General features: G+C 37.1%; 39 protein-coding genes. 20 read left to right on the plus strand and 19 right to left on the minus strand.

Features of this window, described 5'->3' with window-relative positions; translation table 11 throughout:
- Window positions 1–37 precede the first annotated feature (37 nt).
- On the minus strand, window positions 38–685 hold the full coding sequence (locus BCL90_RS24920; RefSeq protein ID WP_121288060.1) for a histidine kinase: 648 nt from the start codon (window positions 683–685) through the stop codon (window positions 38–40).
- A 297-nt stretch (window positions 686–982) separates the two neighbouring features.
- On the opposite strand from BCL90_RS24920, the gene BCL90_RS24925 reads away from it, so the two are divergent.
- The 6 genes from BCL90_RS24925 to BCL90_RS24950 all read left to right on the plus strand — a co-directional run bounded on the left by BCL90_RS24925 (window position 983) and on the right by BCL90_RS24950 (window position 7,871).
- Window positions 983–2,206: a serine hydrolase domain-containing protein gene (locus tag BCL90_RS24925; protein ID WP_121288061.1), complete on the plus strand. Its 1,224-nt coding sequence runs from the start codon at window positions 983–985 to the stop codon at window positions 2,204–2,206.
- A gap of 96 nt (window positions 2,207–2,302) precedes the next feature.
- Complete coding sequence (locus tag BCL90_RS24930; protein WP_166792234.1) at window positions 2,303–3,730, plus strand: serine hydrolase domain-containing protein; 1,428 nt, start codon at window positions 2,303–2,305, stop codon at window positions 3,728–3,730.
- Window positions 3,731–3,966: 236 nt separating this feature from the next.
- Window positions 3,967–4,506 (plus strand): histidine kinase dimerization/phospho-acceptor domain-containing protein, encoded by a 540-nt coding sequence (locus tag BCL90_RS25865; RefSeq protein ID WP_262707563.1) that lies wholly within the window; start codon window positions 3,967–3,969, stop codon window positions 4,504–4,506.
- A 651-nt stretch (window positions 4,507–5,157) separates the two neighbouring features.
- Window positions 5,158–6,006 carry an SDR family oxidoreductase gene (locus BCL90_RS24940; RefSeq protein WP_121288025.1) on the plus strand — a complete coding sequence of 283 codons (849 nt, stop codon included), beginning with the start codon at window positions 5,158–5,160 and terminating at the stop codon, window positions 6,004–6,006.
- A 27-nt stretch (window positions 6,007–6,033) separates the two neighbouring features.
- Window positions 6,034–6,855, plus strand: a complete 822-nt coding sequence (locus BCL90_RS24945; RefSeq protein WP_121288026.1) for a type 1 glutamine amidotransferase domain-containing protein — start codon at window positions 6,034–6,036, stop codon at window positions 6,853–6,855.
- Between the two features lie 95 nt (window positions 6,856–6,950).
- Window positions 6,951–7,871, plus strand: coding sequence for a helix-turn-helix domain-containing protein (locus BCL90_RS24950; protein ID WP_121288027.1), 921 nt, complete (start codon window positions 6,951–6,953; stop codon window positions 7,869–7,871).
- A gap of 1,307 nt (window positions 7,872–9,178) precedes the next feature.
- Here BCL90_RS24950 and BCL90_RS24955 read toward each other — a convergent pair.
- Window positions 9,179–9,628, minus strand: coding sequence for a hypothetical protein (locus BCL90_RS24955; RefSeq protein ID WP_147438327.1), 450 nt, complete (start codon window positions 9,626–9,628; stop codon window positions 9,179–9,181).
- Between the two features lie 332 nt (window positions 9,629–9,960).
- Between BCL90_RS24955 and BCL90_RS25870 the strand changes: the two genes are divergently transcribed.
- A complete protein-coding gene (locus tag BCL90_RS25870) occupies window positions 9,961–10,104 on the plus strand; it encodes a hypothetical protein (RefSeq protein WP_166792233.1) in 144 nt (47 codons plus the stop codon).
- 99 nt (window positions 10,105–10,203) lie between these two features.
- Here BCL90_RS25870 and BCL90_RS24960 read toward each other — a convergent pair whose 3' ends face one another.
- Window positions 10,204–12,195: a tetratricopeptide repeat-containing sensor histidine kinase gene (locus BCL90_RS24960; protein ID WP_121288029.1), complete on the minus strand. Its 1,992-nt coding sequence runs from the start codon at window positions 12,193–12,195 to the stop codon at window positions 10,204–10,206.
- Window positions 12,196–12,498: 303 nt separating this feature from the next.
- Here BCL90_RS24960 and BCL90_RS24965 point away from each other — a divergent pair, with 303 nt between their 5' ends.
- From BCL90_RS24965 to BCL90_RS24990, 5 genes are all read left to right on the plus strand, one after another.
- Window positions 12,499–13,440: a hypothetical protein gene (locus BCL90_RS24965; protein WP_121288030.1), complete on the plus strand. Its 942-nt coding sequence runs from the start codon at window positions 12,499–12,501 to the stop codon at window positions 13,438–13,440.
- A gap of 25 nt (window positions 13,441–13,465) precedes the next feature.
- On the plus strand, window positions 13,466–14,482 hold the full coding sequence (locus tag BCL90_RS24970; protein ID WP_121288031.1) for an OmpA family protein: 1,017 nt from the start codon (window positions 13,466–13,468) through the stop codon (window positions 14,480–14,482).
- Window positions 14,483–14,635: 153 nt separating this feature from the next.
- A complete protein-coding gene (locus BCL90_RS24975; protein ID WP_244214202.1) occupies window positions 14,636–15,127 on the plus strand; it encodes a hypothetical protein in 492 nt (163 codons plus the stop codon).
- Window positions 15,128–15,894: 767 nt separating this feature from the next.
- Window positions 15,895–16,365, plus strand: coding sequence for a hypothetical protein (locus BCL90_RS24985; RefSeq protein WP_121288034.1), 471 nt, complete (start codon window positions 15,895–15,897; stop codon window positions 16,363–16,365).
- Between the two features lie 4 nt (window positions 16,366–16,369).
- Window positions 16,370–16,927 (plus strand): hypothetical protein, encoded by a 558-nt coding sequence (locus BCL90_RS24990; RefSeq protein WP_121288035.1) that lies wholly within the window; start codon window positions 16,370–16,372, stop codon window positions 16,925–16,927.
- Between the two features lie 222 nt (window positions 16,928–17,149).
- Here the strand turns inward: BCL90_RS24990 and BCL90_RS25875 are convergent, their stop codons facing one another.
- Window positions 17,150–17,293 (minus strand): hypothetical protein, encoded by a 144-nt coding sequence (locus BCL90_RS25875; protein WP_166792232.1) that lies wholly within the window; start codon window positions 17,291–17,293, stop codon window positions 17,150–17,152.
- Window positions 17,290–18,258, minus strand: a complete 969-nt coding sequence (locus BCL90_RS24995) for an IS1595 family transposase (RefSeq protein WP_121288036.1) — start codon at window positions 18,256–18,258, stop codon at window positions 17,290–17,292. The genes BCL90_RS25875 and BCL90_RS24995 overlap by 4 nt, the downstream gene beginning before the upstream one ends.
- 456 nt (window positions 18,259–18,714) lie before the next feature.
- Here BCL90_RS24995 and BCL90_RS25000 point away from each other — a divergent pair, with 456 nt between their 5' ends.
- Window positions 18,715–19,977: a TPR end-of-group domain-containing protein gene (locus BCL90_RS25000; protein ID WP_121288037.1), complete on the plus strand. Its 1,263-nt coding sequence runs from the start codon at window positions 18,715–18,717 to the stop codon at window positions 19,975–19,977.
- Window positions 19,978–20,744: 767 nt separating this feature from the next.
- Here BCL90_RS25000 and BCL90_RS25005 read toward each other — a convergent pair.
- From BCL90_RS25005 to BCL90_RS25025, 3 genes are all read right to left on the minus strand, one after another.
- On the minus strand, window positions 20,745–21,752 hold the full coding sequence (locus BCL90_RS25005) for a trypsin-like peptidase domain-containing protein (protein WP_121288038.1): 1,008 nt from the start codon (window positions 21,750–21,752) through the stop codon (window positions 20,745–20,747).
- 1,035 nt (window positions 21,753–22,787) lie between these two features.
- Entirely contained in the window at window positions 22,788–23,366 is a 579-nt protein-coding gene (locus BCL90_RS25020) for a phage integrase SAM-like domain-containing protein (protein ID WP_121288040.1), read from the minus strand.
- Between the two features lie 6 nt (window positions 23,367–23,372).
- Complete coding sequence (locus BCL90_RS25025; RefSeq protein WP_121288041.1) at window positions 23,373–23,933, minus strand: helix-turn-helix domain-containing protein; 561 nt, start codon at window positions 23,931–23,933, stop codon at window positions 23,373–23,375.
- Between the two features lie 1,301 nt (window positions 23,934–25,234).
- Between BCL90_RS25025 and BCL90_RS25030 the strand changes: the two genes are divergently transcribed.
- From BCL90_RS25030 to BCL90_RS25055, 6 genes are all read left to right on the plus strand, one after another.
- Complete coding sequence (locus tag BCL90_RS25030) at window positions 25,235–26,512, plus strand: hypothetical protein (protein ID WP_121288042.1); 1,278 nt, start codon at window positions 25,235–25,237, stop codon at window positions 26,510–26,512.
- 50 nt (window positions 26,513–26,562) lie between these two features.
- A complete protein-coding gene (locus BCL90_RS25035) occupies window positions 26,563–31,695 on the plus strand; it encodes a DarT ssDNA thymidine ADP-ribosyltransferase family protein (protein WP_121288043.1) in 5,133 nt (1,710 codons plus the stop codon).
- A 2-nt stretch (window positions 31,696–31,697) separates the two neighbouring features.
- Window positions 31,698–32,165 (plus strand): macro domain-containing protein, encoded by a 468-nt coding sequence (locus BCL90_RS25040; protein WP_121288044.1) that lies wholly within the window; start codon window positions 31,698–31,700, stop codon window positions 32,163–32,165.
- Between the two features lie 295 nt (window positions 32,166–32,460).
- Complete coding sequence (locus tag BCL90_RS25045; RefSeq protein WP_121288045.1) at window positions 32,461–33,999, plus strand: pentapeptide repeat-containing protein; 1,539 nt, start codon at window positions 32,461–32,463, stop codon at window positions 33,997–33,999.
- Window positions 34,000–34,404: 405 nt separating this feature from the next.
- Window positions 34,405–35,187, plus strand: coding sequence for a hypothetical protein (locus BCL90_RS25050; protein WP_121288046.1), 783 nt, complete (start codon window positions 34,405–34,407; stop codon window positions 35,185–35,187).
- A 203-nt stretch (window positions 35,188–35,390) separates the two neighbouring features.
- Complete coding sequence (locus BCL90_RS25055) at window positions 35,391–38,165, plus strand: DUF4365 domain-containing protein (RefSeq protein WP_134380700.1); 2,775 nt, start codon at window positions 35,391–35,393, stop codon at window positions 38,163–38,165.
- 327 nt (window positions 38,166–38,492) lie between these two features.
- Here the strand turns inward: BCL90_RS25055 and BCL90_RS25060 are convergent, their stop codons facing one another.
- The 11 genes from BCL90_RS25060 to BCL90_RS25115 form a co-directional block, all read right to left on the minus strand.
- Window positions 38,493–39,326 (minus strand): hypothetical protein, encoded by an 834-nt coding sequence (locus tag BCL90_RS25060; RefSeq protein WP_121288048.1) that lies wholly within the window; start codon window positions 39,324–39,326, stop codon window positions 38,493–38,495.
- A gap of 618 nt (window positions 39,327–39,944) precedes the next feature.
- Complete coding sequence (locus tag BCL90_RS25065) at window positions 39,945–40,586, minus strand: HEAT repeat domain-containing protein (RefSeq protein WP_121288049.1); 642 nt, start codon at window positions 40,584–40,586, stop codon at window positions 39,945–39,947.
- Window positions 40,587–40,726: 140 nt separating this feature from the next.
- Window positions 40,727–41,281 carry an SMI1/KNR4 family protein gene (locus tag BCL90_RS25070; protein WP_121288050.1) on the minus strand — a complete coding sequence of 185 codons (555 nt, stop codon included), beginning with the start codon at window positions 41,279–41,281 and terminating at the stop codon, window positions 40,727–40,729.
- Between the two features lie 459 nt (window positions 41,282–41,740).
- A complete protein-coding gene (locus tag BCL90_RS25080) occupies window positions 41,741–42,298 on the minus strand; it encodes a hypothetical protein (RefSeq protein WP_121288051.1) in 558 nt (185 codons plus the stop codon).
- Window positions 42,299–42,306: 8 nt separating this feature from the next.
- Entirely contained in the window at window positions 42,307–43,743 is a 1,437-nt protein-coding gene (locus tag BCL90_RS25085; protein ID WP_121288052.1) for a polymorphic toxin-type HINT domain-containing protein, read from the minus strand.
- 5 nt (window positions 43,744–43,748) lie between these two features.
- Window positions 43,749–45,587, minus strand: coding sequence for a type VI secretion system Vgr family protein (locus tag BCL90_RS25090; protein ID WP_121288053.1), 1,839 nt, complete (start codon window positions 45,585–45,587; stop codon window positions 43,749–43,751).
- A 200-nt stretch (window positions 45,588–45,787) separates the two neighbouring features.
- A complete protein-coding gene (locus BCL90_RS25095; RefSeq protein ID WP_121288054.1) occupies window positions 45,788–46,240 on the minus strand; it encodes a hypothetical protein in 453 nt (150 codons plus the stop codon).
- 45 nt (window positions 46,241–46,285) lie between these two features.
- Window positions 46,286–47,146, minus strand: coding sequence for a hypothetical protein (locus tag BCL90_RS25100; protein WP_121288055.1), 861 nt, complete (start codon window positions 47,144–47,146; stop codon window positions 46,286–46,288).
- Between the two features lie 58 nt (window positions 47,147–47,204).
- Complete coding sequence (gene tssD / locus BCL90_RS25105) at window positions 47,205–47,600, minus strand: type VI secretion system tube protein TssD (protein ID WP_121288056.1); 396 nt, start codon at window positions 47,598–47,600, stop codon at window positions 47,205–47,207.
- Window positions 47,601–47,727: 127 nt separating this feature from the next.
- Window positions 47,728–48,123 carry a type VI secretion system tube protein TssD gene (tssD, locus tag BCL90_RS25110; RefSeq protein ID WP_121288057.1) on the minus strand — a complete coding sequence of 132 codons (396 nt, stop codon included), beginning with the start codon at window positions 48,121–48,123 and terminating at the stop codon, window positions 47,728–47,730.
- A 422-nt stretch (window positions 48,124–48,545) separates the two neighbouring features.
- The gene (locus BCL90_RS25115) at window positions 48,546–48,683 is read right to left on the minus strand and encodes an SMI1/KNR4 family protein (RefSeq protein ID WP_147438330.1); all 138 of its coding nucleotides are present in this window, start codon (window positions 48,681–48,683) and stop codon (window positions 48,546–48,548) included.
- A 700-nt stretch (window positions 48,684–49,383) separates the two neighbouring features.
- On the opposite strand from BCL90_RS25115, the gene BCL90_RS25125 reads away from it, so the two are divergent.
- Window positions 49,384–50,202 (plus strand): oxidoreductase, encoded by an 819-nt coding sequence (locus BCL90_RS25125; protein ID WP_121288059.1) that lies wholly within the window; start codon window positions 49,384–49,386, stop codon window positions 50,200–50,202.
- Window positions 50,203–50,246: the final 44 nt, after the last annotated feature.

The raw sequence follows: 50,246 nt of genomic DNA on the forward strand, positions 1-50,246 counted from the left end.
GAATCAAGGCAAGGAAAATGAGTATCAAAAAGTACATTTAGAACAACTCAGACTCTTTTAATACCTCGAGGCTTGCCTCGGGGTTATTTATTTCCGATGAAAGAGGAACATAAGCGGTGTTGCACCTATAAAGCACATGATCTAGTATCTCTGACAAACCAGCTATCGACTTTGAGGTAACCGGAGAGTTCATAAGCGACAGCGAATAAATGTTGTTCAATGTATTGAATAAGAAATGCGGGTTGAGCTGGCTTCGCAAAGCTTTGAGTTCCGTTTCTGCCTTTTCTTTCTCCAGCATTAGCGAACGCTGCTGGACCACGTACTGATCACGGATCAGTTTAACAAAAGCGAATACCCAGGCCGCAGAAAATGACAGGGCAAAATAATGTGTAACTAATTTTGGAAGATCAGATAGTATCTCCCATAGCGATTCCTGCGCAAAAGGAGGTGTTCTGATCAGCGGTTCCAAAAGGTATATAACAGCGATACGAGAGCAAGCAGAGATGAGGTAGGAACCTGCAATAAAATAGACAACTACCTCAAAATAGTTCTTCGACCCCATTAACTTAGGAATGATGAGGTAAGCTAGAAAATAGGAGGCCAGCATGGTTATTGAGATATAATAAATTTGGCGGTATATAATACTGTCTAGTTGTCGATATTCTTCAATATCGTACCGGTTCATGAAAAGCAATGCAACTATCAGCCAAAAGATGACGTGTGTTTGAAAACGGTGTGTCAGGCTGAACTTAACGATTCTATCGATTAATGGCATGCGCAAAGATAGCATACAGAGAGATTATCCTCATTAAAGACGACAGAATAGCGGAAAACCCTCCTGAAAAGGGCAGATTTAAAGACGAAATGTGATATGTGGTCGAATAGCAGTTTCTATACATCCTTTTGGCTTTTCTGGCAGAGCTGTGTTGCAGACAAATTATTTTATTCGATTTTCATCGAAGTTTTCAAAGAAATAATCAAGATGAGATCACAAATTAACATCATTACCTTGCTTCTATGCATTACGATAGGTGCAACGGCCTACGGGCAGCAGGTTGGACAATTACCCATAAAATCCACCAATGCAATTGATAGTGTTATCCTAAAAAAAATGAACGATGCCCATCTGGTAGGCCTTGGTGCAGCCATTATCGTCGACAAGAAATTGGTTTGGTCGAAAGGGTATGGTTACGCTGACAGGGAGAACAAAATGCGGTTCACCACATCTACAGTCATGAACATAGCATCTGTTTCCAAAACCATTACCGGGGCCTGCCTAATGAAAGCGGTGGAGCAGGGAAAACTTTCCCTTGATGAAGATATCAATAGCTATCTGCCCTTTAAGATTTATAACCCATTCTTTCCGAAAGAGAAAATCACCTTGCGTAACCTGGCAACACATACCTCCGGCCTGAATGACAGGTTCCCTTTTTACACCTCCGACAGTTTGTATATTAATGGAAAAGATTCACCAGAACCACTGGGCGATTTTTTGCAAAACTATTTTATACCTGGTGGCAAATATTATTCAAAAGAAAATTTTCTCGATCATAAACCGGGTGCGTTTCGTGAGTATTCAAATCTTGGTACCACACTGGCCGGCTACATCGTTGAAGTACGGACAGGTAAAAAGCTGAACGACTACAGCCGGGAATATCTATTCAAGCCATTGAAAATGGATGATACAGGCTGGTTCCTGTCTGAGATCAATCTGAAAAAGCACGCCGGGCTTTACCAGAAACAGGCGGATAGCAGTATTAAACGGATACCGCTTTACGGACTGACCACTTATCCCGCTGGTGGCGTACGTACGTCGGTCAATGACCTGTCCCACTTCTTTATATGTTTGTTAAATGATGGTAAATTTCAAAACAGAACGGTTCTCAGGGAGAAAACGGTGCAGGAGATGCTCCGGTTTCAGTTCGATAGTTTGCACAAGCCTGAAAATATAGAACCAGCCAAACTAAATTCAGGTATTTTCTGGTCTACCAAGATGGGTGGAAAAAGGATCGGGCACAACGGCTCCGACTTTGGTGTAAGGACGTTCATGCTTTCTGATCTTAAAAAGGAAGTAGCGGTGATCATGTTCATCAATACCTCACTGCTGGAAACTGAGGAGGCCAAATTCTTTGGTATTTATAATGAGCTTTATCAATATGGTGTCCAGATGAGGAATAGTGGCCATATAAGAAGCAATAGAAATTAGGTTCATTTCCAAAAAGTAGAACTTAGATAATTAACAGCAATCTAATATAAGATGAACCTTAAACTTAGTAAAGCATTCTTTTTACTGACTCTCTTTATGTTTTCATGTGTTGTGCTTAAATCGCAGACAAAGAAAAAGTATTCAAAAGAAGTTGAGAATAAAATAACTCAGGTTGAAAATCATTTGGCCAGTTGGGTAGAAATAGAAAATACGCCTAAATGGAATTTGAATGAGCGAATGATTTTTTACAAAATAGAGGGTTTGAGTATTGCTGTTATAAAAGATTATAAACTTGAATGGGCAAAAGGGTATGGCTGGGCTGATTCAGCAGAAAGCAGGCATGTTACACCTGCAACTCTTTTTCAAGCGGCTTCAATAAGTAAATCTCTGAATGGAATAGGTATGTTAAAGTTAGCACAAGACAAGAACATCGATGTAAATAGAGATATAAATTCCTATTTACATTCATGGAAATTCCCTTATGATTCCATATCGAAAGGCAAGAAGATTACCACTTTGAACTTATTAAGCCATACGGGGGGCATAAATGTTAGTGGGTTTGATGGTTATCAGAAAATTGATTCCATACCCAATATTATCCAGATTTTGAACGGAATTAAACCAGCAAACAGCGATGCTGTAAAGTCTGTTTTTGAACCTGATTTAAAATACAAGTACTCGGGAGGAGGAACAGTGATCTCACAATTAATTATTGAGGATGTATTGGGCAAAAAATATGCTGATTACATGGAAAGTAACATTTTAAGACCTATTGGAATGCAAAATAGCTTTTACACGAATACAACATTAAAAAGCAAGTTTAAACTGTTAGCCACAGGTTACAATGGAAACAAGGAAGTGATGATGAAATATCATATTTATCCGGAACAGGCAGCTGCAGGATTATGGACAAGTCCAACAGAATTATCAAAATATGTGATTGAAATTCAAAAATCCTTGTTGGGCAAATCAAACAAATTACTTAGCCCGGAAATGACAAAACTCATGCTTACGCCTTATCTTGATAATTCTGCTGCCTTGGGTGTTTTTATTGAAGATAAAGAAGGAACAAAATATTTCAGACATGGTGGCGTAAATGAAGGCTTTACCAGTTTGTATTATGGTAGCTTAGAAGATGGAAATGGTGCAGTGGCAATGTGCAATTCTACCGATAAAACCATACTCTATGAAATCATCAACAGTATAGCAACTGTTTATAAATGGAAAAACTTCTACAAGCCAGAATTGAAAAAAGTTGTAAAAATTAACAGCAGTGAATTAAAGAAATATACTGGCAAATATACCTCCAATGATCGGGAGTACATCATTTCACAAGTAAATGGGGATCTATTTCTAGAGCTATCGGGGCAAAGGTGGCAGCTTTATTTCACTTCTAAAACTGACTTTTTTGTGTACCAGGCTCCGGAAATCATCAATCAATTTGTTTTTAGCAATGATAAAATCCAGGGATTTCGAATTAAACTCAACGGAGACAAAAATATAGTTTTAAAAAAAACAGAATAAAACTTTCGGGATGGTATTTCCAGTATACTGACTGGGGCGTGAGAGGAAGCTTAAAGATTGTTGTTAAACATATTTGGCCTTAAAGTGTTATCACTTTATCAGCTGAAAATTGTTATGCAGGAAAATAAAGATCGAAATAATTTTGAGAAGAGGTTCAAAGAATGTGATGAAAAGTTCAACACTATATACTCTATAACGACCAGGGAGAAACTTTCGGCTTTACGGTTCTGGACGATATTTCCAGTTTCAAACGACTTGAAGAGAGCCAGAAACGTTTAAACCTCGCCCTCAAGTATACCAGCACAGCTATCTGGGAACTTGATCTGGACACACACGAAGTTTTCCGTTCCCGCGACCATGATGAGATTTTTGGATATCCGCAGAGGCAGGAGCACTGGAGTCTGGAAAGCTACTACGAGCATATATCAGCAAGTGATCTTCCGGCTTTCAAGGAGGCACTATCGAATATTGAAGCAGAAGGCGGCCTGGACGTGCAGGTTAGGTTGAACAGGTCAGATGGCATCCTTCAATGGCTGAATATAAAAGGTAAAACTGAGACTGGCAAAGATGGGAAGGCTGTGAAACTGATCGGTGTCATTAACGACATTACCAACGACAAAATCATTGAAAGGCACAAAGATGATTTCATCAGTATTGCCAGCCATGAGCTGAAGACCCCGGTGACCAGCTTAAAAGGATCAGTGCAAATGTTGCAGCGGGATGCGAATAGGCAATCTGAGCGTACTAGAAGGATATTGATAGGATTTACAGGTTAATCAGTAAGCTGTTAAGTTTATGGGCGTATATTTTTTCAGGGAAGCTGGCGTTCAATAATTCTTGTAATCGTAATTCTTAAATCTGATAGGGCTTTTTGTCGTGCATTCATAACATATTTTTTTTTAGAATTTTCTTAAACTGTAAAATTATAGTAGTAGATGAGCGTATTTGAAAATGTGGCTAGGTTATGCTTTTATAGGTGGGAGTTCCCGTAATAAGTGATGAAAACCCTCTGAATTATCAATAGGATTTGTTTGTTGGTTGTTTAAGATATGGAACATTCTGCCCAATTCAATATTGATTCGTGAAAGGCTAACCAATTTTTGCCCAGATCCTTTATGGATTCTCCAATATGGTAAAGTTTCGTACCGTCAATAATCAAAAAGTGGTCAAGAGCATCAGCAAAACTCACAATCTCAATGGGACTATATTACGTTTGTGGCGACTTTACCCATGAAAGTGTGCAGGCATCCACAGACAGACAATAACCAACTGACCAAAGCCTACCTCCATCCAAATTTTCCAAAAAGCAAATTAAAATCCCCCTGCAGTTGATTTCGGCACAACGATCATTAATACGGCTACATCCATCTTTTTTTATCACCGCATCTTTGCAGTGTAATTATTCAATAACAATAAAAGATAAAAAAATGGACAATTTAAAACAAGTATGGTTTGTAACTGGAGCCTCAAAGGGTTTAGGATTAACTCTTGTAAAAAAGTTACTTTCTGAAGGCTACAGCGTAGCAGCTACATCAAGAAGTGTTGAATCCTTAACCAAAGCCGTTGGTATTGATTCTTCAAATTTCTTACCCCTACAAGTAGAGTTATTAAATGAAGGCAGCGTATCACATGCCATCGAAACTACAATCAAAACCTTTGGTGGTATTGATGTACTGGTAAACAATGCTGGTTATGGTCAATTAGGGACATTGGAAGAAATGACCGATGCCGAAGCCAGAGAAAATTTCGACATCAATGTATTTGGCGTATTAAATGTAACCAGAAACATTATGCCACACTTCAGGGCTAAAAAGGCAGGACATGTCATCAACATTTCTTCAATTGCTGGTTTTTTGGGTGCATTCCCAGGCTGGGGTGTTTACTCTGCCACCAAATTTGCAGTGGTTGGTTTAACCGAAGCACTTTCCGTAGAAGCTAAAGAATTTAATGTAAAAGCCACGATTGTTTATCCTGGCTATTTTAACACCAATTTCCTTAAAGAAGGCTCCATGAAATTAGCTGCCAATCCTATTGCAGATTACACAGCAGCCCGTAACACTGAAGTATGGCATGAAACCCAAATGGTAGGCAATCAGCCTGGCGACCCAAACAAAGCAGCCGAAGTGTTTATAGAATTGGCAGAAATGGAAAATGCACCACTGCACTTCTTTATGGGGTCAGACTCATTCGGTATTGCAAATAGCAAAATTGAAATCTTACAAAATGCACTTGTTTCCAATGAAACTTTGAGCAAATCAACAGATTACGCAAAATAATTTTATAACAATTTAAATATTGAAAAAATGACAACAAAAATTTTAAAATCACTTTCAGCACTTTTAGTACTATTGTTTGCCTTCACTGCAAACACCTATTCTCAGTCATTAAATACAAAAATAAACAGGGCTAAGCTCACAAAGAAAGTATTAATTGTTCTTTCAGCTGCCGACACATGGACACGGGAAAATGGAGAAAAATATCCGACAGGCTACTGGGCAGAAGAATTTGTAGATGTGCATAAAGAATTTGTAGATGCTGGCTACACAGTCGATATTGCCTCACCAAGAGCGGTAAAGCCTACAGCCGACCCTAAAAGTCTCGAAGTAGATGTAGTTGGTGCAGAAAAAGCACATGCATTCTCTTACTATATAACTGCACTTTCTAAAGAACTTAACCATCCATTGGAGTTATCAAAAATAAACATGGCGGATTATGATGCAGTGGTAATTCCTGGTGGTCATGGCCCTGTTGAAGATTTGTATAAAGATAAAGACATGGGCAAGGTGCTTTTTGCAGCAGATAAATCCAAAAAAATTATCGGAGCCGTTTGTCATGGTCAGGGTGCTTTTTTAAGTGCTGTTGATAGCAAAGGCAACTGGTTGTTCAAAAGTAGAAATATGACATCTTTCAGCGATGCCGAAGAAATTGAATTTGGTACTGCCGATAATGCTCCTTGGCTATTGGCTTCCACATTGAGAAAATATGGTGCAAACTACACTTGTGGTAAAAACTGGGCTAATTACATCATAGTAGATGATAACTTGGTAACTGGCCAAAACCCAGCTTCAAGTATTCCAATGGCAAAAGCCATCATTGAATTATTAAGTAAAAAGCAATCGCTATAATTTTTTCAGGCCAATTCATTAAGTATAAAATCAAATAAATTTTAATTTTGATAGGGCTTTTGGTAAACATTGGCCCTGTCATTAATTTTGAAAGTATGAGCAACAAACACATTTATCGTTTCAATTCTATAGCCGAATTTCATAAAATGAGTGGTTTGCCAAAGCCTGAGCATCCCTTAGTTAGTTTGGTAGATTACGGCATGGTAGCTTATCAAACCAATGAAACAGAAATAAGTTGGATGCAAAATTTCTATTCCATAGGTTTAAAAAGAAATATAGAGGGCAAGTTTAAATATGGTCAGCAGCAATACGACTTTGATGAAGGTCTTATGACATTTGTAGCCCCCAAACAAGTTGTTAGCATTACGCTTGACAAAACCAAAACTACAAAACCTTCAGGTTTTTTATTGTTTATCCATCCCGATTTTCTCTGGAATACTAATTTGGTAAAGACAATAAGCAAATATGAGTTTTTTGGTTACAAGGTAAACGAAGCTTTGTTTATGTCTGAAAAAGAAGAAGCAGTAATTATCGATATTTTAAAAAACATACAACGAGAGTACCACTCTGCCATTGATAAGTTTACACAAAATATCATCATTGCCCAAGTAGAACAATTGTTGGGTTACTGCGAAAGATTTTATCAAAGGCAGTTCATCACCAGAGCCAAAACCAATCACCAGATACTTGCCAAGGTAGAATCCATTTTAGAAAATTATTTCAACGATGACAATCTAATTAATAAAGGCACGCCTACAGCCCAATATTTAGCTGAGCAATTGCATCTTTCACCCAATTATTTAGGCAGTCTTTTAAAAGCACTTACAGGCAATTCAACCCAAACCCATATTCATGAAAAACTGATAGAAAAAGCCAAAGAAAAACTTTCTACCACCAATCTTTCTGTAAGTGAAATAGCTTACGAATTAGGCTTTGAGCACAGCCAAAGTTTTAGTAAGTTGTTTAAAAGTAAGACCAAAATATCACCTTTGGAGTTTAGGGCAAGTTTCAACTAATCCGCATTTCTCAACCAACATTCTGCCTTTTGGCTATAAGTAGCTCATTTTTCATTATAACCTTTGCATCACAATTATAAAAAGGATACACATTAATAACAGGGGCAAGTGGCGGTATAGGCGAAGCAACAGCCAGAGAATTTGCTAATCGTAATAGCAAATTTTCTTTCAGGTGTGATATTTTTATTATATCAGCAACGTTTCGGGGCTTTGCATTTGGTCGGAAAATTATGGTGCGAAATTTAAAAATACTGTGGAATTTAGCACTCTAGCCCACAATACCAAATTCCGTTTTTGCAGCCTTCTTTGTTATCTATTTAGTTTATCAGTTGGATTGGCAAAAAACGTTGCCCTTTGTTGGATAACCTCAATTGCTAAAATATAGTTTATTATTTCTGCTTATTCTTTAGATAGGCTTCGAGAACCTTGCGGTCATTGAATCTTGTAGCTCTTATTGCTCCGGTAACAGCTTGTGAGCTTACCCCGGGCTTGTTTTTAAAAATATATTTCATAATTTTCAGAACCGCTTACCTAGTCGCGGTCCTGTTTTCCTTTTTTTCTTATCATCAGCCATAACTAGATCTTCTATTTCTCTACAAAATAAATGCCACCTAAGTACGACGTATTATCCAGGTTTTTAGGTTCTAACAAAAGGCTTAGATAAACGATATCGATCTATTAGGTCAGCCAAAAGAGATCTTTGGCAGGTCGACCGTTTAATTTTAGATCACGTAAGACTTTTTGCCTGATTTTTTTACAGAATAAACTGCGGCCGACGATCCGTTAGTTGAGATTAAAATATAAATTCAAGGATTTCTTACAACAGGTTTGCTTATTACGGGCATCCCATAACGGTCGGGCTTTCCGCTATATCTCCTTCAAGGAGGATGCCGCTGCAATCCCTGATGCATATAGCGCACTGTACAAAGTATATTTAATCTATTAAAAGTCTTTCGGTCATCCAGATAGTAAATATGAGTCCCTTCTGGTCCCGCAACTACATTTGGTTTCCCCGTTGAAATAGCCTGTTTTGAGCCAAACTCTTGGCAATCAGAACAAACTTCTCTTGAAGATCCAATATTTTGACATTGATCCTTATTTTTCTAAAAAAGCGTTATAGCGTATATTTTAAAACAGAAAAGGCGCAATTTCTTGCGCCTTTCGTGATCCCTCTGCGATTGCACTTAGTGTGAAAACCAGCGTTTAGCAATATTTTAGAGCGGTTTTGAAATTCGATTCCCCGAATAAAGGTAATGAAACTAACCAGTTAAATGATTAAAATTGATTTTAGAAAGGGGTAAAAATCACTATTTAAGCTTTACAGAGATCTCACCGTCATCCATGCCATCAATATTCTTTTCTGCAAATATTACAGGTGAAGCTTTTTGCAAGGCCTTCAGGATATCCGAGGTTGTGCCTGCATGCTGAAGTGTAATCGAAGATCCTGAAGTACTGTATTTCATTTTCGTACTTTCAATACCTTTTACCCCCTGGAGTTTATCATTGAGATTTTTCAGTGCTGCAAAATCAACCCCACTGAGTTTTACAGTAGTCCTCGTTCCGGAAGATGTACCATCTTTCTTTTTTCCAAACAAACCCATTATTTTGTCACCAGTAGTTTTTGTCCGGTCGGCAGTACGGCCGGCACGGTCTGCTCTGTCAGACGCTCTGTCAATTTTGTCAAGAATGGCCTGAGCTTTTGTTAATGTTGAACTGAATAACATTAGGACAGTGCAAATGATCATGATTTTTTTCATAGTATATTTAATTAATAAGGTACATAGCAAAACTACAGCATACATTAGGCAAATGAAATACGCTAATTCGGGTATTTTTTTCTACTGATTTTTGGGGATTTTATTCCTTAAAGAACATAGTGCGCTTTTGCGCAGGTACAAATCAAGGTATAAATCGGTAAGCTTTTTCGTTGAAATTTGTGACTGGTATTTAGTGATAGATAAAGTTCATGCTTGCCGTTAGTAGGTGCTTTTAAACAAGTATATATTGTTTAAATTATTTTCCTATATCTTGATCGAAGTCAAGACTTTTTTAGAAGTGAAAATGTTTCGGCACTCATCCTTAAATAATTATGAGAATCCATCCTCCTTTATCACCAACATTAGTGGGGGTAAAGGCAATCAATAATTATGAAACCTTACTTTCCAGATTTACCATTCCAATTGACGGAAGCTATAAAAAGGAATTTGATGAATTCCTGAAGATATTCTATTGAAAACGATTTTTTTAACACTGCTTTTTTTTAAGAAGTACTGAATAGATTTGAAATTGATCAGAAGATAATTACGTTTTTTCTTACTGCTCTGACAAACAATTAAATGGAAACTTTTAATTCTATGTTAACATTGGTTCCCTGTCCATTATTACCTGAAACGATATCAAATTTTCCATCCAAATAGGCTACCCGTGTCTTGATATTACTGATCCCCATTCCTTTCTTTTCTTTCAAGCTTTCCATATCAAAGCCTACACCATCATCCTCAATAGTAATCATAAAATTATTCAGGGACAGGCTACATTGCAACAACACATTTTTTGCTTTTGAATGCTTTGCAACATTATTTAATAGCTCCTGTACGATACGATAGATGGTCATCTGCTGATCAACAGGCAAACCATCAATTACGTCAAGGCATTGAAAATCAATAACTAAGCTATCTGACATAAATGACTCAGATAAATCTCTTAAAGAAACTTCAAGGCCAAATTTGAGTAAGGAAACTGGCATCAGATTACCTGCAATTGATCTCAATTCAGTGATTGAATTATCCAGGCGATTCACAATTGATCCCAATTCCTGATCATCGGTCATACTTGACTTCGCAGACCATCCCGAGAGGTTTATTTTAACAGCCGCAAGCATCCCGCCAAGTCCGTCGTGCAAATCGCGGCCTAACCTGTTCCGCTCTTCATCCTGCCCATTAATCATCGCACGCGTTAGTTTAACCTGATATTGCTGATCAAGGTATTTTAGTTCCTGCTGATAATTCAACTCTTTTAATTTTTTTCTATCCTGAAAAAACAAAAAAACACCAACTAACATCAATGCAAGAAACAAACTTACAGACCCTAATAACCAATTCATTAAAAGATTGGTATTTGCTTTATATTTAGCCTTCTCATTGGCAGCAGTTAGCTCGGATATTCGTTTTTTGTTCTCTACACTTCTAAACTTGGCCTCAAGTGTATTGATGTCTGTATTGATCTTACTGTTATAGATGCTATCACTTAATTGTCCATGTCGTTCTAACCACCAATAAGCAGTTTTAATATTCCCCAGGCGGAAATTGTTTTTTGCTTGATATTTAAAAATTGACTTTCGGTTATTGGCTGCAGTCATGAAATCATTGTCTTTAGCCACACTATCAAGTATAGGTTGAGCCGCTTTATAATCTTTAAGATTAGCTAACGCACTAAATTTTTGAATCCGGAGACCCTGAAGCAAATAGCCTAGTTTTAGTTCTTTTGCAACTGCAATGCCTTTGTCATAACTTTTCAATGCTGATTTGTATTGCTTCACGCCTTCAAAGTAATTTCCTTCCGAGAAATAGTAATTGGGCTGTATTTCAGATTTTGGATGGTTAGCCAGAATAGCCTTTGCCTTATCCAGCATGGATTTCGATTGGGGAAACTTAAACGAATAATTATAATTGATAGAAGCAAGAATATAGGCTTTTGCTAATACGGGTGAATTATGAGAAAGATTTTTTGACATCTCAATCGCCAGATTGTAATAGGTTTCGGCTTTAGAACGTTCACTGCTATTCGTAAAAATCATGGCCACATTGGTATAGTAAGCTGCAAGTTTTAAGGAATCACCACTTTTCTTTGCCAACGGGATGATCTGGTTGAGCAACATATCCAAAGCTATTTTAACATGATCATGGTTCTGCTGGATTGCAGCAATATTATTTAATGCCTGCGCCCTGAAAAGGTAAGCTTCCTTATTGGAATATCGCAAGAGTAGTTGGTTGCCTTTAAGTGCTGCTTTTTTGCTTTTTAAAGTATCATTTTGTAAAAATACTACAGATTCGTAAAAATAGGAGATGGCCTGCAAATAGGGATATTTTTTAACCAATTCCTTACCTTTTTCTAAATACGATTTTGATTTCTGATCCTCATGTTTATTGTGGTAATAATAGGATAAGAGAAAAAATGTTCTGGCCTTTGTGCTGTCAGATACATTCAGCTTTAAGCTCTTATTCAGGCTGTCCGCATATGATTCCTGATTTAACGGTAATTGTGCTTTACCCCATGATATGCTCAACTGTAATATTAAAAGAAGAAGTATATATTTTTTTACCATTTATGTCAGGTTATGTAAATAGATCTGCTGAAAATGTTGCTGCGATTATAAATCTCAAATAAAGAAAAGACTACACCGCAATTATAGCGATTAGTGTGGCTTAAAAACGTTCAACAAGAATAAATACCTAAAAACCAGTAGAAAAAAATTCCATGTAAACAGGTATTGTATGAACCGTGCTACCGAAATAATTTTGTGCACATACTACTGAAAGTGACAGTCAGGATCAGAATACAATTTAAATTTATATAGAATATCTTTTAAATAGAGCGCTATCTCACTATTAGTCATGAACCAAACGTTATGAAAAAACTATTTGTGTTGATATTTTATTTGTTGGTCATAAGTTCCTGCACAGCTCCTGGTGCTGATAAAAAAACAGTATTAGAGAAAAATGAAGATCAGGATACTGTAAAGGATATTCGGCAAAAGTTTACAGAAGGTAAAATCGAAATTGAAATTACTACCCCTGGAACATCACTGGGGAAAATTTTCCGAAGTGTATATCCTAAAAAAGGAAATGTCCGTAAACAGCTCGAAAACGCTATCAAATTATCCAGCCCTAAAACAAAGCTGGAATTTGAGGCCATCAGTAATAAAAATCCTATGATATTACTCAACTTTATGCTGTTACCCTGGAAATCTTCCATTTTACTAAAGCCAGATAAAGCAACAGTGAAATTTGATGCCTTAACCTATCATGGCGAAAATACGGTGGACTATAAGTCTGCTCACGGCATCTTTTTTATCAGATCGCAGGATAAGAAGAACCAGAAAATCACCTTCACTTATCATAAAAATGAACTCGGTAAAGCGGGTATTCAATCTACGATACACAGTGAAGACTATACAATACAAAAAACACCTATTATTGAGAACATCGCAGGTTTCAACTGCAAAAAAAGCATTTATACCTTGAAGAATCCAGGTAATGCAATCAACCATCGATTGGTATCCAATTCCCTTACAGTAGCTAAGATAGAGGTTTGGTCTTCAGATCAAATGCCATCAACAGTTAACTTCTTAAACCCCTTATATATCAACGAAAAAAACGGGATATTAAAACTGAAAGTTTTTTATAATACAGACGAGCATATGGCTATCTTATACAGCTTTAAAAAGGTTGTAGCCACAAAAATAAGTCCTGAAGAAATGAAAATTCAGCAATCCTCGCCTGTATATAGTTATTCGAAAGACGCAGTACATATTGCCAGTCAAGTGATGGGTATCCTGTTTAAAATCTAATACGTTGAATTTACAATACATCCTTATGAAAAAATTAATTTATTTCCTTTCATTTGCATTACTGGTGGTTTCCTGTTCAAATCCAGGCAGCAAACAAAATAAAGTAGCTGATACAGTTCAAAACACAGCTGCAGATTCAAGCAAAGCACAACCTGTCGAAAAGCGAGGGTTTGATATTCGCAACATTCCTATCTCTAAAAAAGACCTTGGGGTATTCCCTTATTTTTCAGCACCTAAAAAAACTGTTTACATTAATGGCGGAGGAAAGAAAAAAGACTTTGATCAAACGTATGTCCCAATCAATGGCATATTAACTCCTGTAGAGGGGCCTTCTTTCAGCGCATATATACAAGCTGCCGATGGCGAAGAGTGGCAACAATTCTATGTCGATAAAAGCTATGAAGATATGATCGTAAATTTAGGAGGGGTAAAAATTGCTGAGGAAGTAGTAGCTAAAAAGGAAGTTGACCGTGTAGGAGATGATAAACTGAAAAGCGGTGATGAAGGCTCTTTTGACTATTGGAGTAATATCCCTATTAAAACTTATTTAATCAAACGTTCAGATAGTGATATAGTTTATATACAGCTGCAAACCACCAGCACGAGTGGCGCAATACAAATTGCGGAGAAAGGAAGTTTTCATCAGACGATCTCGCTAATCAAAGCTGATGAAATTAAACAACAATTAGATCTTCAGGGGAAAGCCGTTCTATATATCAACTTTGACACCGACAAATCGTCTATAAAGCCCGAAGGAGAAGCCGCAGTGGAAGAAATCAATAAAGTGCTCAGTGCCGATATGAGCTTGAAAATTGCTATCAATGGGCATACTGACAATACGGGGAATGAAGAAAGAAATCTAATCCTTTCAAAAGAAAGAGCTGCTGCAGTTCGTTCTGCATTAATTAAAAAAGGAATTGCTGCTGAACGGCTCATATCAAATGGCTATGGCTCCAAAAAACCATTGGTCGCCAACACAACAGAAGAAAATAAAGCTAAAAACCGGAGAGTGGAATTAATAAAAATAAAAGATATGGCTTAATTTCAGTCTCCTGTTAAAACACAATAAATTTTATAAGGTAATTAACTTGTTTTGCCAAGGCAATCAAATTTAAGTGAACATTTAAACATTAAAATACATCCTATGAGAAAGCTAACATCACGAGCACGTTTTTTTTGCCATACAATATTTGTCTTGGCAATAACCGTATTATCTGCCTGCAGTAAAAATGGAGGAGAGGACAGCATTGATAGCGAGAAATTTCTGACATGCAAGATCAATGGGCAGTATTATGAATTCAATTACATGGTGAATGCCAATGATAAGCCCTCTTCCGATGTCGTACATTTTGTAGTGATCGGCGGATATGAAAAGCAGGATATGATTAAAGGTTTTGGCATCGATCTTCAACTAGCTGATGGAGCAAAAGAAACCACCTATACTGCTACCGGAAATACGGCCCTAGCGCTTCATGGAAAATACTATATTCAGAATATGAAAGACGGAAAAATTGTAGGTACTACCGGCTATAACGGAGGAACAAGTGAAGGCACATTTTTTACATTAACTATTACCAGTTTAACTAAATGGGGTGTAAAGGGGACTTTTTCTGGTAAGCTTAAACTGGTTGGTGGTGACGGTTATGCGGATGTTACTGAAGGAAAGTTTTCTGCACCATATAATTAAAGCTAAAACCGATGTAAGAAGTTTAGGCTAGCAATTATTTCTACTGCTTATTAAGCAACTTAAAAATAAATTTGGTATATATAGACAAACGTAACCCAGCGAGTCAGACCACAATTCAGCCTTTTGTGATTTTTTCTTATTTTTATGAAAGATAAGTTTTACCAAACCAAAAATCATGAAAAAATTTGTTACCATTCCCATCAAGGGAGAGAAAAGCCCGATAACTATTTTTATTGGAGCTATGGATTATTTAGAAGAAACAGAACATAATACGTGTATAATACACTTAAGCTCTGGTAAGTCTTTTGAATACATAAAGACTATAGATGATCTTCGAAATATAATTTCCAATCTTGGGAAGCATTGATCATGGATTTGTCCGGAATAATGTCTTTACAAGAATTCAAGACTTTAATAGCCGAACATACGGGTAGTCCGTCTAATAGTTCAAGTATCTGCTGTGATAACTTAACCAAGTCATCAGAGCTTTTTAGTTTTCTAATTTCCATATTTATTGATTTTTAGTGTATATCTCGTATATATAATTTACTATATTCGCATTTAAGTTTTACTAAAGGATTACCAGAATAATAATACTGTACTTAAAATTTATTGCTGCTCAAATTACGACAAATGGCACCACGCAATATAAATGATAAAGTACGCTGTAATAGGCGTAGCTATATCTTTATGCGTGGAGGGTGTCGTAACCCAGAGTAGCTAAAGTTTAAGGTTACGCCTTACTTTTTTACTCAAATTACGACAAAATGAGAAAACATCTATTAACTGGATTGATAGCTTTATGCGCTGTCTCCTTAAGCTCCTGCAAGAAAAAAGAAGAGACAAAATCTAATGAATGTCAGCAAAGATCTATGATTATCGGTAAATGGACATTTGTTTCTAAGAAAGTAACTGATTACAAAACAGGCGCACCTTCTACTCCATCTTCAAATAACACAGTAAATTTCGATGCAGCATCATATATAGAATTCAAGTCGGACAATACATACAGATGGTATGAGGTGTATCAAGGTAAAGTATATGAAGACAGGAATAACGTTACAGACTGTTGGTCGGATGGAACTTTTTTAATATACCTTGATAAATCAAAAGGACAAACAATCCCCGAAAGTATAAAAGAGCTGACAAATAACAAACTTGTATTTACATACAACATACTTCGATGCGGTTCATGTGGTGATTATTCTCAAACAGTAGTTATAGAGCTAAAAAAATAACTTTATGAAAAATGCCTCTCAAAATCCACAATTGGATTTACTTGAATTACTTTATGAAAACAATTCTATTGTAAAAGGATATAATATTTCTAGCTTCATGAATGATTTATACCCTAGGCCGGGTCACACTAACAACCAAAGAATGGAAAGAGATCCTGAAAATGTAATGGCTGCCAAAAATTTTCTTATAGAATTGAGAAATGCAAAGTACATAGCTTATGAGGACGATTATTTAAACAATCAATTGGCCGAAACTATTATATCAGATAAAGGGGAAGTGGAAATACTAGACAAATGGTTTGACAACTCAGAAGTGAAAGTTAAATTAACTTTTGAAGGATTTAATTTTTTGACAAAAATAAAGATATCAAAATCTAATTTATCTTATAACGAGGCATCTAGGAACAATTTTACTATTCAAAATATTTTAACATCAGGAACTATAGCAGTAGCTTTATTAAGTTTGTGTTTTTCTATAATATCTTGGCGAATTAATGTTAAAAATGACAGCCGTTTTGATTCAATCCAAAAGGAAATGAGAATATTAGAAATGCGAAAATAATAACCAACAGTATAATTGCTATACAAAAAAAATGCGTTAACATAGCCACAGGATCAGTTCCGTAAACATCGGCCATTTTTTTTAAGTAACGAACAAACCACATAACAATAAATTTTTAAAATTAAAAAGCCGCAATATGCGGCTTAAATTAGTTTAAAGAATAGCAATTACTACCCCTAAGTGATATTTATATCCTCTTAGGGGTTGGTAACTACCGTGACCTTAAATGTCTTTATTCGGTTTAAAAAGCGATTTAATTGCATCATCTAATGCTTTGTTACCGCTGGAAATTTTTTTTGTTTTTTTATTCTTTTTCTTTCTGAGAGTAGCTGTTTTTTTTGAAACAGGTTTCACTAATGTTTTCATGCTACAAGATCTTTATATTTAATTCGGCAGGACATTTGGACAATAACCTGGTTTATTTGTCCCTGTGCCCCTAAATTACGATTGTTGTAGCGAAAAACAAACTCATTGAAGTATTTATTTAGGTGTTTACGTGTCGTTTTATGGTAAATACCAATGATAGATCGCTTTGCCAATCCCCAAAAACCTTCAATAGCATTGCTTGTATGCCCCAATTCGTTTACGTATTGGCCTCTTGAATGATCAACTACCTGATGATTATAAATTGCATTCAGACCAGAATAGGCGTGCCATTCATCCGAGGTAAAATTACTGCCTGGTTTAACGTTCGCTTTAACTAATGGCTGTATGCTTGATGCTTTGGTATCATTTACCACAAAGCACATTACCCTCGAATGCTTAGATATTACGCGTTTATCATCAATCATTTCGTATTCGTTTGTTTGCATTAATCCCAATACCGGTGTTTTATCCTTAAAGCTTCGGCCTTGGCTCTGCTTTACCTTCTTGTCTGCGTGTCGGTTTTTATTCTTACCGCCCACAAAGGTTTCATCTGCGATTACATCCCCTTCCAGTTCTTGCGCGGGAGTATTGCCTAGTCCTAACCGAATACGCTGCAGCATAAACCATGCTGTTTTTTGGCAAACATCAATATCCTTTGATAATTGGATAGAGCTGATACCTTTTTTATGCAGGACCAGATAAATAGCCATGATCCATTTGATAGTTGGTAATTTGCTTGCTTCCATAAATGTACCTGTCTTAGCGGTGTATATTTTCCGGCATTCGGCACACTTGTAACGTATACCATCTTTAAATACGTACGCTTTCTCACTATTACATCCAGTATGCGGACATTTCATCAATCCTTCCCAACGCTGTGATGCTAGATACTGGTGGCAAGCGTGTTCATCTGGAAATACTTTCAATAGGTCTAAAATCGACTTAAATTTTACATCCTGTGGCATCTGTCTTAAATTTTTGGCTATAGCTAAATATACTGATTAATCTTGATTGTCTTCTGCATTTACAAGGGCTTAGAACCTTTCAAATAGAGCTGCATTACAATCTGACTTCGCACCACGTGATAACTCACTAACATGGCTTTCTCGCATTACATGGATGTTGGTTTGTTCATCCGCTGCGGGGTCGGCTAAACCCCTATATGAAATGATCGTTACTCATTTCTACGCCTTTGATTTTGATTCGGGTTGAAGTTGGTCTATTTCCCTATCCGTTTGGTGGCACACCTCATGTTACGTACTACATGAACACGTTTATTTTTTTGTAATTTTATTATGGGTTATGTTTGTCTATAATTACCATAAATTTATTCCTAGAAGCAACGTTGAATAAATTAGATTGTCTTTTTAACATATAATTTCCGAAAATGGCTTTTATAACCCTATCTCAATAAATGGCTTATGCTTAAACAAATCTATTTATCGCTTTTATTATTATTTAGTACCTGCGGTTTTGCGCAAAACATTCAGAGCAGAAAAGCTGATAGCTTATACGCAGTCAAAAGTTATATTGCTGCAGGTCGTTATTATTTGCTTGCTGCTGGCACCGACGAATTTAAATCCTTAAAACGTAATGAATATTATAATGCTGCCTGCTGTTACGCGTTAAGCGGTAAAGCCGATAGCGCCATGTTTCTGCTAAAAAAAGCGGTTGAATATGGTTATAAAGATGGGGCACACCTAAAGGTAGACACCGATCTTGATGCACTGCATTCCATGCCCGAATGGGCCACATTAGTTGCCAGGATTGGAAATATCAAGGCCAGTACAAATGATCCGCTGAAAGCTAAACTAGTTACCACCGACATCAAAAATTTCTGGAAGGCATATGACCTTGCACATCAGGACACAGCCAACCGTTTAGCTATTTATAAAAAATATTACGTAGAGCCAGGTACAGTTGGCTTGCAGGACTATTTTGCCATAAAGGTAGGCAGCGTAAAAAAATTCGTGCAAACGCATGATAGTAAGCCTAAGTTTTACGCCGCAATCCGTAAAAATACTTTTATGGTTGAGTCGCAAAAGCCACAGATGATAGCTAGCTTTGTGAAGTTGAAACAACTCTACCAAGCAGCTAATTTCCCCGACGTTTATTTTGTGATTGGCGCGTTTACATCGGGTGGTACATCGACCGAAAGCGGGCTACTAATAGGTCTTGATCAGGGCGTGCGTACATCCGATATCCCGGTAACAGAACTTACGCTTTGGCAAAATAACAATTTTAACAATCTATCCAATTTGCCCAACACAATAGCACATGAGTTGATCCATTTTAATCAGAATGGGATGAAACGGGATACATCTCTTTTATGCGGTGTAATGATAGAAGGCATGGCCGATTTTATTGGGGAACTAATATCTGGTAATAACGCTAATCCACGTTTGCACGTATGGGCCAAAGGAAAAGAAAAACAAATATGGGCCGATTTTGAAAAAGAGATGTACTTGAAACGCAGTTATAACTGGATAGCAAATTCGAAACAGGAAACTGCTGATAAACCGGCTGACTTAGGTTACTGGGTTGGATATCAAATTTGCAAAGCTTATTATGATAAAAGTGTCGATAAAGCCAAAGCCGTAAATGATATGCTGAATATCAAAGATTACAAAGCCTTTTATCAGGAAAGTGGTGCGCACATGCTATTTACAAATGCAGCAAACTGATGAACTAATCAACTTTGTCAAAAGAAAATGCTAGTCTACAATACCTAGCAAGGATGTCGCATTTTAGTATTAGTCAAGATACTATCTTCAGATGTTAACGTTCGGGGGTAAACTTGCCAGTCTGATCAGTTTCTGTTAACTTGATTACCTTTTCAACAGTGGTCACTTTGGTTGCAATATCAGTAATGGTGATTTCTGTTTTTGCATCATTCCATTTCCAGTTGGCAATAATGTAATTTTGCTTTTCATTTGGATCACATTTAACTACGCCACCACCATATTCAATAGTGTTGTCGTTTTTAAATGAATTCGTGTCATCTTTTCGACAATCTGGGAAAATTGCTTCCTGCCAATTGCTATTCTCAGATAATCGGTATTCTACCTTAACTAAGATCCAATCCCGGAGTTAACCTATATTTCAGGATGCTTTTTATCAAGCAGCCAAAAATACTCGCTTTCCGATCTTGGAGGGAGATCGACGTTATGTTCTCCATTTCGTATAATAGGTAGTGGCTTTTCTTCTCCATCAAATGATATACCGGGTTCTTAGATGTTCTTTAAGAAAAAATAGCCAATCCAAATTCAGGCTTTCTTTTACGAACACAGCTGCCTTACAGAAGAGAAATATCCAAGCACACACTATCATTATTCTCTTATGCAGTAAGTAAGTTAATTAGATAGGAAATCACAAAGTATATTTCCATTTCAATAATACACGTTCTAAAGAAGCATATGTCAAAATTTATCTTACTCAATCTCACGACTGATCATAATTCACCACTTATAAATGGTCTTATTCTGCTCTTGTCCGTTTCAGATAGGCTATTGTAAAATTCGATCATAGTAGATTTAATATGAGATATTTTAACTGCTCTGATGATTTTGGGGGCATTTTCCTTGTCGCTTCCTCTAACCATGATACCCAATAATTGCCCATCTGCATTAAATACGCCTCCTCCGCTCATCCCTGTTATGGCGTGCGCTTCTATTAAAAATTCGGCACTCGAATTATACGGTATATCTCCTTCAGTGTCTCCGGCAATCTTCAGTTTTTGGATGACTTGCGTAGCTTCTGTATCGGATAATATTTTTCCATAAGCAACTGCTCCATTGGGATAATTGGTATTATCCTGAGGATAGCCCACTCCAATTACCTTTTCACCTGCAACAGCGATATTCCAGGTTTGAGTTGCTGTTGTCCTATGCTCGGGATCATATAGCTGCAATGGTTCAGACGTTTTAACAAGTTCAGGGTATTTAGGAAAAGGACCTTGGGGAGTTCGTTGATTATCAATTATTCCTAGATAAAAATCTTCTGCCGGCAGTATGGTCGTATTAGTGGCACCGGAAGAAATATCAAAATGAATGAAGGGAAAATCTGCTATCAGCGTATTGCCTAAGGCTATGCTTCCGTTAATCGGGGGAATTTGTGACGTTTCGAAAATGCCAAGGTTTTCCGATGATAAATCAAAAAATTGGGCATTTCGGGAATTCCATCCAGTTATGTTATAGACATGATTGGCGCTTATATACAATCCCAAGCCATAATCGTTTTTTCTGCTCCATATTGTTTTTGAGCCAGAACCTCGTCTTCCAACGCTTCCCCTTACCCTGTTGAGCAGGTTGATCAGATTTTGGTCGTTACCATTTAATATTTCCTCAATTTTGGGGATGTCCAGATCACTTCTTGGAACAATTGGATTATTTCGTTTACATGACTGGAACGATGTTCCAAAGATTATTAATAAAACTGATAATACTGTTTTTGCTTGCATAATATATGAGCTTAGAAAGGGTAAAAGTATTTGATATGGTTGACTCTCAAATTCCGCCTGTCTTTTTCGTGAATTTTGCTGTCACAAAAATGCTGTCCGCTTTTCTCATAGTCAGAAAGTAAATATCCTGGCAGCTTACTGAAATTCGAAGAATAAAAAAGGTTTTGTCTTTTGTAGACATCGAAAAACCAGGGACTTGAATTACTTATAACAGAAAGGGGCTTCAAATATAGATGTGTACCTATTACTATGGAATAGGCTAAGCAATTTTTCTCAAATTGATATTGCAAGAGATATCTGAAAAAGATTTCCTCTATACTGCTTTGTTCCTCCATGGTCTGGTTTTTAATAAATATTCAGTAAGCATCAAGAACATGGTTCCGTTTGCTATTATTATTTATACGATTCGATTGCTTAAAACGCTACATCCCACTTCAATCTTTTTACTATATATCTAGAAGATGATTTTTTTAAATCATTTTGATCGGACTAAAATTTAGGAATTATAAATGAACAGCGACATTAGAGAATGTAAATGATATAGGCACACCTTTCTGTCGTTCCAGGCACCATGGGAATGTGTTCCGCTTATATTTGACCAGGGCTTTCCGGGCTTTTTCAAAACTTGTTAAATTTAATTCACCTATAAAAGAGTAAAACCAAATCAGGTCTGATATCAATGCAAACTTGTGAGCGTCTATAAATGCCTGTTTTAGTCCGGTCGGTATGTGCGAGGCGTTTTCAAAAATTAACATAAAAAATTATTAACCAATACGTTAATTGCGACAACCAAATATTCAATTCACAAAAATATTAACAGTGGAACCATTAACAAAAGAAGACTTAAGGCAGTTTAAAATACAACTGCTTTATGAAATAAGACAGATATTGGACGAAAAAATGAAAACAACATTAAATGATACACATCCAGAATGGATACGGAGCAAAGCTGTGCGCATTTTTATGAATATGTCCCCTGGTACCCTACAAAGCCTCAGAATTACGGGAAAGGTCAGGTTTAAGAAAGTTTTAGGATCATATTATTATAATTTTGAGGATTGAAAAAAAAACTATTTGAAAATGAAAAAAAATGATACAATTAACTGGTTGGAATTTTTGATTCAGACTACAAAGGATAAAAGACTTACTACCTTTCTTGTAGGCTTGTTTTAAAGTTGTTTTAAATTTTGCAAAATAACTCACTGCTGTATTGGTTTTTATCTTTCGATTGGTACGTCCAACACTAGGAGAGGTCAGAAGATAGGCAGAATATTCTTCACAAAACGTCTCATTTAGAGATGAAAGGGGCACTTTATCGCCTGCAAAGTCTTTAAAATATTCAACAGACATTTTCCAGTTAAAAGAATTGGTACCTGACCTCTTTTTTTTCATTTCTTCAAAAAAATCTACAAAATTGCCATTTCTTTTTTCGTCAGATAGGAAATTGAACCTTCGGTTCTGAATATCGAGCTGTCTTGTAGATCTTTCAAACTCAGCTAGCGCCAGTGTTTCACGATTATGATTTTTTTCCAACTCTGTTTGTGGATAATAGTCTAAATAAAGGCTTTGCCTTCCGCTAATAAGATTTTTCCTTCTCAGTGTAACGCTTCCCATAACTTATTAACTTTTATAAAATATTTGGTTCAATGCTGATCGGAGTACATAGCTGAACTTTCCGTTAGAGAATACTTCAAGATCATTCCGTTTGATCAGGTCATAAAGTGCTTTTTCTGATATACCAAAATGCTGTTGGGCATCAGTCATACTTATGCAGTAAACCAGCGCAGGGTTTTTAGTTCTTTCAGCAGGCTGGATTGGCTGAAAATCGACCTGTTTAAATGCCTTATCCAGATGCTTTCTTTTGATCAGTGTTTTCCGCTCGCTGAGCTGGATTGCTTTGATCCTGCCATTGTTGATCTGCTGATAAATTATCCTCTCACTACAATGAAGCAGGCGCGCAGCCTGTTTCACAGTAAGGAACTCTGCGGGCTGGTCATTAATCGCTTTTGTACGGGTACTAAGCGTCTGTTCATTGCTGGCAGAAATCTTTAGATTACGGATTTTTTGTTTGTAGTGCCTCCTGTTACAGTTCAGGCTGCAGTACTTAGTGACCGTAGTTTTTGCCAAGAATGTCTTACCGCAGTGTTCGCAGATTCGCTCAACTGTTATATTGCTACTCATTTCATACTTTTTGCTGCATCTGCTACAAGTCGACAGGAATTTAGACGCCTAAACATCGGTGGTAATTTCCCCTTAAAATAGTGGGCTATTAGTACTGTTTAATGTTTTTTAGTGTCGTTAAGTGTCGATAAGCGACATAATTTCACCCATGATTTTTTTGGGAAAAATTTGAGTCGCCCGAGCAACAAAAATGCGAAAAATAGTGGTAAACTTCCAATAAATTCAATTGAAAATATTAACATAACTTATTAACAATCAGGTTTTTGATTGTCGTAAGTTGTCGAAATTAGTGGTTGTTTTCAGGGATTATTTGCCGATACAAAAACTGAAGCTCGTTTATATTCAATGCTTTAATGAATATAGGGGACAAATCGGGGACTGCTTTGCACAAACCTAAATTAGCCTGATCAAAGATACAACATATCAGGTATTTAGGCAAAACAAATGCTGACAAAACATAAATTGGTGAAATTCAAAATCGCAGGAAACTCAGTGTTTCACTTTAAGGATTTTCAGCCAGCTCATGAGACGAATTATATGCTGAAATGTATACCGAAAGTAATTGATACAGAACTTCAAGCTATTTGATTATTAATTAGTTAATCAAAATAAGGAAGAAATAGGGAACTAAAACATGATAACATCCCAAACCATCGCAAAGAAACGACAAATTAGCTCTCTAATTCATCTAACTTACACAAAACAAAGTAAGTATAATTTTTAAGGGGTAAAACAGGCAGTTTATATCTGAATTTGTGGTTCCAAGAGATCTTAAAATGAAAGAGACGACATTTGTGATAATATATACACTACTTCCCGCCAAACATTTCGTCAAAAAAAAGTAGATGTTCCGAAGCATTACATAACTCTCTCTTGGAGAAGGTGCCAACCGCCTTTATATGTCATGCTCTAGCTTTGTTTCTTCAAGTTCCTTTCGAAGTCTCAGCAGCTCTTCTCTTATTGGGATAAGAGGAAATTTGTTTTCTTTCGTTGGTTTACATTATTTGTGAAGCTGGTTCCAATTGACTAAACTTTCTTTATAAACCCCAATTCTGGAGCTACTAAGATTACATTGCCTCGCTAATAACTTAAAAATACCGCCTGAATTTTCTGATCTTTTTCATAGTCTTAAAGTTAAAGAGAATAAGAATTGTGTCCTAAAAAAGTTAGCAACCATCCAATTTTGGTAAGATTAAGCCAACCATCAGATGGCGGAAGAACCACTTTCATTGAAATGAATATTTAAAGCCGGAAAGGTATATTTTTTGTAAATTCGACGTCAAAACTAAATTAACCTCACAATGAAACTCAAATTTGAGACATGGATCGAAAAGAACCATTATTCAGACAATGCGTTAGCACTTTTCAAATCTTCAATCGAATGCTATAAGGCACAGGTATATCCCGCATCGCTCTTAATGGGCTACCTGGGTTTTGTCGTTGTTTTAAAAGACAGGATCATGGAAGCCGAGATGCCTTCTGGCTTTCCCCAGCAACTATGGATAGATGCCATAAGAGAATTACAGAATGAAGATCTTTGGGAAGCAGCAGCTTTTAATGCCGTAATGCGGCAGGAAATATCACAAGGCCCAAAAGCTGGCCCCCCGTTCTTTCCTATAAATGACAGCCTCCGAAACCAGATAAGGTACTGGAAAGATCGCCGAAACGATTGCGCGCACAATAAAGACAATGAGATCAATATTTCTCATGTGGATGGCTTATGGGCTTTCTTGGAATCCAACCTTCAAAAGATCACTATTGAGGGTGGGAAGGCTACTCTACTCAACAAATTTAAACGGCACTATGATAGGTCTTACACATCCGCAACACAAGACGTCACACCACTTATCATGGAAATCAGCAATGCTGTGTCAAAGGGAGAACTTCCGGATTTTTGGAAAGAATTGTTCGATGCAATAACCGATCTTTTTGATTACACAATTGAAATTTCTTTGATCAAGAAGATTTTTAAGCTTAACAGTTCCATTCTTACCGATTCGTTGATTGCATATATCAAGACGGACAACGGTTTAACAAAGGGCTTTTTGAATAAGGAACCGCACTTTTTTCAGCATCTTGGATTTTCGAAGGAAGAAACAAGGAATTTCTGGCAGAAAAAACTTAATAATATGAGCAACGGCCTAGCAGTTTTTGCGTCGATGCTCCGAAATAATCTCATTCCGCAAGATGACATCAATGAAGCTTGCCAGAGAATGGTTTTTTATGAACGATATCCTGAAAATAACGACGATCATAATGTTCTGGAGGTACATGGGTTTGGAGAAGCCCTTTTTGAACATCTCTTTGTAACGCATAGCAAAGCGCAGTGGTCGTATTGGAAATTTATGAATTCCAACGTAAGGTTATATATAACTTATGTCGAAAAATATCCATTAAAGGACGAAACTGTTGCTCTTCTCTGTGAAGAACTGGAAAAAGAAGACTTTGTTTCGTTTTTTGTAAGGGATCAACTGGCAAACCTGTTTTCTTCGAACACTGGGAAAATGGACGAATTTAAGCAGGTAGCTGGGCGTATTGGCGCAACGTTGCCGGAGTCCATTAAAATATTACATAATTAAACATGCCCATCGGCGCCCTTTAAAAAACGATCTAATAACCAACTCAATTTATGTCACTAATTAACGCAGTAAAACTCAGGTTTGAAGGCAATACAAACTATTCACAGGCTCATCAGCTTGTCTACCAGGCAAAGTCCCTGAAATATCTCTCCTCAGACCTGTACAGGGATTCCAAACGGTTTATCTACGAGCTGATCCAGAATGCCGATGACTCATCGGTCGAACACGCAAAGGTCAAACTGACTATAAAGCTCTTTGGAGATGTATTGGTCGTAGCACATACCGGCAAACCATTTGATGAACGCGATGTCCGAGGGATTACTGGAGTTGATGATGGTACGAAGAAAAACGCACCTGACAAAACAGGTTTTAAGGGAATCGGGTTCAAGTCTGTATTCGGACAGTCGAAAAAAGTAACTGTTTTTTCAGAAGGGGAATATTTTCGCTTCGATGCCAGCTACGAGCATGAATGGAAGGATGATTGGGGTGAGAGCCGGGAAGCGTGGGAAAGCAATGAAGGACTAGAGTTTGAAATGCCTTGGCAGATCATTCCTATTTATACAGAAATTACTGATGTAGACCCCGAAATCGATCACTTTCTTGTTTCCGGTGGGTGGAAGGTAGCAACGATCATTGAACTAAATAACAATACCGAGATCAAAGAAGGAATAAAAGAGCTTGCCTCCAATGCAAATATGTACTTGTTCCTTAAAAACATAACATCTCTTTTATTTGAGACTGATAGCAGTACCAATATCGAAATTATCGAGAGTGAAGAAGGTCATACTGTCTTAAAAGTAAATGGCGAAGAGAAGGCACGCTGGCAAAAGCATTTGGTTACACTTGAAGTACCTGAAGTTACCAGGAGAAAACTTGCTGAGGACAGTAATGTGCCTGAAAAGCTTAAGGCAACGACAAGGGTAGACATTACTTTTGCTGCCAAAATAAGCGAGGGGAGGTTGACAAAACTTGATGCATCGGAACGTCTTCTTTATGCCTACCTGCCAACCGAAGAGAAAAACTACAATATTCCTGTGCTTGTCAACGCAGCGTTTTATACTCTTGCTAGCAGGGAAAATCTTCATCAAGAGTCAGCATTCAATGAATGGCTTTTCTCGAGCATTCCTTATGAGCTTCTTAAGTGGGTAGCTGCGATGGTGGCTGACAAAAAATATGATGCCTATAATATCCTACCGGAAAGACTCGGCTACACGACGCAACTGGGAGGCTTTTACAATACGAGTCTAGACAAGGCTTTAATTGAAATTCCATTTGTTGTTAACAGTAAAGATGTGTTATTAAAAAGAGACCAGGCCATCATAGATTTTACTGGTCTTTCAAGGCAGGTGTTTTTTGACGGGCAGCATATAATAACTTCTGTATCGGGGAATGGTATTCGTCCCAATATAGCAGAAGCTCCTTTTTTTAAGGAAATCGGCCATAAACTAAAGCTGAAAAAGGCTGGTACTGCGTCATTTGTATGGGCAGAAGTTCCCTATGTTTTAGCGTTACCTACATTTGCAACTTCACATACTCTTGAAAAGAATAGGCAGTTTATCAGCCATTTAAAAGATTTAGCCAACAATCCTGAAATCAAGGAAGTAACCAATGATATCTTAAAGTCATGGTCATTCATTCTCAACCATAGAAACGAGCTAAAATCACCCAAGGAAGTTTTTTTTCCAGCTACCGGAGAAACCTATGACGATGAAAGCGAGCTTTCTTTTATTAATCCCGGTTTGCAGGAATGGCTCGACATGGCTCCCGAAATCAAGACTTGGATTGAAAGCTTGGGCGTTGTGGAGAAATCTGATTTTACATTCCTTGCGAAAACTGTGATTCCGAATGTTAAGACATACATTAAACCGGAGAATGCAATATTGGAAACACGAAAGATCTTTAACCTTTATTTAGATGGTCAAGTTACAGCTGAAATGTTTGCCGAGTTAAGAGAATTGAGGGTACTGACGACAGAAGGAAGGCTAATTCCTGCTAAGGACAGTTTCCTTTCCTCGGGATATAAGCCACGGCTTGCACTTGAACAGGTATTTGCCGAAGACATTTACATTGACAGGTCTTACATGCCAGAAGGGGCAAATGCTGCCAAATGGAAAGCATTTTTTCTTGCACTTGGAGTCAATGAAGGAATAGATGTCGTAGTATATGAAAAAAGGCTTTGGGTATCAGATCTTGTAGCATCTGGAATCAAGCAGGCTTTTATCGACCGAAAAGAGCATACCTATAACTGGTTGAGGAACGACTACAAAACGGAACAGATGAAGAACATTTCAACACTTACTCTGCTCCCATATACAGAAAGAAGCGTTGGGTTTGCAAAAATATTTTGGAAGGACGTTGTTGAATTTATCTTTGTAGATGCTATTTCAGCTCCTGCAATTGGTTATAGTGGAAAGACTGAAAGGGGAGCCTGGATTAATGGTAACGAGATTGAAAACTACTTGAAATGGTACGTTTCAGAAGTGGCCTGCATACCTACAACTACGGTAACCTGCCTTTCTGCGCAAAATATCTTTCTTAATGATCCCGAGACCTTGAAACTCTGTGATGGATACCTGCCGGTGTTTGACGGGCCGGAACTTAATGCAGATTGGCGGGCATTTTTTGGCTTTAGGCCGCGTTTGGAACTTAACGATTACCTTTTGCTTTTGGAAAAGATTTCTCAGGATCCAGGGACAGGTAATAAAGTCAGGATAAGTACTATATACAAATATTTGCTGGATGCATATTCTTCTTGGAGCGGGGAAACAGTAGAGAAAGTAAGGCTTTGGGCCGAAGCGGCGAACCTGTTCGATACAAAGGGAGATTATACCAATACAGGAAGTCTAAAACATTATCCGGACGGGGATAATGCGATTTTTGGAGGAACATACAGGTTTATCTATTTGGATCTAGAAGCAAAGCGTCATGCCGATCTCGGCAACCTGTTGGGTATTTTGGGAGTTGAAATATTGAGGCAGGACCAGTTTACTATAGAAACTTCAACCGATCTTGGTATTTCTTCTCTGCAGGCTAAACTGGAATCTATAATTCCCTTTTGGGCAAAATGGATGGAAAAAGAAAGGCAGGACGGTTATGAACAGATGTATTTTGAACTTGATTCTAAGTTTAAAAGTCTACAGTTTAAAGAAGCATCAGAGATTTTTATCGTATATGGTGCCGATCTTCGTCGAAAGGTACCAATTCATTTTCATGAGAATATCCTTTATGTTTCTAGACCTTGGAATTCACCGAAAGTAATGTACACCCTTACTGATAGGCTTTGTGAGATTTTTGGATTAAAAAAATCTGAAAAAGAGCTATCGCTTCTTCTTCGCTCAAACATTCAGGAAATAAGTGACTATTTTAACGAGGAAGGAATGGAACAGCCACCTGTAGAGCAAGCGATTACAGCTAACCTATATGAACAATCCGGACCGGAAATAGATGGAGAAACTTCTACAGATTTTGACCATGACTTTGGCCATAAGCCAAAGGCGGATTATCAAAAGCAATGGAACGAAAGCGTTGAACGTAATGGGGCTTTAAAAGAAGTGTATGGTGACAATCCAGCAGAGTTTTTGATAAAGGGGCTTGAGCAGTTTAATGGTGGCACTGATCCAATGGTATATCATTTTAGCCATTTGGACAATGCAGTATCGATCATTCGTGAAGGCGCGATCAAGAGTAGACGTGACGCAATTTTCTTGGACAGCGCTGGATCAGGGATCATCGCCCAAACTGATGAAAACCGAAAAGAATTTGCAAGGTTCTATTTCAGATCTAAAACGCCAACTCAGTTTTATATTGAAAATCTCGGAAGGGGGGAAGAATCAGTAAAAAAAATAAGCAGCGATCCAGTTTGTCCAGTGCCAATATTTTTCGTTATCCCACTTAGAGAGGCTATGCAGCAGGATTGGAACGTAAGTGTTGGATCTCTTGCTTCCAAACAGACAGAATTTGGAAGGGATATTGAAACGCTCTCAAAGTTTGATTTCGAAGGTGTTTACAAAAATATGCCAGAGATAGAATGGCAGAGATTCAGAATCGCATCACACCAGGAGTTTTTGATAAAAGAGAAGTTGGATTTAACGGCATGCAACTTTCATCTTGTAGTTCAGGATGAGACTGCCAAAGAGAGTCTTTTGGCTATGCTCGGAGAACTAGCTACAGAATTTTGCTCGAAAATCCTGGTCGATCCAACTTATTACAATGGACTGAATGCGAAAGTTGAGATCGACGCACAACCAGACTCTGTTCGGGCTTCTCTGACGATGCCACATAATGGTTCGTTCATCCTACAACATTCCGCACTTGATGAGTGGGAAGCAATAGAAGGAACGGTAAGAGGCCAATTTAACAACAACAATTGGATTACCACCTTTGGAGAAAAGAATATTTTATTTCAAAGCTGTTTAAGAGGTACTAAGTATAAAATATTCTATAGCTACAAAGGCAGGGTATGGCTTATTCATACAAATACCGAGGAGTATGGTTTTGATCTGTCATTTGCAATGAGAGGACTTGAAGAGTGGATGGGGTCACAAGAAGATGACATTGATGGTCTGTTTTATGCTTTAAAGCTACAACCTGAGTTTTCATATTGGTTCGGCAGAGAACTGGGCGGCCCCGATGGTCTAAACTTGGAGCAGCATACCCGAAAGGTAATATGCAATTATCTGCAATATTTTAAAGGGAAGCAAAAATTTTTCCCAATAGAAAAAGAATATCTCCTTTGCCTTGCACTGCATGATATTGGAAAACCTGTTGCTGTTGCAGAAGGAAACAGAAAGCTTCAGCATGTTAGAACGCTTGAAATATTGGAAAGAAACAGGAAGATATTACCGATTAGTGAAAATTCCTATGAATTTATGAAAACGATAATTGATGCCGATCCGATCGGAAGATTCCTGAATACTACAGAAGAATTTAATGTAAGTGATGCCAGCAAAGAAGTCTTAGAAATGCAAGAGAAACTCCAAATTGCGCTTGGAGATTTTGCAGGGTCATTGATTATTTATTATCAATGTGATGCTGCGGGTTATACATCACTACAAAAAAGGTTATTTTTGCTTGGTGAAGACAGTTCGTTAACAATCTCAGAAGATGGAAGCCGTCTGCTTTTTAATGCAGAATACGAACCAAAATTTATAGAACTGTTTGAAACGATACAGCTTCTATCGTAACAATGGAAATTATTGAGTCAGGAAATATTTTTGAAAGTAATGCCCAAACCCTTGTTAATACCGTCAATTGTGTTGGGGTAATGGGGAAAGGGCTTGCTCTTGAATATAAGAAAAGGTACCCAGTTATGTTTATCGAGTATCAGCGAATTTGCAGGGGTGGATTATTAGACATTGGAAAGCTCTGGATATATAAAATGCCTCACAAATGGGTTTTGAATTTTCCTACAAAATATCATTGGCGCCAGCCAAGTAATGAATATTTTTTAGAAAAAGGATTAGATAAATTCATGGAGACTTATTTAGATCGGGGAATTCAGTCAATTGCATTTCCGTTGCTTGGTGCGTCGAACGGAGGATTAGCTCCAGAAGTATCGCTTAGGATAATGACAGATTATTTGAAAGATTGCAAAATACCAGTGACACTCTATATTTCGTATAGAGCCAAAAATAATGAGCTTTTCAGTTTATAAACTACATAAATCAATATTGTTGTGGTATCATTCTAATTAAATATACTTTACAGCTTTCTTTGCAAAACCCAAGCTGGGGCAAGGCTCAACTTGTAATACAGGCGGAGCTCTTTCCAGCAGCAAGGAACTTTAAATAATTCGTTAGAGACTATACGGGATAAAATTTTCAATTGATAACAGTCAGGTATAATAAATTTCCAATTCATAATGATTCAACTAAATCAAGTATTTTTAATAACTTTCGTCGCGAAAGAGTTGCGGTGTCAGCAGCTATACATTAACCTATCATTATCAAATGGCTAAACCTAACTGCTCTTCCCCAGGTTGCGAACGTGAATCCCTATCATATAGTCACTTTTGCGGGCAACATACCAGCAACGGGCAACTAAAAAGAGCAATAAATAAACTCACGGAAGATGATCTGACAGACGTTTACTGGGATGAGGTGGAACTCAAAAAAATACTATTTAAAAATAAGCATTTTGCAGCCGGAACCTTTTCTAATATTGATTTTTATGACGTGAAGTTCATAAATTGTGGGTTTTCAGACTGCGATTTTGAACGTGCAGTAATGACCAAATGTGTTTTTGAGAATTGTGAATTGGAAAAGTGTGTTTTCACAGATGTAACTTTTCAAGAAAGCCGCTTTTCATCATGTCGTATTCTGGATGGTGGATTTAATGAGATCAATATAGCGGATGAATCTGTTTTTATCGACTGTGACCTGGATAGTTGTGAGTTTAGCGGCGGAATATTTTCAGAAACTTGCAGTATCTCTGCTTCCCGCTTTTATAACAATATATTCACTCAGGTTTCCATTAGCAGGGCATCTTTCGTGAAGTGCCAGTTTATCGAATCTAGATTTTCAAAGTCTACCTTATACGATTCCTCATTTATAGATTGCCATTTCAATACCATTACTCATGACTTCAAGCTTACTGGACCACCAATCCTTTGCGATTTTAATGGCACAGTATTTATTAACACGATAATTCCCAAGAATTTTAGAATATGGAATAACTTTAAGCAGCGACCGGTTGATTTTTATGGAAAAACGGTTGAAAGGTTGCTTAAAGTTAACAACCCAGATAATTTAAAAGAATTGGCATTAGTACTTCAGCATCTGGAATCCTTTCCTCAGATAAATGCGAACCTGTTAAGTCTTGATGTAAAAGAATTATTCAGGCGGCTCGCAGCAGATGCCGGACATGCCGGCAACTATGAGGCCATTGGAGAGATTTTGTCTGCCTATGGCCGAATCCCTGAAAAATTCAGAACCCAAACAGGATTTTTCCTTCCACCTGCAGAAGGTGGCCAAGGTCTCCAGCAGGGGCAGGCTAAGCTAAATATTAGAGTAACGCTTGACCGTTGGACGGTCAGCCAAGTGTCTACATTTCTTTCTTTGATGAATGAAATGGAAGAGGTTTTGCCAGAAGGTCTTGCTCATGAGATTGAAGTCATTGAAAGAGGAAGCTTTATCATTCAGATCTTAGGTAGCCTGAAACCGTTGCTAGCTTATTTTCAGACGATTTTGGATTTCAAAAAGTCGGGTTATGAACTAAAGTTAAAAGACCTGGAAATTGAGAGTAGAAAGATTGATCTGGAATCTCAGAGGCGCTTAAAACATTTGGAGGTCAGAAAGGCGGAACAAGATATAGAGAAAACAGACCTTGAAATCTATAGCCAAAAACTTGAACTAATGAAAAAGATTAAAGACCATACAGGTTATGATCATCTCGCTTACAGCAAATCTAAAAAGGGAAAGAAAGCTGAAGAAATCGCTGAGATCATGAAGCAAGAATTTCCTATCCTTCACCTGAGGCTGGAAGAGTAAAATACTGACAATTGGTAACGACACAATATTTGCGATTAAATAACAATGCTTGTTATATTATAGATAAATTAATAGCCGATAAACATTGTGAGGATTTGCGTCGGCTAAGGTTACTTATATAATTTTAAGTTATGTTGAAAAAATTCGTTTACTATATAAAGAAGATGGTAAACCTACGCATCGTAGTCAAAAATTTTCTATACATAAGGCTCTAAAGTTTGCATCTGAAAATACTATTAAAGATATTTTACTATATTTGTGTATGCTTGTTGGCAAGCATGCCCGTTCGTGCAAAGATTTCATCAGCCAATAGTTTAATAATGCAAACCTACCTGCTTATTATCCGAACAAAGATTACGAACGCGAAAATTCAGGATAGTTAAGCTGGAACAAAAGGAATGTATTATGATAACTATTGAGTACTTTAAACTCCAAGCAAAAAATCTTCACAAAGATTTTAAAACCCAAAAATCTTATTTTGATCCATTGTTAAGCCGCAAGCTTTATGGATATGCTCCAAAGTTTTTCGATGTGGACGCGCTGGTTACCGACTTCGATATCGATGAGGACGATTTCACCCTAATGAATGCGCAGCATATCATCGCCAAATTGGTCGGATTTAAAAAATGGACGGAAATGCTGAAGGCTTCGCCGGAAGGACTGGAATTAGCTAAACTGCTGTTCGATAATATGCACAAGATCAGAAATGAAGAGTGGGAGTATTACATCATGGATATTGAAAATGAGAATGATGTAGAATTGAGCGACGAGGATAAACTTGACATTTTCAAAAAGGTTTATAGTGATGTGGATGGCCATGATAGTGCTAGTTACGACTACCGTCTGACCAGATACGAAAGATCGCCGAATGACGATGAAATAACTAAACCTAAGAACATGGATGCTAATGTGCAAATTTCTGCCCTACCATTGGTTGGAGCAGATCGTAAAGAATTTATTGAAGCAGCAAACGAGAAGTTCGAGGACTTGATTCGAACGATGAACCCTAAGCATCCTGAATTAGTAAGACAAAAATGGAATCCTGAACAGTACATTGATGAAGTTCTAAAAGCAGATATGTTACCAATCGAACGGGAATACGCACTTTCTCTTGTTAGTGCATTTTTAGTTCATCTATTTATTGACCTAGACACCGAAGCTAGCAATGAGGCTGTGCATCTTAATTAAATGCGGTAATGTTTCTCTTAACTTCCGCAGTCACTTTTGTGGTCGCTGTTCTGTTATAATTGCTTAAAAAAGGAAAGCTCCACTGATGGAGCTTTCCTTTTTTTGGGTATTTTTTTTACGATTCTACTCTATTTAAATTTAATAACATGCGCTAATATTAATCTATAATTATGACTGCATGTAAACTCGATTAATGCTTAAATTTGTTTAATCGCAACGCTCAAGACAAGATGACAAAGGCTCAACAACAACATACTTCTAGAACTTCGGAAGAAATACAGGAATCAGGAAATATTCTACTGGACAATGTGCTAGAAAGCATTAGGGTGAAATATCAAGATCTGAAGATCAACAAAACCTCGGAAGAGCATCAGAAAGATCGCGGAGTGGATTTTCAAATTGAACTCATCGGTAAGCCTGGGGAGAATACACTGGATATGTTTAAATTACAGGTAAAGGCAACGGACCAACCTGTAGTGCCTCTGAAAACCACTATTAATAAGGGAATGATTTCTTTTAAGATAGATAACAGGCACATCCGATATTACCAACAAGAAATGCCTTGGCCGCTATTGTTTCTCCTTTGTGATAATTCAACACAGACCGTTTATTGGTATGCGATTCAGCTAGACTATTCCCTGGAAGAGCGTCTTCATGAATCAATAGCAAAAAATAGTAATTTTATTCAGATTTTTATAGATCCAAAAAATATACTGGGTCCAAACACTTTCGTAAAGTTTGTCAAGGATTCAGAAGATTCAAAGACATTGCAGTTTTTTAAAGTATCTGAAGCAAATGAAAATACTCTGACTGTTGATACAGACTTCCAAGTAGATCGCAGCAAGCCGCTATTGGAACAACTGTTCAGGTTATTGGACTACCTGTTTGAGGAAGTTCAATATCTTCCACTGCATATAATGAGCCAATACTATCCATTTACACTTAAAGAAAGGCAAGCCTCTTTTTATCAGCAGTTCAAACTATACTGCGAAAATGACGAACTTGTAAAGATGCTAGACACTTTCAGGGTCCAAACTGATGGTTCAATAAATTTTACCGATTCTAGTTACATAGATGGTGTAGATGATTACGAAAATAAAGTAATTGCTATACTTTCAAAGCTTACACAAAACCATGTTTATGCCATTATTTCACAAAAGACAAGAAAAGAGGTTTCGACACTTTATTTGACACATGGTAACTGTAGTTGTGTGGCCTGTTGCTATAACAGACTGGATATTCCAAAGGCGATTGAACAATTGTGTAAACCAAAAGACAAATCTCTTGATGACCAGATGAAAACCGCCTATATGCACTATGAACTGGGTAATTATTTGAAAAGTGCGGAATCCTTCCGCAAAATTGGTAAACAAGCAACCAAGGAAAACAAAAAGACCTTGTTTCTGATTACTCAGTTCAACCTCATCAAGCTCGGTAGATTAATAAAAAACAATTATTACGATCATGAAACCGTTGAACAAGGAAAAACTCTAATGGATATTAATTTAGACAGAGCTGTGTATTCTGCGCGGAACAGAAGCCATCATCGAAAGCTGTTCAATTATATTAAAGAGGCTAGCTTTTATTCTGACAGCGCCTATGAAGTGCAGACTGCTTTGTCAAAACTGCGGCATGAATATCAGAGTTTTATTGGAGGTGGAATCTTCAACACACACTCTTATGACCAATTGCTTAATGGTTTTGCACAACTGAACTCTTTTATTAGTGGAAATAGGATTGTTTATGACCGCTTTGGTGAGTATAGCCTGCAAATGGATGAGTTCACAGAAGGCATATTTATAGCACTAGCGCTTAGAGAAACTAATAGTAGCGTAATTTCTGAATTTAATGACTATCACATAGAACGCTTGATCTTCGATGGAGAACACAAAGTGACTTGGCGCTATTTCAATAAATATCTTTTCAAATCAATCCCTTATAAAGAAAATGACGGGAAGTTCTTTGATATGATCAGTAACTTGCTGGTAAACCATCATCTGGTTGCCGACGCCTATAAAGTATATTCGCCCGATGAGGGGTCCATTTGGCGCAATCCATACCCTGGGATTTTTGCCAATTGTCTCTGCTTAGCAGCAATGATTGAAATGACTGATAAGCAAGTCGAAAGAATAAGCAAGCTGATTATGGATTGCTATGCCAAGGCGGAATTACCAGGCCCAGACTCATATAGCCAGGTCAATAGCTTTTTTAGCAGTAAACGAAGGCAGTTGTCTATAGCACTTCTGACGAATCTCGTTAAGTTTTTCTTGCAATATAAAGACATGTATCTTGAAAAACGCATTGGGATTTTCACGGCAGAATTAAAAACTAGGAAAGTTACCATCACTCTTTCCACTGCAGAACGTAAGCTATTATTTGCTTTTGCATTTGAGGGAGAAAGGAATGAATTCCATCATTTTAATACTTTGGCTTTTTTTCATCCGATAGCAAGTCAGCCTCTTAAAGAGGAAATAGAAAAACGCATTACTACGCAGCTTCGCATCAAGTTTGATGTTTATCATTATTATTATGCTGCAATAACTGGAACATTGCCTTTTTTGCACTCTGAATTCTTGCCAAAATTTATAGATGCGACCTACCCCAATCCAACTAAGTACTCATTTAAAAACACCTTTTATGGTCCGCAAGATAATGAATATTCATTCTTTGATATGTTTTTTAACTTATGTTTCAAGTCTGGCTTAAATCCTAAAGAAATTAGCTCAAAAAAAATGGAAGGTTTCGGAGATTATTACGATTGGCTAATCGATATTAATGGTTACGATTACAGCAAATTTAAAATAATGTGGCTTGGGCTGTACCCAACCAAGTTCTATTTGCAAGAATTTGCAAAATCGGCAGTTTTGCGGAAGGTAATAGAAAGGTATTTAAGAAATAATAGAGACTTGCAGATTGAACGGTTGTATTTTGATATTTATAACCCTAATACTGATGACATTGAAGCGGATTTTGAATAATTATAGATAAAAAAATGATAGTTAAAGGTACTGTTTTATCGCAATGGCAAACGGCTCTATCAACAATATATTCTAACTGATCAGGCATAATTTTTAGGTTATATCAGTATCATTAGAATTGATTCTTATTGTGGCAGTTCCGCTCATTTTAACATCGGCACCATCAATTTTGGTTTCAGTACTTCCCTTAACTCATGCTGTTGTACTTTCTACACTCACATCAGTTTTACCTTTAATAGCCACTTCCATTTCCGTCGCCATAGAAACAGGCTTGACCTTTACCGGAAATTATTTTTTATAAATTTCTAACAATACTATCTCCCAACATCAAAGCTTACGCTGATCATTCCGGCCGCGATACAGCCGTAATAATCTTTGTAACCGGATAAAGTTCACCTCCAAATCATTGAGGTGAAATTTATTGCTTCCCTTTGGATGATCATAATACAGATAGTACGTGGCGTATTTTCCGGTTCCTTCTCTGATTGTCTTTTCGTTAGCTATCTCGTTCCATCTATAAAAAGGTGTGTCTGCGGTGCGGAGGCCATCTTTATTCATGACGATTTGAGGCGCCCGGTTAAACATGTTTTTGATTTTAATGTAAGTATTCACTGCGCCGGTAATTATAAGAGGAATACCAGTAAGGTAAGATATAACCCGCCCAAGGGTACATAAGTAGATGCCCAATATTGTCATTAATAAAAATAGTAGAGTCCAGATCACGTATCTGAATACGGAATACCTTATAATGGTTTCAGCAGTCACCGACTGGTCATCAATAAATATATCCGGCTGTTGAAACTTTTCCTGAAGTTGCTGCCATTGTGCTTTTTGCTTTTGCGAATTGTAATTGATAATGCCGAAACCAGGCCTGTTTGTTAGATGTATAAGTTTCTCTGTCAGTGCACGCTCATGCAATTCATGCACGTTACGCACCTTATCAAACGCCCAGATGCGCCATTTAGCGGCCATAATTGCACGGTAAGCCGTCGCCAATACATAACTAACAATCAATCCGGCTATCATTTCATAGGGCCGGAAAAATAAAAAGGCCATAGCAAAAGAAGCGGTTAGCCCGATCATAAAGATCAATAGTGCCGGCAGGTTTACTATATAAATACCTTTTTTAATAGCATCATCTACAGAAACGGTTTCTTGCATAATAAATACTGTTTAACATTAATCAGTCGTTGTCTAAAACGCTGCGCTGGTATGGGTTTTTAACCCGTACCAATATAAAAAAGCCATATCATAAATTTTAGAATTCAAAATCCTGAATTTACAACTTTCTTGTAAACAAATGCTCCATGAAATTTCGAAAGCCGGATCATCAATTTTGATGTTTAAGATGCTAACGCTTAATCCCGCGACTTGTCTTTGTAATCTTCTTTGGCTTTTCTGGAAGGCTTTCTGTTGGTTTTACATACTGGGTCAGCTTTTAGTTTTGGTGCTTTGAGCATGTCTTCGGGTATGTTTGACTTTAGGAAAGTTTATAAAGCTTTCGAGATATTTTAAGTCGATTTAACACTCATGCTACTAAGGATACATTGCCTCGCTACTCACTTAAAGATACCGCCTGATTTTTTCTGATCTTTTTCATACTCTTAAAGACAAAAAGTATAAGAGTTTTGTCCTAACAAAGTTAGCAACTCCAGACTCTTTTATCGACGCCTAAAAATTCAAGTATTTCTTTCATGCTTTGGTCATTTTCATCAATTGATAGTGGTTTATACTCAAATAAAGGCGTAACCCTTAGCGCTCAAATATTAAAAAACTCCGTTAGTCGATTTGAGCATATTTACTATTAATTGAGCTTTTAGCTAATTTTGCTAATGCACTATCTCCGGATTTCAAACAATCATCTAAAAAGTTCTTAACTAACTCATTTTTTGTCCAGCCCGCACTAGCAACCGCAAGCCCTTCTCTGATATCTGCATAACCCTTTTCAATCTTAGGCTCAAATTCCTTGACAGAATTAATTATTTCTCCAATCTTATTTTCACTTGGCATAACTTTATCCATTCCCATGGACCGCAGTGCGCCATCGACTACAGCAAAATTACCAAAAGTCAATAAGCGTTGAACTTCTTGAACATCATGTATATTCGCTCTCTTTATTCTGCATAATGCAGTAGCAGCAGCACTTGTTACCATATCATGATCTTCATTTTGATTACAAATTTCGTCAAGAATAGGTATTACCTTTTCATATCTGGCTTGTCCTAGAAGTCTGATAATATCATAATTCACCTCCCACATTTTCTCATCTTTAAGATACCTTCTCAGAATATCAAAAACATCATCGGCAAAATTAATTAGTGTATTATTTAAAACTAATTTCACACCTTTTCTTACATCTGCCTTTTTTTCGGAAATTAATAACTCCTTAATTGCCTCGTTACTTAATGTACTTTTTGCCATGCACTATTTATATTATCTCTATACAATTTCTCTCCTTTATTTATATCTGTCAATTGGGATACGTAGTGGATAAATAACTCAAATTTGCGTCTTAATTCTATCAATTTTATTTGCTTTTTATCCTAGCTGGGCAATAGCACCTACTCTACAATAAATTTTTTCGGATAATTGTCAATTCCTCCAATTTTAAAATATTCGTCAAATTCTTCTCTTTGTATTGTTTCATAAAAGCCGATTATTTTTTCAAAAAAAGTCTCAAGTGCCGGTGCAATAACATTTCTGTCATTATCTGCGTGCCAAAATTCTATTAACTGTCCTCTATTTTCAGTAAAAATTCCTTGTAGGTCGTAGCAAGTACTGTCGCCACCTCCGTTCTGAAAAATCGGGATCCAGTTTTCATTCCACCAATTTTCAATTTCAAAGTCAAACCCGATCATTGTGGTAAGCTCAGAAGCGTCGTAAAGTGCCTGATGTAAAGGAATAAACATAGAATTGTTTACAAAAGCTTCATAACAATTCGGTTTTTGTCCGTTTTTCCATTTGTACAGAATTCGTAGATCTTTTGGAATTTCAATTTTGTAATATTCTTCCAATTTGTCTAATTGAGAGTCGTCCAAAGGTTCGTTAAGTTCCCGATAATATTCAGGTCTTAATATTGATAGATATTTGTCTAATTTTTGAATTATTTCGTCCATTCGTTTCGTTTTGTAGCATTGCCACTAACGGCAAAGTATAAGCGTAGTACGGGATTTCGAAACGATTTACTTTCCGTCACTAACTTACTGAAAGCCAAAATACTCAATTTTAGCCAATCAGCCCGCATGACGCTTATATAAATGTTACCTGCGTTTATTTTTCATTTCCCGGATGTTCATAAGACAGTAATTACAAGCTCTATCTTCTTTATATTCAATTTTATGTTCGGATAGAAGTTGTACAATTATTTCTCTGGTTTCATTTTCGTCAAGACCAAATTTTTCTCCAAGGTCAACTTCATTTAGCTGACCATTATTTTTTATTAAAGCGTTCTTTCTAATTCAAGCTGTACATTTTCAGGCTCCACGATTTTTGATGAAAAAACTTTCAAATCATATGCACCCTGAATATTATTAAGTTCCGTTAAAACAAAAAAGCAACTCATAAAGTTGCTTTTTTTAATTTTTATCCCAATCCGGAGGTAACCACGGGTTATCATCGGGCTTACTAGAGTCATCATTTGGATTTCCCTCCTTTGTGCCTTTCTTACGATCAGAAATCATTTTATCTATAAAATCATCAAACTCATTTCTTGTAGGATTAATTTCTAAATTTTCTATACTAAAATTTATTTTTAGATATTCTAAAAACCTATCAGACATAAATAATTCATAATCTTTTAAAAAAACATCATCTATATCTTCTTTGCCATTAACTTTCATCCAATAAAACTTTGGCAATGATTTATTAAGATGGTAATTATCATCGAAATAAACATCCTTAGTAACTTCCATTTCATCAAAAGTAAAACCTGTATACTTTTCGTGTTCTAATGCTTTTTTTAATCTCTCTGTCACAATTGTTTCAGGTAAATTCCACAGTATGTCATCACCCAACCAATTTTCTAAGTTGATGTGAAGATGAATAATCTTTTGATGTACAGCATGGGGGTCGTCAAAAACTGTATGCTCACCCAAATCCATCATTATTTCTGGTACTATTTTTTGATATTTCATCTTGTTTATTATTTAGGTGGATTAAATAAATGTCCAAAAGTATCATCTATTTTTTTTACCATTGCCTCAACCTCCTCTTTTGTAGGTTTTAGTCCGGATTTTTCAAAAGCAGTATAAAACTTATTCCATTCTTTGTGTATTGCTCCTTGGTGCAGTGCAGAAGCACCATCTTTAGGAATTCCTCTTAAATTTTCTAAACTATTTTTTATTGCTTTATCAAATAATTCTGGCCATTTTGTAAATACTTTTTGAGGTATTGCATGATGTACTTGCGAAACTATTCCTTTTAAATGAGGGAAAGCTTCAAAAAAAACTTTTGTGTAACAGGAATTTAAAACTAAAATACCTAATTCTCCTACAAAATAGCAATGATGTTCTTCTACTTCAAATGTATAAACTTTTGTGATTTCGACTACATAATTTATTGAAATTACTGGTACACTCTTTCCATTCTTCACGAACAATGATTCTCCTATTGCAATTTGTTCAGCATCCTTGTATTCTCCATTTACATAAAAAGGATGTGTCCTTGTAGTCCTTATCATTTCTGCAGAGGTTTCTAATTCTAATATTTCTTCAACCTCATTGCTAAACAAAGCTATAACCTTACGCAATATTATTATATTCTTATCTTCATCATAGCTATATACATTATCTCCAATTTTTATATCCATAATTGGAATTTTGCCTTTATCAGTATGAACAAGTGTTTCGCCAGTAAAACACGATGTAACACACTTGCCGACTAAAGCAGCAATATCATCTACATGCTTGGCTGCTGCCTCTGCCAATGTTTTTGCACCTTCCTTCGTCAATACTTTTCCGGCGGCCTCTAATGCGGCTTTACCGGCAACTTTTAAGCCTGCCTTTAACCCACCTTTTGCTGCCGTAGAAGCTGCAGTTGTCGCGCCAAAACTAACCACACCGGCAATATCGAGCGCTAAAAAACCAACATTGGCGGCAACCATCCACCAGTTGCCTTTTGCTGCCGAGCGTACGATGCCGATAATACTACCCACCACAGGGATCAATTCTGCCGTATCCCACCAGCCCCAGCCTTCATCTTCTTCTTTTTCGCTGTGCTCATCGGTCATTTTAGCCAGTTCCTCTTCGCTGATGGGAATCTGCCCACTCGTCACGAATTCGATTTTACCTCCTATGCTACAGGGTAGTTTGGATTTGAAAAGTAGCGTTTCTTTCCCTTTTATTTTTACCCTATAAGTATCTGTCCAATCAACGGGTGCCGGCATACAGGCAGACCCGGTAACACTGCAAACCCCAAAAGAAGGTATATTGGTAATGGGAATTTTATCAGCCTTGGTACAGGCCATACAACCATTTATTTTAACATTCTGATTGGCCAGCCCCTTAAAAAAATTAGGAGCAGCGCCTTTATCGCAATGGCAAACGGCTTTATCAACAATATATTCTAACTGATCAGGCATAATTTTTAGGTTATATCAGTATCCTTAGAATTGATTCTTATTGTGGCAGTTCCGCTCATTTTAACATGGGCACCATTAATTATGGCTTCGGTACTTCCGTTAACCGATGCAGATGCCGTTGTACTTTCTACACTCACATCAGTTTTACCTTTAATAGCCACTCCCATTTCCGTAGCATCTAAAGTAATACCTTCTGTGTCAGCAGTAGCTGCAATGGTTTTCTTTGCACTGATCGCTATGGTGCCTTCGCCGCCACCTTCCTCACTGGGCTGTGCATTAACGGCAATGCTATTGCTGGCGTTCACAACAAAATCTTTAGTGTTTATAGTAAATGAATTGGGCGCAGTGAGCGTAATGGTTCCATCACCATGCATCACCAGTATGTTGCCACTTGGATCTTTCACGGTGGCACTGCCCTTACTGTCGTCCAATATTACAGAGCATCCGCTTCTGGTGGTCAGGCTCTTCGTTTTATTGGTTTCGCCACCACCAGCGCCAATTTTGCCGTGGTACATGCTGCCCATTACGAATGGCCGGTTAGGATCATTGTACCTAAAGCCGATTAGCACCTGGTCACCAGTTTCAGGTACAAATGCAAAGCCCCTGTTCTTGCTCACCTTGTCACTACTTCCCGCATCGGGAGTTAGTACCCTGATCCACTCTGTTTTATCTATTCCTGTTTGCCAGAGCATCTGCACTTTTACACGGCCCATGCCCTTAGGATCGTTATTATCAACCACCTTAGCAATCTGGCTTTCTGCTATTGGTGTCTTAATATTGTATACGGGTATAATATCGGCCCCAGCATCTATCCCGTAAAAATGGTTTTTATATTCGTTGTTCGACTGGATCTCGTGGGTTACCGAAAGCACCAGATAGCTTCCTTCATCCTGTTCTACAAAATCCAATTCTTCGCGCTGCGAATTGGTGATCTTAACAATACTGCCCAAGGCAACCGCAGGATTATCGCCTACGGCATTAATACCAATCAGGTCATTTGAAACGGCTGCCTTTTTTACTTTAATAATATCATCCAGTTCTTTTTGGGAAGTGATGCGGTTGCGCAACGGTGTATTGTTTTCTCCGCTAAAAGTTTCCTGCGACTGCTGGATGGCAAAAAGGCTATGTTCCGACAAGCTGCCGGTATCCGGTTTTGCCGTACCACTAAATATTTCGTCATTTTCCGAATTATAGGAGTAGTTGGAAAAATTAAGGTGGGCCACTCTAATGGAAAAGTCCATCTGTTCTATATCGCGGCCATAAACCAACTGGGTTTCTTCAATTTTGTCGGGCATCCCAAAGCACAGCTGCTCTCCGTTGTAATAAAACCATTCGCCATACAATGCCGAAATCCGGTTAATAAAATCAAAATTACTTTCTTTGTACTGGGTAAAATATCCAAGACTTGTATTACGGTTTACATTGATCTTTACGTCAACGCCTCCGGTCTTTAATACCTTAGAGGTTATACTCTCTATATCCAGCTGGTTAAATGACCGCATAAGTGCGCCGCCATCCAGCTTAATAGTTGGGCTATAGCCGCTTAGCACATATCCTCCGCTCTGTCCATGCGTCTTTATCACGCTTATTTTGGTTACCAGGCCTTTGAACTTATTTGCCGATTGGCCCATTACAGAAAAAAGCTCGATAGTAATATCCTTGCCTATCCAGTTTCTTGACTGGTAAACATCAAATGCTCCTGCAAGGCCAAGATCGAACAGACTTAAGTGCAGTTCGAAATCGTGGTGATTGTTAAATGATTGGACCAGTTTAAGATAGGTAAAATGGCTTATTTTTTCACCATCTACAAATATTTCTGCCCTTACCTTATTTGCTGTAGACATGTATTCCGCTTTAGATTTATATATGAGGTTAATTTATCATTTCTGTATAGGGCCGGTTTTGGTTTTAAACTAATGTTGCCCGGAAGTGTGGAAATTCCGAACTGTGCACATAGGTTATGTTTTACCAATCAAGCATTTTTCTTAGCGCTCTCGTTTTAAGTATGTGTCCTGTTTATTTTTAAATGGACAACTATTTTTGTCTAGCATTTTAAAATGAAACCCAACTGGCCGGTATAACTTCCCTTAGCAAATGACCTGGGTAAAATCTGTCTTTTAAAATAGGACTCAATCACAGCGTGAAGCTCTGCAATATCATTCCTGGTCAGTTGTTTGCACTCAATAAGTTCAGATTCCCTGTTCACTTTTATTACTTCACCTTTTTCATTTGTGGTGAGGGTATAGCTAAAAGAAATTTTATCGCAGTCGCTACAATTAGTCGTAACGTTTTTGGTCTTTAAAAAAGGATTCAGGCACTCGTTAAGAAACTTTAACTTTACATCAGACCAATCCAGTTCCTGTTTTACTTTGTCCATATCTATCCTTGTTGTATCCAGCTGTGGGGGATTTGTTTTGTTTACCATATTTGAATCTTCAGATCTTTTTTTTACCTGGGTATTTTCTTTGTTTCCGTCCAAATTACAGGATGCTGTCATGATAAAGCAGCAGCACAGTATTCCTATATTTTTTGATATTTTCATTTAATCTGAGAAGTATATATTGTTGCTATTGTTTTCCGGAGAAAATATTTTTTCGTAAGCCTGCATTGTTTTTACGATATCATCCATGCTTTTTCCGGCCAAAATCTGTTTTAGGATAGGGATTGCATCAGATCTTACAGACTGTCTTGTACCAAAAACAACTAAATTATCTTTTGATTTAATTTTCCCCGTTCCGGTACGCACAAGGCCAAACTTTTGCATTTTGTCTTTTACGGACCATTTACCCCTGATCTCATCCACATAATCTATAGATGAGCAGGCATTAAAAAACCAGACCTGATATAGATCTTCCCTAAAAAGATTCTTTTTGGTAATACTTTCTAAATCGTTATCCTTTCTTGACTTCATCCCCTTAACATATTTTATTCTGAGTGATTTATCGTGCGGTGAATTTTGAAGTCTAAGCTGATTTTTTGCGTGGGCAACTGTATTTAATCCTATAATGAAATTTTCTTTGCTGTTTTTTTCATCATCAAAGTCGGGACCTATACCTATTCGGCCGTGACCGCTATAAATCACTATTTCCTTTGTAGCCAAGAACGAGGCAAAAGTGCTTGATGGATTCTTCTTTTTTGAACTGGTTAGATAAGCATAGATATCTATATCGACCAACTGTTTTTTTGCGGTTAAAAAATATCGTTTACGCAAATAATACGTATCATAATAGACATCTGTTGATGATTTTGCTGTTTTGCGAAAGCCATTGCCCAACAATACAGTTATAATATCACCCAGCTCATTGGAGAAATTATTCTTTTCGCCGGCAAACTCGTAACCTATGCCGATTGCAATATCCAGCCGCTTATCACGGAATAGTTTTGCATAATCAATCGTTCCCATAGTTAGATGATTTATGAGGTAGAAAATGTAACTACAATTCTACCTCATAGATGAAAATTTAAGCTTTCGGCCAATCGTTTGTATGCTCGGCATTACCCAGCTTTAGTTTTCGGGCAGATACCACAAAACTTAAGGTCATCGGGGTATTGTCATTTACCGCGATTCCCTCATTATACTGGATGATGTAACCATCTTCGAAAGACAATTCCTTCATCTTAGCGTCTTCTTCTCCTTTTTTGAAGATAATGGTACCGGCTTGTGGTTTGTACTGGTTATTGACCATTGACTCGATCACTGAAGTATCTTCAGTGGATTCGATTTCAATGTGGATAGTTCCACCATAAACACCTGAAGACGGACGGCCTTTTGCGTCAACATCGCGGTTTAATGAAAAGCTACACTGTAGGACATCAAATTCTTTTGAGCCCAATGTTAATCTGGTTTTAAATGCCATTGTAGTAAGTTTTTAATGTTTTTAAATGAATGAATTGCAGTAGGAGGTTGGTATGGATCGAAGAACATGGTGCTTAGTTTAGTGTTAAGCATTTTAGACCTTCAACCTTCCCACCCTCAACCTAAGACTAGGCTTTTGGCCAGTCGTTAAGATGCTCGGCGTTTCCTAATTTAAGCTTGCGTGCTGAAATCTGGAACTTGAGTGTCATAGGGTGATCGCCCACAATGTTGATTCCTTCGGAATATTTAACAATGTAGCCGTCCTGAAATTCAACTTCTTTCATTTTGGCATCTTCCTCTGTTTTTTTGATCAGAAGGGTTCCTGTAATGGGTTTGTACTGGTTGTTTACCATCGCCTCGATAATAGAAGTGTCTTCGGTTGATTCGATCTCGATATCAATGGTACCGCCGTAAACACCGGAAGAGGGTCTTCCTTTAGCATCTACATCGCGGTTTAACGCATAGGCACAATGAAGCACATCGTACTCCTTGCCCGAAAAATTTAATCTAGCTTTGAAAGCCATAAGTTTAAAATTTAAAAGGTTTGAAAATGGATTGTCTATACAGCATCCGCTGTGGTAGGATGCCCACAAAAATCAATCCACTATTTTATCTATATGCCTCATTACCAAATCAAAAGACAAAATGTGGAAATTCAAAAACTGCAATCCTGATTATTCAATGGCTGTTTTTGATTCTTTTTAAAAGAATTTATCAACATACAACAAAGTAGTTTTAAACAGTAAAATTATATGAACAGGTGTATAGTATGCTGACTGCTAATCAGTACAGCACTGTATCGCCTAAGTTAGTACTGCACTGGCTTTGTAAAGAGCACTATAGTGTACTGTTTACGCTGAATTATTAAAATTCCCTAAACTGTAATTTTTCTGGTCTTCTTCATACTCTGAAAGTTAAAAAGGATAAGAATTTTGTCTTAAAAAAGTTAGCAACTCCATGGTGTTGCTGCATTGTATGCTAACACAATATCTTTATAATCTGATGGAAACCTAATGCCAAAAGCATCTTCCACTTTTTTTATGGAATTGATATCTGTTAGATCTTTTTTATATAACCATTTCATATTATAAACTTCTACTGAATCATCAATAATAATCTCCACCATTTATATTGCCTATTGGGAAAGTTAATCAGAGATTCGATTTTTATTGGTAGTATAATTATCTGATAAATCTTGGAATTTCTACTTAAATTTCAAAAAAATAGTTCAAAGGTGACGCAGGTGCAATCGCTCTTACATCAAAAGCTCATGCAAAGTTTGTCACTGAACTTGATTATGCCTCTCACGTTATTGAAAAAGACCATCAATTTCTAAAGATAGATGGTGTGTTTTATCGGAAGAATGAAATCTGGCGAGATAAAATTCTCAAGTTTAAAAGTGGAGCACTTGTAGAAACAGAACTCATCACCAAAAACTTTGCCACAGACGCTTTTCTGCCCTGCCTTGTATAGGAATAGTGGCTTACTATGCCGCGCAACATCCAGAACTATAGTAAAAGCTCAATGCTTTAAAAACAGCTTATTTTTAAGACATACAATGATAATACTCGAATTATTAGCGTTTTTCAAAATATGGTTGGGAGTTTGCTCGAACTTTTAAGGGGGATATTGAAGTTTATTGTTAATTAGTATGTCATTACCTCCAAAATTATACAGTCAGTAATTTGTGTTAGATATTCCCTATGCTGTGTTAATCTAGCCTAGTTTTTCATTCTAAATTTGTATTGTAAATAACTCATAAACAATTTAAAATTTAAAAAAAAATGAAAAAAGTAGCATTAATTACAGGAGCAAGTTCGGGAATGGGAAAATCAACAGCGAACCAACTACACAGCCAAGGTTATACTGTTTATGGCGCAGCAAGGCGAACCGAAGAAATGAATGATTTAAAAGCAAAAGGAATGGGGGTAGTATCGCTTGACTTAACCAGCGACACATCGATCATTGATGCTGTAAATACTATTCTCAACAAAGAAGGCAGAATAGATATTCTAATTAACAACGCAGGTTATGGGTCTTATGGTTCTGTTGAAGATGTACCGATTGACGAAGCAAGAAGACAGTTTGAAGTAAACCTTTTTGGAATGGCACGTTTAACTCAGTTGATATTGCCAACTATGCGTAACCAGCAATCTGGTAGAATCGTAAACATCTCATCCATGGGGGGTAGAATTTATACACCATTTGGTGCATGGTATCACGCAACCAAACATGCCGTAGAAGGCTGGAGCGACTGTTTGCGTTTGGAATTAAAGGAATTTGGTATAGATGTAGTGGTGGTAGAGCCAGGAGGTATAAAAACTGGCTGGGGTGAAATTGCGGCAGAAAATTTAAAGAACACTTCAGGTAAAGGAGCTTATGCTAACTTTGCCAATAAAGTAGCTGAGAATACTAAGAAAATGTATACGGGTAATCAATTAACTGATGTTGATGCACTTGGGCAAACTATTGCAAAAGCTGCCACCGTCAAAAATCCAAAAACAAGATACGTAAAAGGTTATATGGCAAAACCAGCAATAGCAATCAGAAAATGGTTCGGTGATAAAGTGTATGACAAAATAGTATTAAGCCAGGTTAAATAAGCTAAAAATAGAGCAGGAAAATGAAACAAGACATTATCAACGTA

Origin of the sequence: Pedobacter alluvionis, assembly GCF_003664035.1 — a bacterium.
Lineage (GTDB): Bacteria > Bacteroidota > Bacteroidia > Sphingobacteriales > Sphingobacteriaceae > Pedobacter > Pedobacter alluvionis.

Coding starts and splice junctions, on each gene's coding strand:
- BCL90_RS24920 (WP_121288060.1), bottom strand. CDS start 685: ATGAACCGGTACGATATTGAAGAATATCGACAACTAGACAGTATTATA.
- BCL90_RS24925 (WP_121288061.1), top strand. CDS start 983: ATGAGATCACAAATTAACATCATTACCTTGCTTCTATGCATTACGATA.
- BCL90_RS24930 (WP_166792234.1), top strand. CDS start 2,303: ATGTTTTCATGTGTTGTGCTTAAATCGCAGACAAAGAAAAAGTATTCA.
- BCL90_RS24940 (WP_121288025.1), top strand. CDS start 5,158: ATGGACAATTTAAAACAAGTATGGTTTGTAACTGGAGCCTCAAAGGGT.
- BCL90_RS24945 (WP_121288026.1), top strand. CDS start 6,034: ATGACAACAAAAATTTTAAAATCACTTTCAGCACTTTTAGTACTATTG.
- BCL90_RS24950 (WP_121288027.1), top strand. CDS start 6,951: ATGAGCAACAAACACATTTATCGTTTCAATTCTATAGCCGAATTTCAT.
- BCL90_RS24955 (WP_147438327.1), bottom strand. CDS start 9,628: ATGAAAAAAATCATGATCATTTGCACTGTCCTAATGTTATTCAGTTCA.
- BCL90_RS25870 (WP_166792233.1), top strand. CDS start 9,961: ATGAGAATCCATCCTCCTTTATCACCAACATTAGTGGGGGTAAAGGCA.
- BCL90_RS24960 (WP_121288029.1), bottom strand. CDS start 12,195: ATGGTAAAAAAATATATACTTCTTCTTTTAATATTACAGTTGAGCATA.
- BCL90_RS24965 (WP_121288030.1), top strand. CDS start 12,499: ATGAAAAAACTATTTGTGTTGATATTTTATTTGTTGGTCATAAGTTCC.
- BCL90_RS24970 (WP_121288031.1), top strand. CDS start 13,466: ATGAAAAAATTAATTTATTTCCTTTCATTTGCATTACTGGTGGTTTCC.
- BCL90_RS24985 (WP_121288034.1), top strand. CDS start 15,895: ATGAGAAAACATCTATTAACTGGATTGATAGCTTTATGCGCTGTCTCC.
- BCL90_RS24990 (WP_121288035.1), top strand. CDS start 16,370: ATGAAAAATGCCTCTCAAAATCCACAATTGGATTTACTTGAATTACTT.
- BCL90_RS25875 (WP_166792232.1), bottom strand. CDS start 17,293: ATGAAAACATTAGTGAAACCTGTTTCAAAAAAAACAGCTACTCTCAGA.
- BCL90_RS24995 (WP_121288036.1), bottom strand. CDS start 18,258: ATGCCACAGGATGTAAAATTTAAGTCGATTTTAGACCTATTGAAAGTA.
- BCL90_RS25000 (WP_121288037.1), top strand. CDS start 18,715: ATGCTTAAACAAATCTATTTATCGCTTTTATTATTATTTAGTACCTGC.
- BCL90_RS25005 (WP_121288038.1), bottom strand. CDS start 21,752: ATGCAAGCAAAAACAGTATTATCAGTTTTATTAATAATCTTTGGAACA.
- BCL90_RS25020 (WP_121288040.1), bottom strand. CDS start 23,366: ATGGGAAGCGTTACACTGAGAAGGAAAAATCTTATTAGCGGAAGGCAA.
- BCL90_RS25025 (WP_121288041.1), bottom strand. CDS start 23,933: ATGAGTAGCAATATAACAGTTGAGCGAATCTGCGAACACTGCGGTAAG.
- BCL90_RS25030 (WP_121288042.1), top strand. CDS start 25,235: ATGAAACTCAAATTTGAGACATGGATCGAAAAGAACCATTATTCAGAC.
- BCL90_RS25035 (WP_121288043.1), top strand. CDS start 26,563: ATGTCACTAATTAACGCAGTAAAACTCAGGTTTGAAGGCAATACAAAC.
- BCL90_RS25040 (WP_121288044.1), top strand. CDS start 31,698: ATGGAAATTATTGAGTCAGGAAATATTTTTGAAAGTAATGCCCAAACC.
- BCL90_RS25045 (WP_121288045.1), top strand. CDS start 32,461: ATGGCTAAACCTAACTGCTCTTCCCCAGGTTGCGAACGTGAATCCCTA.
- BCL90_RS25050 (WP_121288046.1), top strand. CDS start 34,405: ATGATAACTATTGAGTACTTTAAACTCCAAGCAAAAAATCTTCACAAA.
- BCL90_RS25060 (WP_121288048.1), bottom strand. CDS start 39,326: ATGCAAGAAACCGTTTCTGTAGATGATGCTATTAAAAAAGGTATTTAT.
- BCL90_RS25065 (WP_121288049.1), bottom strand. CDS start 40,586: ATGGCAAAAAGTACATTAAGTAACGAGGCAATTAAGGAGTTATTAATT.
- BCL90_RS25070 (WP_121288050.1), bottom strand. CDS start 41,281: ATGGACGAAATAATTCAAAAATTAGACAAATATCTATCAATATTAAGA.
- BCL90_RS25080 (WP_121288051.1), bottom strand. CDS start 42,298: ATGAAATATCAAAAAATAGTACCAGAAATAATGATGGATTTGGGTGAG.
- BCL90_RS25085 (WP_121288052.1), bottom strand. CDS start 43,743: ATGCCTGATCAGTTAGAATATATTGTTGATAAAGCCGTTTGCCATTGC.
- BCL90_RS25090 (WP_121288053.1), bottom strand. CDS start 45,587: ATGTCTACAGCAAATAAGGTAAGGGCAGAAATATTTGTAGATGGTGAA.
- BCL90_RS25095 (WP_121288054.1), bottom strand. CDS start 46,240: ATGACAGCATCCTGTAATTTGGACGGAAACAAAGAAAATACCCAGGTA.
- BCL90_RS25100 (WP_121288055.1), bottom strand. CDS start 47,146: ATGGGAACGATTGATTATGCAAAACTATTCCGTGATAAGCGGCTGGAT.
- tssD (WP_121288056.1), bottom strand. CDS start 47,600: ATGGCATTTAAAACCAGATTAACATTGGGCTCAAAAGAATTTGATGTC.
- tssD (WP_121288057.1), bottom strand. CDS start 48,123: ATGGCTTTCAAAGCTAGATTAAATTTTTCGGGCAAGGAGTACGATGTG.
- BCL90_RS25115 (WP_147438330.1), bottom strand. CDS start 48,683: ATGAAATGGTTATATAAAAAAGATCTAACAGATATCAATTCCATAAAA.
- BCL90_RS25125 (WP_121288059.1), top strand. CDS start 49,384: ATGAAAAAAGTAGCATTAATTACAGGAGCAAGTTCGGGAATGGGAAAA.